This window comes from Undibacterium paludis, from assembly GCF_022568815.1.
Classification (GTDB): domain Bacteria; phylum Pseudomonadota; class Gammaproteobacteria; order Burkholderiales; family Burkholderiaceae_D; genus Undibacterium.
Map to the genome: position 1 here is coordinate 461,372 of NZ_JAKZHX010000001.1, position 57,671 is coordinate 519,042.

The 57,671-nt window shown below is 52.2% G+C and carries 50 protein-coding genes and 3 pseudogenes (2 of these 53 running past the window's edge); 15 read left to right on the forward strand and 38 right to left on the reverse strand.

The window, feature by feature from the left end:
- A protein-coding gene (locus tag LZ463_RS02140) for an OsmC domain/YcaO domain-containing protein (RefSeq protein ID WP_241453378.1) crosses the window boundary here: on the reverse strand, positions 1-20 show its beginning. The gene continues 2,179 nt to the left of window position 1, outside the view; only the first 20 of its 2,199 coding nucleotides appear in the window; the start codon lies at positions 18-20; its stop codon lies off the left edge, out of view.
- A 111-nt stretch (positions 21-131) separates the two neighbouring features.
- Positions 132-563 (reverse strand): annotated as a pseudogene (locus LZ463_RS02145) (VOC family protein); the annotation flags it as partial.
- Between LZ463_RS02145 and LZ463_RS02150 the strand changes: the two are divergent.
- The 3 genes and pseudogenes from LZ463_RS02150 to LZ463_RS02160 all read left to right on the forward strand — a co-directional run.
- Positions 547-954: a hypothetical protein gene (locus tag LZ463_RS02150; protein WP_241453381.1), complete on the forward strand. Its 408-nt coding sequence runs from the start codon at positions 547-549 to the stop codon at positions 952-954. The pseudogene LZ463_RS02145 and the gene LZ463_RS02150 sit on opposite strands and share 17 nt — an antisense overlap.
- 327 nt (positions 955-1,281) lie before the next feature.
- Entirely contained in the window at positions 1,282-2,916 is a 1,635-nt protein-coding gene (locus LZ463_RS02155) for a patatin-like phospholipase family protein (RefSeq protein ID WP_241453385.1), read from the forward strand.
- 300 nt (positions 2,917-3,216) lie between these two features.
- Positions 3,217-3,360 (forward strand): annotated as a pseudogene (locus LZ463_RS02160) (IS3 family transposase); the annotation flags it as partial.
- Positions 3,361-3,486: 126 nt separating this feature from the next.
- On the opposite strand, the gene LZ463_RS02165 reads toward LZ463_RS02160, so the two are convergent.
- From LZ463_RS02165 to LZ463_RS02180, 4 genes and pseudogenes are all read right to left on the reverse strand, one after another.
- Complete coding sequence (locus tag LZ463_RS02165; RefSeq protein ID WP_241453387.1) at positions 3,487-3,828, reverse strand: YciI family protein; 342 nt, start codon at positions 3,826-3,828, stop codon at positions 3,487-3,489.
- Positions 3,829-4,019: 191 nt separating this feature from the next.
- Positions 4,020-4,613, reverse strand: coding sequence for a hypothetical protein (locus tag LZ463_RS02170; protein WP_241453389.1), 594 nt, complete (start codon positions 4,611-4,613; stop codon positions 4,020-4,022).
- A gap of 286 nt (positions 4,614-4,899) precedes the next feature.
- Positions 4,900-5,225, reverse strand: a pseudogene (locus LZ463_RS02175) (glutamine--fructose-6-phosphate transaminase (isomerizing)); the annotation flags it as partial.
- 55 nt (positions 5,226-5,280) lie between these two features.
- Positions 5,281-5,622: a YciI family protein gene (locus LZ463_RS02180; protein WP_241453391.1), complete on the reverse strand. Its 342-nt coding sequence runs from the start codon at positions 5,620-5,622 to the stop codon at positions 5,281-5,283.
- Between the two features lie 310 nt (positions 5,623-5,932).
- Between LZ463_RS02180 and LZ463_RS02185 the strand changes: the two genes are divergently transcribed.
- On the forward strand, positions 5,933-6,235 hold the full coding sequence (locus tag LZ463_RS02185; protein WP_241453392.1) for a hypothetical protein: 303 nt from the start codon (positions 5,933-5,935) through the stop codon (positions 6,233-6,235).
- A gap of 89 nt (positions 6,236-6,324) precedes the next feature.
- Here the strand turns inward: LZ463_RS02185 and LZ463_RS02190 are convergent, their stop codons facing one another.
- The 5 genes from LZ463_RS02190 to glmS all read right to left on the reverse strand — a co-directional run bounded on the left by LZ463_RS02190 (position 6,325) and on the right by glmS (position 12,137).
- Positions 6,325-7,296 (reverse strand): alpha/beta fold hydrolase, encoded by a 972-nt coding sequence (locus LZ463_RS02190; protein WP_241453394.1) that lies wholly within the window; start codon positions 7,294-7,296, stop codon positions 6,325-6,327.
- 36 nt (positions 7,297-7,332) lie between these two features.
- A complete protein-coding gene (locus tag LZ463_RS02195; protein ID WP_241453396.1) occupies positions 7,333-8,037 on the reverse strand; it encodes an SDR family oxidoreductase in 705 nt (234 codons plus the stop codon).
- 91 nt (positions 8,038-8,128) lie between these two features.
- Entirely contained in the window at positions 8,129-9,130 is a 1,002-nt protein-coding gene (locus tag LZ463_RS02200; RefSeq protein ID WP_241453398.1) for an NADP-dependent oxidoreductase, read from the reverse strand.
- A 102-nt stretch (positions 9,131-9,232) separates the two neighbouring features.
- Positions 9,233-9,850, reverse strand: a complete 618-nt coding sequence (locus LZ463_RS02205) for a TetR/AcrR family transcriptional regulator (protein ID WP_241453400.1) — start codon at positions 9,848-9,850, stop codon at positions 9,233-9,235.
- A gap of 469 nt (positions 9,851-10,319) precedes the next feature.
- Positions 10,320-12,137: a glutamine--fructose-6-phosphate transaminase (isomerizing) gene (gene glmS, locus LZ463_RS02210; RefSeq protein WP_241453402.1), complete on the reverse strand. Its 1,818-nt coding sequence runs from the start codon at positions 12,135-12,137 to the stop codon at positions 10,320-10,322.
- 162 nt (positions 12,138-12,299) lie between these two features.
- On the opposite strand from glmS, the gene LZ463_RS02215 reads away from it, so the two are divergent.
- Positions 12,300-12,758 (forward strand): Lrp/AsnC family transcriptional regulator, encoded by a 459-nt coding sequence (locus LZ463_RS02215; RefSeq protein WP_241453403.1) that lies wholly within the window; start codon positions 12,300-12,302, stop codon positions 12,756-12,758.
- Between the two features lie 14 nt (positions 12,759-12,772).
- Here the strand turns inward: LZ463_RS02215 and LZ463_RS02220 are convergent, their stop codons facing one another.
- The 3 genes from LZ463_RS02220 to LZ463_RS02230 form a co-directional block, all read right to left on the reverse strand.
- Positions 12,773-13,561, reverse strand: coding sequence for a substrate-binding periplasmic protein (locus LZ463_RS02220; RefSeq protein ID WP_241453406.1), 789 nt, complete (start codon positions 13,559-13,561; stop codon positions 12,773-12,775).
- A 109-nt stretch (positions 13,562-13,670) separates the two neighbouring features.
- A complete protein-coding gene (locus tag LZ463_RS02225; RefSeq protein ID WP_241453409.1) occupies positions 13,671-14,501 on the reverse strand; it encodes a substrate-binding periplasmic protein in 831 nt (276 codons plus the stop codon).
- Positions 14,502-14,580: 79 nt separating this feature from the next.
- Positions 14,581-15,246, reverse strand: coding sequence for a Crp/Fnr family transcriptional regulator (locus LZ463_RS02230; protein ID WP_241453411.1), 666 nt, complete (start codon positions 15,244-15,246; stop codon positions 14,581-14,583).
- 200 nt (positions 15,247-15,446) lie between these two features.
- Between LZ463_RS02230 and LZ463_RS02235 the strand changes: the two genes are divergently transcribed.
- The 3 genes from LZ463_RS02235 (at position 15,447) to LZ463_RS02245 (ending at position 17,671) form a co-directional block, all read left to right on the forward strand.
- Positions 15,447-16,037, forward strand: a complete 591-nt coding sequence (locus LZ463_RS02235; protein ID WP_241453412.1) for an HD domain-containing protein — start codon at positions 15,447-15,449, stop codon at positions 16,035-16,037.
- A 63-nt stretch (positions 16,038-16,100) separates the two neighbouring features.
- Complete coding sequence (locus LZ463_RS02240; RefSeq protein ID WP_241453414.1) at positions 16,101-16,856, forward strand: class II aldolase/adducin family protein; 756 nt, start codon at positions 16,101-16,103, stop codon at positions 16,854-16,856.
- On the forward strand, positions 16,853-17,671 hold the full coding sequence (locus LZ463_RS02245; protein WP_241453415.1) for an SDR family oxidoreductase: 819 nt from the start codon (positions 16,853-16,855) through the stop codon (positions 17,669-17,671). The genes LZ463_RS02240 and LZ463_RS02245 overlap by 4 nt, the downstream gene beginning before the upstream one ends.
- A gap of 139 nt (positions 17,672-17,810) precedes the next feature.
- On the opposite strand, the gene LZ463_RS02250 is transcribed toward LZ463_RS02245, so the two are convergent.
- Positions 17,811-18,860 carry a porin gene (locus tag LZ463_RS02250; RefSeq protein ID WP_241453417.1) on the reverse strand — a complete coding sequence of 350 codons (1,050 nt, stop codon included), beginning with the start codon at positions 18,858-18,860 and terminating at the stop codon, positions 17,811-17,813.
- A gap of 365 nt (positions 18,861-19,225) precedes the next feature.
- Between LZ463_RS02250 and LZ463_RS02255 the strand changes: the two genes are divergently transcribed.
- Positions 19,226-19,963 carry a hypothetical protein gene (locus LZ463_RS02255; protein WP_241453419.1) on the forward strand — a complete coding sequence of 246 codons (738 nt, stop codon included), beginning with the start codon at positions 19,226-19,228 and terminating at the stop codon, positions 19,961-19,963.
- A 112-nt stretch (positions 19,964-20,075) separates the two neighbouring features.
- Here LZ463_RS02255 and glmU read toward each other — a convergent pair whose 3' ends face one another.
- Positions 20,076-21,434 (reverse strand): bifunctional UDP-N-acetylglucosamine diphosphorylase/glucosamine-1-phosphate N-acetyltransferase GlmU, encoded by a 1,359-nt coding sequence (gene glmU / locus LZ463_RS02260; protein ID WP_241453421.1) that lies wholly within the window; start codon positions 21,432-21,434, stop codon positions 20,076-20,078.
- A gap of 200 nt (positions 21,435-21,634) precedes the next feature.
- Between glmU and LZ463_RS02265 the strand changes: the two genes are divergently transcribed.
- The 6 genes from LZ463_RS02265 to LZ463_RS02290 all read left to right on the forward strand — a co-directional run bounded on the left by LZ463_RS02265 (position 21,635) and on the right by LZ463_RS02290 (position 28,527).
- On the forward strand, positions 21,635-22,273 hold the full coding sequence (locus LZ463_RS02265; RefSeq protein ID WP_241453425.1) for a PepSY-associated TM helix domain-containing protein: 639 nt from the start codon (positions 21,635-21,637) through the stop codon (positions 22,271-22,273).
- Positions 22,274-22,319: 46 nt separating this feature from the next.
- Positions 22,320-22,838 (forward strand): DUF2271 domain-containing protein, encoded by a 519-nt coding sequence (locus tag LZ463_RS02270; RefSeq protein WP_241453427.1) that lies wholly within the window; start codon positions 22,320-22,322, stop codon positions 22,836-22,838.
- 24 nt (positions 22,839-22,862) lie between these two features.
- Positions 22,863-23,672, forward strand: coding sequence for a DUF4198 domain-containing protein (locus LZ463_RS02275; RefSeq protein ID WP_241453430.1), 810 nt, complete (start codon positions 22,863-22,865; stop codon positions 23,670-23,672).
- A 38-nt stretch (positions 23,673-23,710) separates the two neighbouring features.
- Positions 23,711-24,724 (forward strand): FAD:protein FMN transferase, encoded by a 1,014-nt coding sequence (locus LZ463_RS02280; RefSeq protein WP_241453433.1) that lies wholly within the window; start codon positions 23,711-23,713, stop codon positions 24,722-24,724.
- Positions 24,725-24,730: 6 nt separating this feature from the next.
- Positions 24,731-26,227, forward strand: a complete 1,497-nt coding sequence (locus tag LZ463_RS02285) for a sulfite reductase subunit alpha (protein WP_241453437.1) — start codon at positions 24,731-24,733, stop codon at positions 26,225-26,227.
- Between the two features lie 377 nt (positions 26,228-26,604).
- The gene (locus LZ463_RS02290) at positions 26,605-28,527 is read left to right on the forward strand and encodes a M64 family metallopeptidase (RefSeq protein WP_241453439.1); all 1,923 of its coding nucleotides are present in this window, start codon (positions 26,605-26,607) and stop codon (positions 28,525-28,527) included.
- Between the two features lie 67 nt (positions 28,528-28,594).
- Here the strand turns inward: LZ463_RS02290 and LZ463_RS02295 are convergent, their stop codons facing one another.
- The 22 genes from LZ463_RS02295 to LZ463_RS02400 all read right to left on the reverse strand — a co-directional run.
- Complete coding sequence (locus LZ463_RS02295; RefSeq protein WP_241453440.1) at positions 28,595-29,038, reverse strand: nuclear transport factor 2 family protein; 444 nt, start codon at positions 29,036-29,038, stop codon at positions 28,595-28,597.
- A 14-nt stretch (positions 29,039-29,052) separates the two neighbouring features.
- A complete protein-coding gene (locus tag LZ463_RS02300; RefSeq protein WP_241453442.1) occupies positions 29,053-29,691 on the reverse strand; it encodes an SGNH/GDSL hydrolase family protein in 639 nt (212 codons plus the stop codon).
- A 70-nt stretch (positions 29,692-29,761) separates the two neighbouring features.
- Positions 29,762-30,037 (reverse strand): zinc ribbon domain-containing protein YjdM, encoded by a 276-nt coding sequence (locus tag LZ463_RS02305; RefSeq protein WP_347176237.1) that lies wholly within the window; start codon positions 30,035-30,037, stop codon positions 29,762-29,764.
- Between the two features lie 84 nt (positions 30,038-30,121).
- Positions 30,122-32,146, reverse strand: a complete 2,025-nt coding sequence (locus LZ463_RS02310) for a PAS-domain containing protein (RefSeq protein WP_241453446.1) — start codon at positions 32,144-32,146, stop codon at positions 30,122-30,124.
- Positions 32,147-32,631: 485 nt separating this feature from the next.
- Positions 32,632-33,063, reverse strand: coding sequence for a GNAT family N-acetyltransferase (locus tag LZ463_RS02315; RefSeq protein WP_241453449.1), 432 nt, complete (start codon positions 33,061-33,063; stop codon positions 32,632-32,634).
- A complete protein-coding gene (locus LZ463_RS02320) occupies positions 33,060-33,560 on the reverse strand; it encodes a DinB family protein (protein ID WP_241453450.1) in 501 nt (166 codons plus the stop codon). The genes LZ463_RS02315 and LZ463_RS02320 overlap by 4 nt, the downstream gene beginning before the upstream one ends.
- Positions 33,561-33,738: 178 nt before the next feature.
- Complete coding sequence (locus tag LZ463_RS02325; protein ID WP_241453451.1) at positions 33,739-34,170, reverse strand: hypothetical protein; 432 nt, start codon at positions 34,168-34,170, stop codon at positions 33,739-33,741.
- A 150-nt stretch (positions 34,171-34,320) separates the two neighbouring features.
- Positions 34,321-34,797: a VOC family protein gene (locus LZ463_RS02330; protein ID WP_241453452.1), complete on the reverse strand. Its 477-nt coding sequence runs from the start codon at positions 34,795-34,797 to the stop codon at positions 34,321-34,323.
- A gap of 69 nt (positions 34,798-34,866) precedes the next feature.
- Positions 34,867-35,163 carry a cupin domain-containing protein gene (locus LZ463_RS02335; RefSeq protein WP_241453453.1) on the reverse strand — a complete coding sequence of 99 codons (297 nt, stop codon included), beginning with the start codon at positions 35,161-35,163 and terminating at the stop codon, positions 34,867-34,869.
- 85 nt (positions 35,164-35,248) lie between these two features.
- On the reverse strand, positions 35,249-35,485 hold the full coding sequence (locus LZ463_RS02340) for a hypothetical protein (protein WP_241453454.1): 237 nt from the start codon (positions 35,483-35,485) through the stop codon (positions 35,249-35,251).
- A 292-nt stretch (positions 35,486-35,777) separates the two neighbouring features.
- Positions 35,778-39,056: a fused isobutyryl-CoA mutase/GTPase IcmF gene (gene icmF / locus LZ463_RS02345; protein ID WP_241453456.1), complete on the reverse strand. Its 3,279-nt coding sequence runs from the start codon at positions 39,054-39,056 to the stop codon at positions 35,778-35,780.
- Between the two features lie 280 nt (positions 39,057-39,336).
- Complete coding sequence (locus LZ463_RS02350; RefSeq protein WP_241453457.1) at positions 39,337-42,957, reverse strand: indolepyruvate ferredoxin oxidoreductase family protein; 3,621 nt, start codon at positions 42,955-42,957, stop codon at positions 39,337-39,339.
- 464 nt (positions 42,958-43,421) lie between these two features.
- Positions 43,422-44,729, reverse strand: coding sequence for a sugar MFS transporter (locus LZ463_RS02355; protein WP_241453459.1), 1,308 nt, complete (start codon positions 44,727-44,729; stop codon positions 43,422-43,424).
- 25 nt (positions 44,730-44,754) lie between these two features.
- On the reverse strand, positions 44,755-45,723 hold the full coding sequence (locus tag LZ463_RS02360) for a glucokinase (protein ID WP_241453461.1): 969 nt from the start codon (positions 45,721-45,723) through the stop codon (positions 44,755-44,757).
- Between the two features lie 8 nt (positions 45,724-45,731).
- Positions 45,732-48,305 (reverse strand): glycoside hydrolase family 3 protein, encoded by a 2,574-nt coding sequence (locus LZ463_RS02365; protein ID WP_241453463.1) that lies wholly within the window; start codon positions 48,303-48,305, stop codon positions 45,732-45,734.
- Between the two features lie 86 nt (positions 48,306-48,391).
- A complete protein-coding gene (locus tag LZ463_RS02370; RefSeq protein WP_241453465.1) occupies positions 48,392-49,222 on the reverse strand; it encodes a glycoside hydrolase family 16 protein in 831 nt (276 codons plus the stop codon).
- A 65-nt stretch (positions 49,223-49,287) separates the two neighbouring features.
- Entirely contained in the window at positions 49,288-51,987 is a 2,700-nt protein-coding gene (locus LZ463_RS02375) for a TonB-dependent receptor (RefSeq protein ID WP_241453466.1), read from the reverse strand.
- A 300-nt stretch (positions 51,988-52,287) separates the two neighbouring features.
- Entirely contained in the window at positions 52,288-53,724 is a 1,437-nt protein-coding gene (locus LZ463_RS02380; RefSeq protein WP_241453471.1) for a GH1 family beta-glucosidase, read from the reverse strand.
- A 773-nt stretch (positions 53,725-54,497) separates the two neighbouring features.
- A complete protein-coding gene (locus LZ463_RS02385; protein WP_241453472.1) occupies positions 54,498-55,526 on the reverse strand; it encodes a LacI family DNA-binding transcriptional regulator in 1,029 nt (342 codons plus the stop codon).
- A gap of 143 nt (positions 55,527-55,669) precedes the next feature.
- Positions 55,670-56,746 (reverse strand): ABC transporter ATP-binding protein, encoded by a 1,077-nt coding sequence (locus LZ463_RS02390; RefSeq protein WP_241453473.1) that lies wholly within the window; start codon positions 56,744-56,746, stop codon positions 55,670-55,672.
- Positions 56,747-56,749: 3 nt separating this feature from the next.
- Positions 56,750-57,634, reverse strand: coding sequence for a carbohydrate ABC transporter permease (locus tag LZ463_RS02395; RefSeq protein ID WP_241453474.1), 885 nt, complete (start codon positions 57,632-57,634; stop codon positions 56,750-56,752).
- Positions 57,631-57,671: the end of a carbohydrate ABC transporter permease gene (locus tag LZ463_RS02400; protein WP_241453475.1), read on the reverse strand. Its footprint extends 844 nt past the window's final position; 41 of the gene's 885 nt are visible here — the last part of the coding sequence; its start codon lies beyond the right edge, outside the window; its stop codon occupies positions 57,631-57,633. The genes LZ463_RS02395 and LZ463_RS02400 overlap by 4 nt, the downstream gene beginning before the upstream one ends.

Sequence of the window (57,671 nt, forward strand, 5' to 3'; positions counted from 1 at the left end):
AAGTTAACCTTAATTTCCATGGGGGAGTTCCAAAATAATGTTCAAAATCGTGTAGGCGGTATTATCCGTCTTTTCTGGGATGGCGAGGAGGGCTTGTTGATGCACTTATTATCGAGTCTCACTTGCGACCAGCCACACTGTTCAGCAAGCGCAACAATGATACCCTCCGACCCACGGATGTAAGCCAACTTATACGTATCCTCATACTGCATTTCACCAATGATCTCTGCACCGTGCACACGCATGTGTGAAACAACAGCATCGATACTCTCGACAGCGAACATGACACGGCGCAGCCCCAGGGTGTTGACTGGAGAACTCACGGGCCCGAACCTGATTACATCCGGCGTATGAAACTTGTCAAGCTCAATGCCTTGCCCATCAGGTGTCCGCAGCATCACGAGCGTGGCCCGCACATCCTTGAGGTCGATCAGCTTGCCAACCAGCGGACCTTCAACTGTGGTCTCGCCTTCCAATCTGAGACCAAGTTCGATGAAGAAGATTTTGACAACTTCGAGATCATCAACCACGATGAGGATGTTGTCCATGCGTTTAATCGTCATAGCTTTGCTCCCCCATATTCATTACTGGTGCTCATCAGGTCATGTCACTCTTTATTCAACCGTGACGTTTTTTGCCAGGGATCTCGGTTTATCTACGTCCCCCAGTACCATTGATGAAGTAATCAAAAGAACTAGGCGTAGTACCATCACCCTTATACCAGATAGGCTAGTCAGCCACCGTAAAGTCACCGAACTTAGCTTCTGGATAAAGCTTATCGAGAAAGTAGAGCTTAATTTCCATGGTGACTTCCAAAATAGTGTTCAAAGTCATGTAGGCCCTAATATTTGTCTTTTTTTGGTGACAGGAAGATTTGATCTGCAAGCCACTATTAACATGCACTCGGATTTAAAAATGCGATTCGTACAGGATTTAATGGCACAGCAAGTGTGATCAATTTTTAATCCGAAGCTAGCGCAATAATGCGGCGCAAAATTTCCGATGAAATCAAATTTCACAATCACATTCTGGATATGTGTAGCATCCGAGCAAAAATATCATAAGAACAACTTGTCGCCGCATGTTACGGCCACTCATGTTTATAAGGATTGTTGTAAAATTTTCTTGTTAATTAATTATATGTAATGCACAATTAATCATCACCATTGCTAACGCACATCAAGACCAAATTCACGTTTCGTCAGCTTAGTTGCTAATAAAGTCTGGGAAGAATTGAAAAATTATTGTTGAACCTTTTTTTACTCACAAGGACTTTGCCTTATGACAAAAATAAAAATACAACTTGTGCTTCAAGGAGGTGGCGCAAAGATTTTTGCAATAATGGCTGTCTTAGATGCTATTCAAGAACTTGAAAAAAACCCAAAAAACTCAAGGTACATACATGTTACTTCTGTTGCGGGAACTTCGGCAGGAGCTATAGCAGGCGCATTATTTGCGGCTGGAGTGGACTTCAAAACACTTAGATCATCTTTTATAAACGGTGATGGTCAAGCGTTAGTAGAAAATTTTGCAATGCCAATGGGAAAGTTGAGGAAATTAAGCAAATTGCTATCGCTAGTGGGTAGACGAGCCCCGCTCTTCTCGCAAGAGCCACTACGTCAATATCTAGATAATCATTTAAGGGCACAGGGCATAATAAAGTTCTCTGACTTCTCAGGAAATAAACCGAAAGTATATGTAGTAGCTACGGATCTGACATATCGAAAACCACATTTTTTTCTTGATGATGATCAAGTAGTTCCGGCCCTACTCCACTCAGCAGCTATCCCTTTCATTTTTCGTACTTGGTTCTCAAAAAAAGATAAACAAAGTTTATTGCTAGTTGATGGAGGAATTACAGAAAACTTTCCATTTGGGCATGGCTTTTCAAATCACGACTCATATCGCATGGGAATTGCTTTTTCTGACACTAGTTATGAAACACCAACATCTGCAACAGGTTTTACAATGTCCCTCCTTGACGCAGCAATGAGAGCATCGACGAAGAATTCGATGCACGCTATTCCCGAGGAGGATATTTTTGTATTAAATTCGAAAGTTAGAACATTTGAATTTCATCGGCTTGTGGGTGAGAATGGCGTGTTTGGCGTTGAATACGATGCAATCAAAGTGCAAGCCATGGCTTGGATTCAAGATTTCGTTACCCGAAAGCGAAATAAATTGACGTCATGGGACATCTCCCCTTGGGAAGAGAAAAATGGTACTGCTATAAATTTAATGAGTGGACTATATCGCGCGTATAAAGAGCATGAAGAAAAGATTAAATATAGATGCCATTCAATAATTTTTAGAGTGAGGGCTCACAGCTTAAATGAACTCACTCCTTCGCCTGACGAGTTTCATTTTGAGACAACATTCTCGGCTCAAATGGGTCAAATAAGTTGCCTGGGTTTAAGTTTGATAGATTCGTCAAAATTGGGGATGGATAGAGTTAACAGCACCGTCAAAGTATTTTGTCCAAAAAATAAAATTGTTCCAATAGAAATACTTCCAGCTATGGATGAAGAAGGAAGTAAAAATCGGTTGCTTCTCATTTTTTTGAAAAACCCAATAGCAATTGGAAGTGGCGTTTATAAATTGCGCTACAAAGAAATGGCAAATTCTTTTTTCCCAAAAATTATAGACAAAAATGGAATTCCCCAATCAGGTATCGATGAAATGTTAGTGAATCCGAGCCGTGCCGAAGGAAGCATTGGCGAAGTAAAATTCATTCTTGATATTCCCAAAAATGTCGCTCATAGACTTCGGCTAGAACAGAGACAAGATAACATTGGTAGATTTACCACTGATCAAGAAATCCCAGAAAGTGAGATGCTCGGAAACCAATGGATATCAACAGGATGGATTGGGGAAAATGTAAATGGCAAGTATGGCGTTAATATCGTGGCCAGCTAAATAATTTGCATTAGGATAGAATATTACCTAGACTAAGTAAGAGAGCATTGCCAATCGGCAATTTTTCAATAACAGAAAGGAGCAATGTATGAACCTTGAATTCACATTCTAAAGAAAAATGCAATTAATTTTTCCATTAAATTTGTCCAATAAATCAAAGCTAGTAAAAATAAATGCAAGGACATTACCGATTGAAGCGCATATTTTTGTATCTCTACTATGCTTTGGTCGATAGAGAGTACTGTCGATCAAAGCATAGTGGAATATTTAAATTACAATTTCCTCATGGAAATTCAGCGCTATGCAACACGTGCTGACGCACAGGCCGTCATCCAAGAATACATTGAAAGCTTTTATAACCGCCAGCGACGTCACTCACGTCTCAGAAATATGTCGCCGATCTTGTTTGCTGACAATTTTTATCGGCAATCCCAGGCAGCTTAGAACATGAGTGTCCGCTATTGACAGCTCATGTCAGTTTGCACTTGCCTCGTTTTCATGGACAATTTGAGCTTCTTCATTGAAACTCCTAAATTATCTGGCGTTCTGAATTGCTGCCTCCCCCTAGGCTCACGACTCCGAATCAAACCCAAACACCCGAAGCTCCTGCTCACAGCGACAGGCTTTAGCGAGACGTGCAGCCCAGGCGATGGCGTCCTCTCTGGAAGGAAGCTCAAGCACAGTAAATCCACCATTGAGTGGCGGTGCCCATGGGTAGCCGCCCTCGGCGACTGCGCCATTGGCTGACACCAGGGCGGGTGCTACTGTTTCATCAATGCCACCGGCGAACACATAGACGCCTGCTTCCTTAGCCTCGCGTATCACGGCATGCGCGTCGTGCCCTACCGCCTCCATCTCACTGTCGCGGACTTTCATTGCAGCACTGGGGAATGAAATGAGGTACTTTGCCATGATTTGCTTTCTCCAAGAATTTTGCGGTTAGCGATAAAGACCACGTTTGGGGTATGCAGACTGACTACTTTTACTGCAAAATTATTCACTGTATTCAGATAACTGACTACAGTGAATAAAGTTGGTTACCGCAGTATGTCGAGCGAGTTGGCTAAGGTATTGCTCATCTGTACGACAGGAGTGACATACGACTAGCCAGGCGAGAATATACCAAAAATGACGAGTATCCAAATTAGCAGACCCAGGACGATCCATGCGTAATTCGCGACTGTGAAGCGGCTATTGCTTTCGCCATTGGGATCTCCACAGCTAGCATTGATCATTTGCTGTGCACTAAGCAATTGGGCAAGCAATGGCGCAAGAATCAGGATTGACGCGATGTCTGTGTAGGGCGAGCCGATAGAACGATAGCTCAAACGATCAAGCACATTCGACACGATCATAGTCAACACCAGTTTTGTTGCTTGCGATTCGTTATTCCATTCTGACACTGTCGCATTATCGTCGCCATAGGCCTTGACTTCGCGGAACAAGGCATGGGTGAAAAAGATTGCGAATATCCCACGTGGCACCGGCCAGATCGAGCGGTCGTCATCGAATTTGTCCGACATACGGTTCTTGTAGTTGCTCCAATTCTTATAGAACCAATAGACTGAATACATACCAAGCGTCGCTATATACAGTATCGCCAGCTTTTTTCGGGAGACTACGTAAAAGGTGGGAGCGACAATCACGACTTCATCGCTTCTCTGGCTTTCGGCCATCGGCTGGCTATTATTGATCATTGAGGAATTCCAATTCTGCTTTCAGTCTGGTCTGAACAAGCGTTCAGCGCATTAAGATTTTAACATTTTGCAAATATGCTGTCCGGCAAGACAATCCCACCAGCACTGCAAAATGTCCGGGTGCCCGGTTCAGAGCATATTCTGAGCGTTTGCTCCTGACCGAAATGCTGATTGTAAGTGCTCACACTACATGAGTTTTCCAGATGCGACCAGCCGACCGCTTGCAGCTCACTAGAGCAAACTTCCGGGCAACTTTTTTCACTCTAGTCACCGACTCACGCTGGCATTATTCAAACGTTAGGCTTTTTGCCTGGTTACGTGGCTTGTCAACATCCGTCCCGCGCGCCAATGCTGTGTGGTAGGCCAGCAATTGCAGTGGCACTACGTGCAGTATGCGTGATAGTTGGCCGTAGTGTTCTGGCAGGCGGATGACGTGTACGCCTTCGCTGGAGGTGACGCGAGAGTCGGCGTCGGCGAAGACGTAGAGTTCGCCAACGCGGACGCGGATTTTCTGCATGTTGGATTCGAGTTTCTCTATCAGAGTGCCTTTGGGGGTGACGGTGGCGATAGGCATTTCCTTGGTGACTAGAGCCAGGGGCCGTGTTTGAGTTCACTGTTCCAAAGCCAACATTTCATGCGTTAGCGAAATCCACGGCACACTCCTGCCTCAAGACTCTGGATCAAACCCAAACACCCTAAGCTCCTGCTCACAGCGACACGCCTTGGCAATACGTGCAGCCCAGGCGATGGCGTCCTCTCTGGTAGGAAGCTCAAGTACCGTAAAGCCGCCATTGAGTGGAGGCGCCCACGGGTAGCCGCCCTCAATGACTGCACCATTGGCTGACACCAGGACTGGAGCTACTGTTTCATCAATGCCACCGGCGAACACATAGACGCCTGCTGCCTTTGCCTCGCGTATCACGGCATGGGCGTCGCGCCCCACTGCCTCCATCTCATTGTCGGGCACCTTCATTGCAGCGCTGGGGAATGAAATGAGATACTTTGCCATGATCTGTTTCTCTAGGAATTTTGCGGTGAATGAGAAATTGATTTGAAACAATACAGTTGGTCGTTACCCTAGATATCCGGTTCTTGATTCTACAGACATCTGTGCTCCCGGCAAAGTTGGTCGGCATGATCCAACTCAAGTTGTAAGCCAGAGCCCAGAAAATTTCCATCGCGCAAATACGGTGCAAAAGCGAGTAAGCGCCGGGAGCATTCCAAATCCCCCAGTAACTTCAATGAATTGATGCATCCGCAATGCGAGCTGACGGCACCCTTCATCGCACTTTAAGGTAAAAACTCCACAAAGGAGTTTTATGTCAAACAAACAAATTCAATGGCTCATGAAAGCGTTGCAACCTGAAAAGACGCTGGGCTCCTTGCCCGGGATTGCGACACTCACCGAGGGCATTCTCGCTATGCTCATCGACATTGATCCCGAGCTTTACTGGTCAGCGCTCAAAGTGATCCACATGGACAGCGCCGATGTCCGAGGATGCCCCGGTAATCAGGGCAATTTTTGGGGGGAGTCTGAGTTTGTCATTGTTCGCTTTCTAGCTACATTGAGCGATCAGGACTTACGCAAAACCGCCCTAGCTGCGTTGCAGCTCCTCTCCTAGGAGCCGCGTACTAAAGTACTGTCTTCGTCGCCGCGCCTTGCTAGGACAATTTTGCGTAAGTCCTATTAAATTGGGGGGGCGTATCTGACTTACTGGGCCAGGAACGCAAGCGTGCTTTGCACGAAATCTGCATGAAACTGGAATATGCCGCCATGACCCGCATCGGGATAAATGATCAAGCGACTGTGTGGAAGCCGCCTGGCCAAGTCATGGGTATTGACTGTTGGCACCATCCGGTCATGGTCTCCATTCACAACAAGTACAGGCTGTTTGACCACAGACAGGTCAGCAGGCTGCTTCTGGCCCCACGCGTTCAGTGCTTGCAACTGTGCGACGTAGGCGCCCACGCTGATTTCTTTATCGCGGTCATTAGAACGCTCATTCAATCGCGCCAAAAACGCTTTGCCTGCTTCGATGCCGTTCTGCGTGCGAGTGAAGAACAGGTATTGCTTCGGGTCCTGTCCCGTCAGCAGACCACGGAGAATATCGTAGTTGGCGACGCCAGCGACCGTGCTGATGCCTTCTCCACCGGCTGGGCCCGTGCCCGCAAGAATTATCTTACGAATAAGCTGCGGCTCCTTCAGCACTACTTCCTGAGCGATCATGCCACCCATGGAAAACCCCAGAAGGTCAACCTGTGTGAACCCTTTCGCTTTGATGAAAGTGATGGCGTCGTCGGCCATTTTTTCGATGGAATTTGATGGTGACCCGCTTGAGGCGCCGACACCACGGTTGTCGAAGGCGATGACATGGTGCTTCGCAGCAATGCCGTCCATGATGCGGGGGTCCCAGTTGTCCAGCACGGCAGCTAAATGGACAAGGAACACGACGGGTGTTCCGCCATGTTGTTCTCCCATCTCCCGATACGCAAAGCTGACGTCACCGGCCTTGATGGTTTGTGTCGCGACATTCTTCCATGACGTCTGTATTGCCTGCTTCACCCCGGCGGGCTTTGGGTCAGTTGCGTCAGCTGCATCAGCAGACGCCGTAAGGGGGGCTATAGCCATTGCAAGCGCCACCAGAGCGGCCTTCAAAATAAGTTGTATTGCATCCGTCTTCATGGTCCGGCTCCGATAGTTGCTTAGTTGCTTAGTTGCTTAGTTAGTTTGGGGCAGGTAGACGGGACGAGGTGCCCCCAGCCCTTGCCGTATCTGCTGGGTTAGCGCATCGGCCAACACCTCATCCTCGCCAGCCTCCAGCCCGTCAAGTGCGCGCTGGACAATCTCCTCTGCGCTGCTCTTCTGCACGTCGAAACCACGTGTGAGGTCTGTGTCTACATAGGCCATGTGCAAGCCCAATACCTGGGTCTTTTGCGCCGCCAGCTCGTTGCGCAGTGCGTTGGTCAGCGACCATGCGGCCGATTTGCTTGCCGAGTAGGCTGCCAGCTCGCCACCGTTGACCCACGTTGCCACCGACAGCACGTTGAGCAATGCACCACCGCCATTGGCTTTGAGTACAGGTGCAAAGGCCTTACTCACATTCAGCACGCCAAAGACATTGGTCTCAAAAATGCGCCGCGCGACTGCTTCACTGTCCTCTGCCAAAAAACCGCCTGGTTGCGCAATACCTGCGTTATTGATGACCAAGGTCACATCCGAAGCGTCTTTGACGGCCGCAGCAATCTCTTCAGGTTTGGTAACGTCGAGTTGCAGGGCCTTAACTCCCGGTAAGGTCACGGATTCGGGATTGCGTGCGGCGGCGTAAACTTTGCGCGCACCTCGGGCAAGCAAGGCTTGTGCAAAGGCAAGACCGATTCCGCGGTTAGCGCCAGTGATAAGAACAACAGAATTTTCGATTTTCATGGGGAGACTCCTTGGGTTAAATGAATACTTAATATGACGATTATCATAAAAATGGACGTGCCTTTGCCATCGCCATAGCAACGGCGACGTTCTAGCGAACCTTGATCACAACCTTGCCTTTGGCTCGTCCATTTTTGACGTAAGCCAAAGCCTCGTTGGTGGATTCAAACGGAAATACCTTGTCAACCACCGGACGTATCACGCCCGATTCGATGAGCGACGTGATTTGCTGCAGTTGGCTTCCATTGGCTCTCATGAAAAGGAATGAAAAATCAACATGAAGACGCTTCGCTTTTCTTCGGGTGCCAAAGCTCAGAGCACGTATCACCTGTTTTACAAACCACGGAGCCTTGATTTCTTCAGCAAACGCGAGATCGGCTGGTCCAGAGATAGAGATGAGTTTTCCACCAGGCTTTAGCACATTCAGCGACTTCTCCAGTGTCTCGCCATCCTGACTGTTCAGGACGAGGTCGTAGCCACTCAAGACTTTTTCAAAATCGTCTTTTTTATAGTCAATGACGATGTCGGCTCCCAGGCTTTTCACCCAGGCCACATTGCTTGTGCTGGTCGTGGTGGCCACGGTTGCGCCCAGATGTTTTGCCAGCTGAATGGCAAATGTGCCCACACCACCAGAGCCCGCCTGGATGAAGACCTTCTGCCCCTTCTGCAGATTGCCTTTCGCAACCAGTGCCTGCCAAACTGTCAAAGCCACGAGGGGAATGGAGGCGGCTTCTTCCATGGTGATGTTCTTGGGCTTGAGCGCGACAGAGCTTTCCTTGACGGGGACGAACTCTGCGAAGGTGCCTATCCGAAAGTCGTCAGGCCTGGAGTACACCTCATCGCCCACTTTGAATTGCCTTACACGTGGCCCAATCTTAGCCACTACCCCGGCGACATCGTGACCAAGGATGAAAGGCGTGCGGTAAGGCAAGATAAGCTTGAATTCACCATCCCGGACCTTGGAGTCCAGCAGATTCACCCCCGCAGCATGCACCTGGATCAGGACCTCGTCGTCACGCAGTTCAGGGATTGGCATATCTGCCTGCTTCAATGCGTTTTTTTTCCCATAATGCTCAACAATGAATGCTTGCATGGCTTTTCCTTTTCTCAAAAAGTGGCGGGGATGAAATGAGTAATGTGGTCGACTCGACAGTTTCGTATGATGATCATAATATTTTTAGGTAAAAAAATTTCTTCAATCCCTGGTCTTTGCTTTGGCAGGAGCCAGGCTCTTCAATGTAGCGTTGCACCACACATTTGACAATGCCGCGTCATCAACAGCGCGTGCCATCACCAATGTGCCAACCATGGTGGCTACCGTCACCAGCGCGCGTTCATGGGCACTGGGTTGCCCCCAGTCAGGGAGTTGGCGAGCGACGAGATCAACCATCTCTTTTATGCGGCGCGTGGCTGCAGCGCGTACTTCGGGCGATTGGCGCGGCATTTCAGAGCCAAGTGCTGAGTTGGGGCAGCCTGTTTCAATGCCCTCCAAATGCTCTTTGGAAAGGTAAACCTGCATGAGCGCCTGCAACGCCTGATCGGGCGGAACCGAGCCAATAATACGCTCAGCCAAAGCGTTGGACTCCGCACCCGCACGGTCTGCGGCCTCAGCCAACATGGCTTCGCGGGATGCGAAGTGGGCATAGAAAGCACCATGCGTCAGCCCGGCTTCTTTCATAATGTCGGCAACGCCCGTGCCGTCGTAGCCACTTCTGCGGATTGCACGCGAAGCCGCCTGAACGATTCGTTCATGAGATGCTTCTTTTGCATCGGATCGGGTTCTGGTCTTTTCTTTTCGCATGATGATCATCATATGATATTTTTTTCGAGTTGGCAAATTTTCTTTTGATGGGGTGTCATGGCTCTTCGCTGGTTCAGAGTGCGCTGGTCGCCGTGCCGGCGCTATTCAGAGTCTGTTGAGCAAGTCGACCTTGTGTTGAATGACGTTCTGAAAATACTACTCATGAGGTTACCTCTTGGCGCTTGCGCGCTGGTTTGATAAAGATTCGCACCTCTATCAAACCGGGTAGGCTTGGTGATGATTTACTTGAATGGATGCTTGAAGCGCACACGAATACCCTGCCAATGAACACCTTGGGAATATCGTAGATTTGCTGATCGAAACCTAGCCATATTTCTCGGCTAAGGATGAAATTTATCTACTAACGACGTGGATGGTGAGCTGCGACGTCCCTCAAAATTACAAAGGGGCATTCGCCCCTTTGTTTCATGTCATAGCCCGACCAACTTTATTTGCGCTAGTCAAACATCAATGCCCTGCCCTATTCAACCGTCACGCTTTTTGCCAGGTTGCGTGGCTTGTCAACATCCGTACCTCTTGCCAGTGCGGTGTGGTAGGCCAGCAATTGCAGCGGCACGACGTGCAGTATGGGTGATAGCTGGCCGTAGTGTTCTGGCAGGCGGATCACGTGTACGCCTTCGCTGGAGGTGATGCGGGAGTCGGCGTCGGCGAAGACGTAGAGTTCGCCGCCGCGGGCGCGGACTTCTTGCATGTTGGATTTGAGTTTTTCTATCAGGGTGTCGTTGGGGGCGACTGTCACTACCGGCATCTCTTTGGTGACCAGGGCCAGGGGGCCGTGTTTGAGTTCACCTGCAGGATAAGCTTCGGCGTGGATGTAGGAAATCTCTTTGAGTTTTAATGCGCCTTCGAGGGCGATGGGGTAATGCAGGCCGCGGCCGAGGAAGAGTGCGTTTTCCTTGCGGGCGAATTCTTCCGCCCAGGAGATGATTTGTGGTTCCAGTGCCAGCACGGCGCTAATGGCGACGGGCAGGTGGCGCAGGGCGCGTATGTGTTCGGCTTCTTCTGCGTCGCTGAGGCGGCCCTTGCTTTGTGCGAGGGACAGCGCCAGCAGGAAGAGTGCTGCCAGTTGTGTCGTGAAAGCCTTGGTCGATGCGACGCCGACTTCTACCCCGGCATGGGTGATGTAAGACAGGGCGCATTCGCGCACCATGGCGCTGGTGGCGACGTTGCAAACGGTGAGGGTGTGCAGCATGCCCAGGCTGCGTGCGTGTTTTAATGCGGCCAGGGTGTCTGCGGTTTCGCCACTTTGCGAAATGGTGACGACCAGTGAATTGGGGTTGGGCACGCTTTCACGGTAGCGGTATTCGCTGGCGATTTCTACATTGACGGGGATTCTGGCGATCGCTTCTATCCAGTATTTGGCGGTCAGGCCAGCGTAATAGCTGGTGCCGCAGGCGAGTATCAGTACCGAATCTATCTGTTTGAAGACTTTGTAGGCGCCGTCACCAAACAGTTCGGGCATGATGTTGATGACGCCTTCAAGCGTGTCGGCAATAGCACGTGGCTGCTCAAAGATTTCTTTTTGCATGTAATGGCGGTAAGGGCCAAGCTCTGCTGCGCCGCTGTGGGCGTATACGGTTTTTACTTCGCGCTGTGCTGATTTGCCTTCGCTGTCGACTATCCATACTTTTTGCAATTGCAGATCGACGACATCACCTTCTTCAAGATAGATGATCTGGTCTGTGGTTCCTGCGAGTGCCATGGCGTCTGACGCGAGAAAGTTTTCACCCTGGCCAACGCCGACAATGAGGGGGGAACCCTGGCGTGCGCCGACGACGCGGTGGGGTTCATCACGGCAGAATACGGCAATGGCAAATGCGCCTGTCAGGCGTTTGATAGCGGTTTGTACGGTCTCGAACAGGTCGCCGCTGTAAAGGTGATCTATAAGATGGGCGATGACTTCGGTGTCGGTCTGGCTCTCGAATACATAGCCGGCTTGCGTGAGTTCTGCGCGCAGTTCTTCATGGTTTTCGATGATGCCGTTGTGGACGAGGGCGATGCGCTCGCGCGAGAAATGCGGGTGGGCATTGGATGATGAAGGTGCGCCATGCGTGGCCCAGCGGGTGTGGGCGATGCCGGTGAAGCCGGCAAGGCCGGACTGGTCTATCTGCGCCTGTAAATCTGCCACGCGCGATGTGCTGCGCGAGCGTTGCAGGTGGCCATCGACATGCAGGGCGACGCCGCAAGAGTCATAGCCACGGTATTCAAGCCGCTTCAAGCCTTCGAGCAGGACGGGGGTGATATTGCGTTGTGCAACTGCGCCGACGATACCGCACATAAGAACCTCTGATAAGAATGTTGAGATGGCTTCATGCTAAAGCAGTTGATGTGATTATTTCTTTCAAAATTTATTTATTTATGAAATTTATTACACATCATTTTTACAAATGAATTATTATCTCTTATGTATACATTTAATGAAATAATTATTCATAAAACTATGCAACTTGACGAGCTCGACAAACGTATCTTGCAACAATTGCAAAATGATTCTTCGTTGACCAACCATGAGCTGGCCCAGCGTGTCCATGCGTCTGCGCCGACCTGCCTGCGCCGGGTCAAGCGGCTGATGGATGAGGGTGTGATTGCCCGCCAGGTGGCGATACTGGATGCCAGCAAAACCGGGCCCGCCCTGACGGCGATAGTGGAAATCACGCTTGATCATCAGGCGACAGAAAAGCTGCTGGAGTTTGAGCAACTGGTGGCGCGGGAAGTGGCGGTACAGCAATGTTATCGTGTCTCGCCGGGGCCGGACTTTGTGCTGGTGATACAGGTGGCGGACATGGCAGCCTATCACGCACTGGCACACAGGCTGTTTGCCACACAGGCCAATGTGCGCAATGTGCGCAGCTTTTTTTCCATCTTGCGCAGCAAGTTTGAAACCAGTATTGCCTTGTAGCTTGCCTGGTGGTTTCAACGCGGGCGTATGCTTTCTTTGAGCACATGGGCGGGGTAATAACGCTGGAAGCTTTTCCAGACTGCGCCGGATTTGGCGACTTTTTCCAGCAGGTCTTTCAAGGTCTGCCTGTCTTCGTTATTCAAGGCATTTTTTGACAGGTAGACGCCACTGTCGCCCCAGGGCAGTTCGGGTATGGGTTCATAGCGCAGCTTATCGAGCATGTCCTGTACACGTGCATCATCCATGATGGCGCCGGCAAGTATCGAGGGGGCCATGATGGTGATGTCGGCGATGCCAGCCTTGATCAGGCGCGCCACCGACACCGGGTCTGCATCATAGTAAAGCCGCCCCTGCCTGCCCAGTTCTTTGACGATGTCCTGATAGGCGGGGCCATAGTCATAGCCACGTACCAAAACGACTTTCAAGTCTTTTTTATCGAGCAATTCTTGCGCGGACCTGAGTACTGGGCGATTGCTTTCCAGCGAAATCAGGGTAGCCCGGTTGAAAACCAGGGGGATGAACAGGCCATGCTTGTCACGCCTGGGCGTTTTGCTGGCGGGGATCAGCAGGTCTGCCTTGCCGGTTTCAAACAGCATTTCCAGCCGGGCACGCGGCACGGCTGTCAGCGCAAACTGGCAACCGTCCTTGTCATTGAGGTTGAGCAGGATATCGGGGTAGATGCCGTCAATATTGTCGCCGCTGATCATGACGCTGCGCCCGGTGGCTGACACCGGCACCTGTATCATGCGCGAACAGGCAGCCAGCGCGTGCGAAGTCAGGGTCTGGAAGACCAGTAAAAGCACGATATATCCAGCCAGACCATTCATAATTTTTAATTATCCCCAGAATCAGGTTCACGCATATACTTGCTGCCCATTTACAGCAGTTTGCGGTACTTTTCCTTATTTTGTCTTATTTGACCTCGCGCGGGCGACTACCCTCTTTCAACACTTCAGGTTTGTAATAGCGTAAAAACCCTTTCCATACTGCACCGGAGCGGGCGGCGCGCTCTATCATTTCTTGCAAGGTGTTGCGGTCTTCCTGGCTCAGGGACTTCTTGGACAGGTAAACGCCGCTGTCGCTCCAGGGTATTTCGGCCAGTGCTTCGAACCTGAGCTTGTCGTTCAGGTCGACAACCCGGGCATCGCCCTGTACCGCACCTGAAAAGATATAGGGCGCCATGATAGTCAGGTCCGCAAAGCCTGATTTGAGGACACGGGCAACAGAAACGGCATCAGCCTCCTGAATCAGACGTCCCTGCTTGTTAAACTCAGCCAAAATGGCTTGATACGCCTCTCCGTAGTCATACCCCCGCACTACGGCAAGCTTGAGGTTCCTCTGTTCGAATAATTCTTGCTGGTTGTGTATGTCTGGGCGTGCCGATTGTATCGATATCAAGGTAGCACGAGTATAGATCAGTGGAACAAATGCGCCGTGTTCATCACGTTTGGCAGTACGTATGGCGGGAAACAGCATATCAGCCTGACCATTTTCAAACATCAGCTCCAGTCTTGCACGCGGGACTGGGGTGAAATAAAACTGGCAGGTGTCTTTGGAGGAGATACTGCGGAAAATTTCAGGGTAGATACCGGTGATGTTATCGCCGTTAACGATGACACTAAATCCAAGAGAAGCAACCGGTGCATTGACCGTGCGCGAACAGGCTGCCTGTGCATCCGGAAACAGACTCGTCAACCCCAGAAAAAGCAGGACAAAAACATATTGCTTTATCAAAATGCGCATCAAGAGCCGCCTTGACTATGAATCTGTCCACAATAGACCAGAAAGTTGATTCTCGCAAAGAAACATTATTTTCGACAACTTATTCTTTGTCACAAAAAGTGAAAAGCCCGTTTTGCGAGACAATTTCTATCTTGCCATAAGCCAGGCTGATGAAGCCACTTTGGCTAAAAAATTGTAGTTCCCTGGAAAGGGTCTGCCGGCTTATACCCAGCATCATTGCCAATGCTTCCTGGGTGACAGGGACGATGGCATTGCCGCTACGCTGACTTGCCACTTCAGCCAGTAACTGCAAGCGCCGTGCCACCCGTGCACGGACAGAACGCAGGCTGGCGTCTTCAACAATGCCATACAGACGCCGTATGCGGGTTGCCAGCATGCCTGCTATTGCAACAGCAAAGGAGTTCCTGCTCATCAGCTGCGCAAACATGACAGGGGGTAGTACCAGCAGTTCAACCTCGTCAAGCGCGGTGGCGTCATGGGTGCGCGGCAAACCGTCAATCAGCGAAATTTCTCCAAACCAGGCGGCGACGTCAAGAATAATCAATATGGCTTCGCGACCATTTTCGTTTAAGGTCGACATTTTGACTGTCCCGCGCAACAAGGCATAAAAACCCGACGGCTGATCGCCCTGCCGGAACAACATTTCACCTGGTCGCAAGCGCAAATGCTCGGTTGCGGCTAACATGGTTTTACGGTCCTTGAGTGGCAAACCGGCAAACCAGGGGTCAGCCATCAGTGTGTTCATGTGATTGATTCCGGATGTCATTGCCTGCGCAGATAAGGGTTAAAAGGACCAGGGAGCCTGACTGAAAACGCAGACGATAGAATCCGTCCGAAAATCAGTCCGAAAAACAGATTGTAAAATATTTGACAGTTTGCCAGGCAAGCAACGTTGTAAGGTATGGCAACAGTCCACTATTGAGTCAACTATTAAGGAGGTGTCACATGCAACACCGAGCCCATTTTCTCCGCATGGAGGACAGCACCCAGGAAGACTGGCAGTTGATAGGCGCAGAGTTCCAGCACTTTGCCCAGGCCCTGCCTGAACGCGTTTTACAGCACTTGCGCTTGCTCGAAGGTGATTATGGCGGGTTCCCGGTCGACCGTTTCACCCATTCGCTGCAAACAGCTACCCGCGCCCTGCGCGATGGTCGCGATGATGAATACGTCTGCTGCGCCCTGCTGCATGACATAGGCGACACGCTGGGTTCATTCAATCATCCCGATATCGCAGCGGCGATACTGAAACCCTTTGTAAGCGAAGAAAACCTGTGGATGGTGCAGCATCATGGCATCTTTCAAGGGTATTACTTCTTCCACCATATCGGCATGGACAGGAACATGCGCGAGCAATTCCGCGATAGCCCGCACTTTGAGCGCACGGCGGAATTCTGCGCCCTGTACGACAATCCCTCGTTTGATGCGCATGCGGAGACTTTTCCGCTGGTGGAATTTGAACCCATGCTGAAGAAACTGTTCAGCCGGCCGCGCAATACGATTTATAAAGCGGCCGTCAGCGCGATGAACAACGAATAGTTCATCCACGCAATTTTCTTGCAAACCACCAAGTCGTCACAAAAAAACAACACTGGAGACATCATGCAGACAAACTCAATCAAGGATCAGGTCAGCGCAGAAGAGTGGCAATTACGCGTTGACCTGGCGGCCTGTTACCGTCTGGTCGCCGCCTACGGCTGGAGTGACCTGGTATTCACGCACATCAGTGCCCGCATCCCCGGACCTGAACATCATTTCCTGATCAATCCTTATGGTTTGATGTTTGATGAGATCACGGCTTCCTCTCTGGTCAAGGTTGATCAGCTCTGTAACAAGGTGATTGATTCGCCTTTTCCGGTGAACCCGGCCGGCTTTGTGATCCATAGTGCCGTGCATGCCGCACGTGAAGATGTGCAATGTGTCTTGCACACGCATACCCGCGCCGGTGTTGCCGTCAGTGCACAGAAATGTGGCGTGCTGCCCATCTCGCAGCAGTCGACTTTTGTGCTGGCATCGCTGGCTTATCATGATTATGAAGGTGTTGCCTTCAGGGAAGATGAAAAACCACGCTTGCAAGCCGACTTGGGACAGGCTAACTTTCTGATGTTGCGCAATCATGGTTTATTGACAGCAGGCAAATCGATTGCCGACGCTTTCCTGTCCATGTACACCTTTGAATCCACTTGCCAGATACAGCTGGCAGCACAGGCGGGCGGCGAGCTGGTCCACGTCAATCCCCTGATTGTCAAAGGTGTATCTGAAGCCATGCGTGTGCAGACTGGTGGACTCGGTGGCGCCTTTGTCTGGCCGTCGCTGATACGAAAACTTGATCGCATGGATGAAAGTTATAAAACATGATTGCAAAACACAAGGTCATCATCATCACTGGCAGCTCAGATGGAATAGGAGCAGAAATGGCGCGTCAGCTGGCGCGCACTTACGGCGCCAAACTGGCACTGGTGCTGGCGGCGCGCAATGAAGATGCCTTGAAGAAAGTGGCAGCCGAATGCAAAACTTTTGGCGCAGCAGCGCTGGTCGTGAAAACCGATGTAGGCATGGAGGCCAACTGCCGCCAGCTCATAGAAGCCGCTGTCGAACAGTTCGGCAGTATCGATGTGCTGATCAACAATGCTGGCAAATCGGCTCAGGCGCTGCTGGAAGAGGTCGACAATCTGGGCTGGTACCAGGAACTGATGCGTATCAATTTCTGGGGCAGTGTCTGGTGTACGCATGCCGCCCTGCCCTACCTGAAAAAATCACGCGGCAAGATCGTTGCCATTTCTTCGCTGGCCGGTCTGATCGGTGTGCCGGGGCGCACTGCCTACAGCGCCAGCAAATTTGCCATGGGCGGTTTTTTTGAAAGCCTGCGTTCAGAAGTCAGGGACGCCGGTGTCAGCGTGACCCTGGCTTATCCCGGCGTGGTGGCCACCCAGATACGCTACCACGGCTATAACGCTGCCGGTGGTGCAGCCGGCAAGAGTGGCCTGAAAGAAGATGATGCCATGTCAGTTGAAGAATGCGCAGCCCTCATCATCAAGGGTTTTGAGCGCGGTGACCGCGATGTGGTCATGACCTTCAAGGGCAAGCTTGGCCGCTGGATGAAGCTGATGCTGCCTGGACTGGTCGAAAAAATGGCGATGGCTGCCTTGAAGAAAGAGGTCAGGCCGCATTGAGCCTGTCGCTTTATGGGAGCATGTTTTGCTGAAGTCGCTCATGCGGGGGCATTTTATGACACCGTTACACGGCAAATTCAAGCAAAAAACCCCGAACTGTTGCGCAGTTCAGGGCTTTTTGCTGCATCAATTCATTCTGTCAGAAACGGTGCTGTATGCCTACAGTCGCTGAAGTCTGGCTGGTAGAGAAACCTGCATCATCACGTGATACACCAGTCAGCTTGTTATTGCTGGCCTTGGCATAGCCACCGGCGATATAGATGTCGGTACGTTTGGACAAGGCATATTTGGCGCGCAGGGCCAGCAGGCCCGGGTCTGCGTCAGCACCTGGGGCCATGTTCTTGATATCCTGGTAGTAGTACACGCCTGTCAGTGTCCATGCAGGTGTCAGGGCATAGTTGGCACCCAGCCACAGCATGTCGCTGCGTTGATCTGCGGCGCCGCTTGCCATGGTTTTCTTGAAGTTGCGGTAACCCAGGAACAGCTTGGCTTCGCCCAGGTCATACGTCCCGGCCAGGTGCCAGACCTTGGCCTGGTCGTAAGAACCATTGGCGATCGGTGCGCTATTGTTTTGTTCATAGGTCACCACGGCAGACCAGGGACCGTCAAACACGCTGGCGGCGACGATGTATTTGGCATTGCCGGACGTATTGCCGGCCACTTCACCAAAACCATAGGTCGCACCGAGTTTATAGCCCTTGCCGTCGTACTGGTATTTGACCAGGTTGGAGACACCGGTCAGCATGCCATCCTTGCGGCCGCCTGTGGCGCCGGCAGAGGTGGCCCAGGAATATTGCGGCGCATAACCCATGGGGTCATACGGCAGAATGAAATCATAAGTAGTGCTGTAAGAACGGCCGCCGATGATGCGGCCAAAATCACCTTGCAGGCCGACATTGGCCTGACGGCCGAACATATCGCCGTCAGAAGCACCGGTGTCGAGCAATACGCCGCCTTCGAGTTGCATGATGGCTTTGAGGCCATTGCCGAGGTCTTCGCTGCCGCGCAGACCGAAGCGCGATGTATTCATGCCGCCGCTGTTGAGTTTGAACTGGCTGTTTTTATTGGCGTCAGCATTATTGTTGTAAGTAATGTTGACATCCATCAGGCCGTAGATCGTGACATTGGATTGCGCATGTACTGCAGTTGCCATGCATGCCAGTGTGGCAGCGCCGAGTAACTTCTTCATCGGTGTTCTCCTATAGAAATTTTTGTTTTGCAGACAACATGCGTGTCATGTAGTCAGGGCACATGCTAAGGAGCAGAAGCTTTCAGTTCCCTTTCTAAGACTGTTTAGTTGCCTTGGTGACATCATACTGTTGTGTAAAAGCCTCTTTACAACATAGTCAGCTTTGCCTGATACGCCAAATCTATTTTTACCCTTTGCGACGGTTTTTGAGCGCTTCACACCAATTTCCTGCCCCTGATCTCATAGCGCTGGAGAGATGGACACGCGCGATTTAATCTGTCCTTGCTGTCGCCACAAAACAACATCCTGATTCACCTAATTGATAGACCAACACTGTTCACTTAACTTACTCAATGGAGCCCATCATGAAAAACATTCTCTCTGGCATCAAAGCCAAACAAGTCCTGGTTGCCATCAGCATTGCTGTTGCAAGCACCGGTAACGCCCTGGCATTTTCAGAAACTGAATTCAAAACTGCTTTCAAGCAACTGGTCGCAACACCTTATGTCAGCCAGGAGCAATATGCAGCCAATGCCGTGTCAGCATGGCTGAACCAGGATTACATCAATTCTCTTGGCCAGGCCGAGATTGATGCCGCCAGGAATGCCAGCGAAGCAGCTGCAACCAGCTTCAATCAATTGCTCAAACAGGAACCTGGCAATCCCTTGCTGCTGTCCTACGCCGGTGCAGCAACTGCCAAATCATCACTGGCAAAAATAGCCAAAGGTGAAAAAACCACTGCACTGGAAGACGGTACAGCCATGTTGGAACAGGCTTTGCAACTGGCGGGCAGCAACAAGGACATGCATGGTTCTGTACCGGTTGCGCTGGAAGTACGCTTTGTCGCTGCCAACACTTTTCTGGCCGTACCCACGGTGATGAACCGCAATCAGCAGGGTCAGCAATTGCTGAAGGACGTATTGAATGACCAGCAGTTTGCCCAAGCCAGTGTCAATTTTCGCGGTGCGGTGTGGATGCGTGCCGCCAGCCTGGCAGCAGAGCAGCACCGCAATGAAGAAGCAAGAAAATACCTGAATGAGGTGTTGAAAAGCAATGCGCCGCAATCAGCTACTGCTGCACAACTCTTGCAGTCCTTGAGCTGATGAAGGCTTGTGATTGGGCTTATGATGCCTGGCAAAGCGATGACACCTTGAATCGGTGTCATCAGCTTTCATCGACTTTCATCCACTGCGCACGACAATAGCATGATGCAGTTTATTTCTTGATTTTGACCGGCCTTTGCCAGCCATCAATGGTCATCTGGCGCGCACGCGATACGGTCAGCTTACCTTCCGGCGCATCCTTGGTCAGTGTCGTACCCGCCCCCAGTGTCGCTCCCTTGCCCACTCTGACTGGCGCCACCAGTTGCGTATCGCTGCCGATGAAGGCGTCGTCCTCAATGATGGTGCGCGATTTGTTGACGCCATCATAGTTACAGGTAATCGTACCTGCACCGATATTGACGCGACTGCCTATGGTGGCGTCACCAATGTAAGCCAGGTGATTGGCTTTGCTGTGCGCGGCGATCTGACTGTTTTTGACTTCGACAAAATTGCCGATGTGAACATCCTCTGCCAGTTCAGCACCGGGGCGCAGGCGTGCATATGGGCCTATCTGTGATTTGGCGCCGACTACTGCATCTTCTATATGGCAAAAAGCCTTGATGCTGGCGCCTGCCGCAATGCGTGCATCCTTGATGACACAGTTAGGGCCTATCGTCACACCGTCTTCGAGTTGCACGTCACCGATAAAGACACAGCCTACATCGATAGATACATCACGCCCGCATTGCAGCTTGCCGCGCACATCAATACGCGCCGGGTCATACAGGCCCACGCCTTGCTCCAGTAATTTGTTAGCAATATTTTTTTGATGTATGCGTTCCAGTTCTGCCAGTTGGACCTTGCTGTTGACACCCAGGGTCTCCCATACCGCATCGGGCTGGGCAGAAACAACTTCCACACCATCAATGACAGCCTGGGCAACGATGTCGGTCAGGTAGTATTCACCCTGGGCATTTTTATTGGACAGATTGCCCAGCCACTTTTGCAGGTGAGCAGTCGGTATCGACATGATGCCGGTATTGGTCTCAGTAATCTGGCGCTCAGCCTCCGTCGCATCTTTCTGTTCGACGATGCGCTTGATGACGCCGTCTTCCCTGACAATGCGACCAAGACCCGTAGGGTCAGTCATATCGACGGTCAGTATGCCGAGCTTGTCTTTGCCCGCCGCAGCAATCAGGCGAACCAGGCTGGCTGGTGTGGTCAATGGCACATCACCATACAGGACCAGGGTAGGCTTACCTGCATCAAGAACAGGCAAGGCCTGGGCAACCGCGTGGCCTGTACCCAGTTGAGGCTCCTGCAAGGCAAAGCGCAGGTCGTCAGCCGCAACGGCGCCAGGTACCTGTTCGCCGCCATGACCATAGATCACGCAAATATTACTCGCCTGAAGCTGACGCGCCGTGTCAATCACATGCGATAGCAAGGGCTTGCCCGCGAGATGGTGCAGGACCTTGGGAAGGGAAGACTGCATGCGCTTGCCCATACCGGCAGCGAGGATAACAACATTCATGGTGAAGTAATGAAAAGTGAATACACTTAAAAGTTTATCATGCGCAATCGGCTTACCCGACCTCGCGGACAAGCAGTTCAACAAAATTGACCTGCCTGTCTGAAACAAAAATGTACAAAAAAAATCCGGCTCAGTGCGCTATTTGGGTTAAAGCCCATGTACAATTGAGAATAATTATCATTTAGAATAAGTAAGAATTCATGCAATCCGGCTCAGACACTTTGCCACAACAACAAAAAAGAGCATTCTGGCTGCGTCACCTGCATCAGTGGCACTGGATCAGTTCAGCAGTGTGCCTGATTGCCATGCTCCTGTTTGCGGCTACCGGCATTACCCTCAATCACTCGGCGCAGATTGAGGCGCACCCGGCCGTCAGCACAAAAAACGGACACCTGCCCTTTGCCTTGCTCAAGCAACTGCAGACCGCGAGGGACAAGGAAGAAGCCGTCTTGCCTGCAGAGGTAGTGGACTGGCTGGCGCAGGACTTGGGTATCAAGATCAATGAACAAAGCCCGGAATGGTCGCCAGAAGAAGCATATATCGCCCTGCCACGGCCAGGTGGCGATGCCTGGCTGCGCATAGCGCTGGATAATGGTGATGTCGAATATGAACTGACCAGCCGTGGCTGGATAGCCTACTTCAATGACTTGCACAAAGGCCGCAACACGGGTACAGCCTGGACCTGGTTTATCGACATCTTTGCTGCAAGCTGCCTGATTTTTTGTATTACCGGTTTGTTCCTGCTGAAGATGCACGCCAGGAATCGCCCCAGCACCTGGCCTGTCGTGATGTTCGGCCTGGTCTTGCCTTTGGTGCTGGCCCTGGTGTTTATCCATTGATCACTTACTCACTACCGATTTACCGTTCATAGAAAGTCTTGTTCCCATGCGTAATTTGCTCCCGTTTGCCATTACCAGCCTGCTTGGTGCCCAGACCATGAATGCCGTTGCGGCAGACATGACGTTAAAAGTCGAAGTACCACGCCTGAACGTGGCTGAATATCACAAACCCTATGTTGCGATCTGGCTAGAAAAGCCGGACCAGAGTTTTGCCGGTAATCTCAGTGTCTGGTATGACTTGAAAAAACGCGACAACGAGGGCACGAAGTGGCTCAAGGATTTGCGTCAGTGGTGGCGTCGCAGCGGTCGTGAATTGCAGATGCCGGTAGATGGTCTCAGCGGCGCCACCCGCACGACTGGTGAACAGACGCTGAGCTTTGCCGGTGACAAGGGTGTATTGGCACAACTGCCAGCCGGTGAATATCAGTTGATCGTGGAAGCTGCGCGTGAAGGTGGCGGCCGTGAAGTGGTGAAAGTACCTTTTCAGTGGCAAGCCAAGGGCGAACAGAATCTGAAAGCGCAAGGCAGCCATGAACTTGGCGCAGTGACCGTGACTATTAAATAACAATGAGCGACAATGAGGAACAATATGATCTCCATTCGTAAAATAGCCATTTTCTCGGCACTGGCTTGTGCAGCAATCTCGGCACAGGCGCATCGCCCTTTTCTGGTACCTTCATCTACCGTCGTTTCCGGCAATACGCCGTGGGTAACCGTTGATGCAGCCGCTGCTACTGACGTCTTTGTTTTTGACCACAATGCCTTAAAGCTCGACAACCTGTTTATCACTGCGCCTGACGGCACTGCACTGAAGCCGGAAAATACCAGCACAGGCAAATTCCGCAGCAGCTTTGATGTCAAACTGAGTCAGGCTGGCAGCTATAAAATCGGCATCCTGAATGAAGGCTTGTTCGCCAGCTATAAAGAAGACGGCAAGGTCAAGCGCTGGCGCGGCACGGCAGACACTTTCGTCAAGGAAGTTCCTGCCAATGCAGAAGAATTGCAAGTCACTCAGCGTTCAGGTCGCATCGAAACCTTTGTCACCAATGGCAAACCCGGCGGCAAGGCACTGGCGATCACCGGCAACGGCCTGGAATTGAGCGGCGCCACTCACCCGAATGACCTGGTCGCCGGAGAAACAGCCCAGTTCCGCCTGACCCTTGATGGCAAACCGGCAGCCAAAGTCAGTGTCACCCTGATCGCTGGCGGCTTGCGTTATCGGCAGAAACTTGATGAAAAAACTTTCGTCACGGACAGTGAAGGCAAATTCAGTGTAACTTGGACGAACGCAGGCCTGTACTGGCTCGAAGCAGAGATCAAGGATGACAGGCAAGTCAAGGCTCCGGCCAAATCCAGGGTTGCCAGCTATGTGGCGACACTGGAAGTCTTGCCGCAATAATCTGGCTTCCATCATTCGGCCCCATTACCAAGAGCAATATGCATCGTGTTTTCATACCGCTGGATGTGACAGAACCACAGATTCCGCCACTCCAGGCCGTCAGCCGCACGTTCTGCGGCAACAGTATGGGTACCAGCTGGACTGTGCAACTGTTCTGCCTGCCAGCCCATGATGCACAGACATTGCAGGCGGGCATACAGGCAGAACTGGACCTGGTCGTCACGCAGATGAGCACCTGGGAACAGTCGTCGCAACTATGCAGATTCAACCGTCTGCCTGCCCTTGAATGGCAGGCTTTGCCGCCTGAATTCTTCAAGCTGATTGACTATAGTCTCTATCTGTCACAACAGACAGGTGGTGCTTACGATATCACTGCAGGCAAGCTGGTTGACCTGTGGGGCTTTGGCCCGGCGGGTAAGCGCAGCACAGCACCGACGGAAAAGGACATCCAGGCTGCCTTGCGGGCTGGCAACTGGAAATCACTGGAACTTGACCATCTGCACCGGCGCTTGCGCCAGACTGGTAGCATCGCGCTGGATTTGTCCGCCATCGCCAAGGGTTTTGCCCTGGACCAGATTGCGCGCTACCTGGACAGCCAGGAAATCAGCAGTTATCTGATAGAACTGGGCGGGGAATTGCGCGGGCTGGGCATGAAAAAAGATCAATCCCCGTGGTGGGTGAAGATAGAAAGCCCGTCTGGAAGCAACGGCAATATTGGTACGCAGCACCAGGAATACCTGGTCGCACTGCATGGCTTATCGGTAGCGACATCGGGGGATTACCGCCAGTATTTTGAACAGGATGGACACCGCTATGCCCATACCCTGGACCCGCGCACCGGCTACCCCGTAACCAATGAACTGGCATCAGTCACGGTATTGCATCAAGAATGCATGGTGGCAGACGCCATGGCAACTGCACTGACTGTGCTGGGTTGTTCCGCAGGGCTGGAATATGCCAATCAGCATCAGGTCGCCGCCCTGTTCTTGCAAAGAACCACAAACGGTTTCGAAGAAAAAATGAGCAAGGCATTGATAGCCATGCTGGATTGACCAAGTATGCACCGACCTCCACTACCATCCTTCGCCTGGATGAGCCGTATCTGCCTGACGCTGACTGTCCTGTGTATCGCCAGTTTTTTTCTCTCCTTGCCAGCGCAAAAACACATCAGCGCAATGCTGGTGGGGCTCAGCTACCTGAGCTTTTGCCTGCAAACAGTACGCAAGTACAGGGATGGGCAAGTCACTCAACAGCATGGCTTTAGTGCAGAACTGGATCAGGGTGATCCGCAAAGTATCCTGGTCGCCTATGCCAGCCAGACCGGCTTTGCGGAACAAATCGCCCTTAAAACCGCCCAGCATTTGCAAGAAGCTGGCATGGCTGTGGCCATCAACAGCCTGGCTGCCATCAAGGCGGCGACACTGAACAAGAGTAAGCGCATACTGTTCATCGTCAGCACCACTGGAGAAGGTGATGCCCCCGATAATGCAGTGGCCTTCACCCGTTTGCTGATGAGCCAGCAAATCGATTTATCCCATTTGCATTTTGCCGTGCTGGCTTTAGGCGACAGGCATTACCAGCAGTTCTGTGCCTTTGCCCACAGGCTCGATCACTGGCTGAGACACCAGCAGGCACACTGCCTGTTTGACATGGTGGAAGTCGATAATGGCGATGAAGGCGCATTGCGCCACTGGCAGCATTATCTGGGGCTGATCAGTGGTCACACAGAGATGGCGGACTGGAGCAAGCCCGGTTATCAGGACTGGATATTGACTGAAAGAGAATTACTCAACCCCGGCAGCGCGGGGGGGGCCGCTTATCGCATTGCCTGTCGCCCGGCACAGCATGCAGGCAGCAGTGCGCTTGCCTGGCAAGCCGGCGATATTGCAGAAATCGGCCCGGATTACCCGCCTGACATCAACCCGGCCAGTAATGTGCCGGAACGCCCGGCCCTGCCGCATCGCGAATATTCCATCTCATCCCTGCCCACTGACGGCAAGCTGGAATTGCTGGTGCGGCAGATGCGCCGTCCCGATGGCAGCCTGGGTATAGGTTCTGGCTGGCTGACTGCTCATGCAGAAATCGGACAAAGTATCAAACTGCGCATTCGAGAGAACCGTCAGTTCCACACCCCGCCACAAGACTGTCCCTTGATCCTGATTGGCAACGGTACCGGGCTGGCAGGTTTGCGCGCCCACATCAAGGCTCGTGCCATCCATGGTCATTTACGCAACTGGTTGTTTTTTGGCGAAAGGAACGAGGCATATGATTTTTTCCACCGGGAAGAAATCCAGGCATGGCAAGCGAATGGCGTACTCAGCAGGGTGAGTCTGTGCTTTTCCCGCGACCAGGCTGTACGCCACTATGTACAGCATGCCCTGCAAGAACAACAGGCAGATATCCGGGAATGGGTGGAACAGGGTGCAGCCATACTCGTCTGCGGCAGCCTGCAGGGCATGGCAGAAGAGGTAGATCGCACCTTGAGTAATCTGCTGGGTCTCGATAAACTTGAACATATGGCAGAGTTGGGCCTGTACAGACGGGATGTCTATTAGGACTTACGCAAAATCGCGCCGGCTGCGTTGCAGCTCCCGGCCGTACTCTAGTACTGTAGTCGCTGATACCTTGTCGGGACAGTGTTGTGTCAGTTCAATCTATTGAAAGCATGGTATTTTTTACATGCTCTTTTTCAGGCTGACACTGGCGGGAATCGAGCAGAGTCATGCGTAATGTATCGTTATGTATCGCCGTTCAATTTTGCAACACTGGTTGCAGTACCCAACATTAAATACATGTCTTTTTTCATAGACATTGTTGTACGATAGCGTTTGCCCATTTCTTGCTAATATATTTATGGGGCTTGTTTTTGACATGGCAACACTCTTATGATGGTTGCTGAAGAATTCGCTACTACCTACAAGGCTCACCCATCATGGCAGACGTCACCACCATACTCAATAATGGCAACAGCAAAAACCGCGTTGATATCGTCTTTGTCGCGGAAGGTTATACTTCCGCTGAACGTGCCCAGTTCCTGGCCGACGCGCAAAAATTTCTCGACAATATGCTGGGTGATGCGAATGCCAAGCTGAACGCGCCATTCTCATCATACAAAAACCTGTTCAATGCCAGCGCTATTTTTGTCGCCTCTGCACAATCAGGTACGGACCAGCCAAACAAGAATATCAGCGTCAATACCTACTTCGACGCCACCCAGCACGGTAGCGATGGGCGTTTGTTGTATGGTGATTTTTCCAAGGTCAATACAGTCGTCAATAGTGCTGTCGCCAGCGATGCGCATGAACTGGTTGTGGTGCTGGTCAATACCGCCCTGTATGGCGGCGCCGGTGGCTCCATTGCCTGGGCATCCGCCGGAAACATTTCTTCGGCCGAAGTGGTGCTGCATGAAATCGGCCACAGCTTCGCAGGCTTGCAGGATGAATATGTTGACACGTCGATCGCCAGCAATTATCCGACTACTGATCCCGGCTTCCTGGCCAGCCCACATGTCACCGATTCGCTGAGCCGCATACCATGGTCTGCCTGGCTCGGTTACAAAGACGGCGATCTTGGTGTAGTCGGCACTTATCAGGGTGGCTACTACCGCGATACAGGTATCTGGCGTGCTACCCAGGATTCAAAAATGAATCACCTGGGCGTAGCGTTCAGTGCACCAGAAAAAGAAGCCTTCGCCCTGAAATACTATGCCGCCATCGGTGATTATCTTGACCTGTATTCCAGCATACCCGGTATTTATCAGCCAGTAGTGCCGGACAGCAGCCTGCTGGCCTATACCTGGAAAATCGGTGGAGCCACCGTCAACACCACGGACAAGCTGTATTTTGATGCCTACTCGTCAGGCGCTTACAAGCAGGGTGCCAGCCTCAGCCTGACAACCATCGATAATACCGGCTACATACGCAAAAACCTCAGCACAACACAACAGACCGAAACGACGACGCTGGACAAGTCCATCGTTAATATCAGCGGCGCCAGTGGCAACCTGAATGCCAGCAATAGCATTTTCCAGTTTGACGGCAGCAATAATGTGATAGGCTTGAGCGCCCCTGGCAGCACGCGCTATGACTATATCGACGGTGGCAGCGGTACCGACACCCTGGTGATCAACGCAACCCTGGGCAAAGGCGGGGGCAGTTATTTCGTCAGTGAAATCGGCAACAACACTTTATTGCTGGGCAACCAGAATGCGGCTTACTGGGGTGTTCATAACGTAGAAAAAATCCAGTTCAATGATTACATCGTCAACACAACGGTGTATGACAATGCCCACAGCATCAAGACGGCAGACCTGCAATCGCTGGAAGAATTGTACGTAGCCTATTTCAACCGCGTACCCGATGCCGATGGCATGGATTACTGGGTCACCCAGTTCAAGTCAGGCATGACATTCAAGCAGATAGGTGACGCCTTCTTCCTGGCGGCGGCACAATACCCCGCGCAAACGGGATACACCCTCAACCTCAGCAATACCGATTTCATCAATATCATTTACAAAAACGCCATGGGCAGGTCTGCCGGTGCAGATGAAGCCGGCCTGAAATACTGGCTCAATGAACTCAATACCGGCATACAAAGCCGGGGATCCATGGTCAGCGCCGTGCTGGCCGGTGCGCGTGCCTTTACGGGCGATGCTACCTGGGGCTGGGTGGTCGATCTGCTCAACAATAAAATCAAGGTTGCCAACCAGTTCTCGGTTGAGTGGGGCCTGAACTTCCTGACACCGGAATCATCCATCACCAATGGCATTGCCATCGCATCTGCTGTCACTGCGACCGACACCAGTGCGGCAATTACGCTCATAGGCCTCGCCGACGGACAGATACAATTTACCTGAAACCAATAAACAAAAATAACAAGTCCCAGATCGTGTTGCAGCAGAAATACGGTCAGGGACTTTTCTTTTATTTGACGATACCGCGATGTATACCAGCCTGCCCGTCACTCCAGAAGACTTTCTGAATAATGGCGTTGATCAGCCATTGGCCATCCTGTTTCTGCAGACCGAACTGATACAGGCAATGCGTATGCAGGGTCTCACCCTGGCTATTCTTGCGGTAGATGACGCTTGACACCCTGGCTTTACCCGTATCGCCGGTATCATCATCCAGGTCGATTTCCGTATTCCCGCTGACATGGTGGGTCAGCAGGTCCTGCAGGGCGATACGGCGCAGATCTGCATATTGCTGGTTACTGATTTGCTCTGGTGGCGTACCGCGCAGTTCCGAATAATCCGTATAGACAGAGACGGTCAGGCAGTCACGTAAGGCATCCCAGTCTTTCAAATCAAAGCTATTGGCAAATCTGGCCAGCAGGTTCTGTATGGCATGCAAGTCTGTGTGCCTCATGTGAACAATAGTCCTTATTTCAAGATGGACGAAACTGCCCCCACCAGCTCCCAACCCAGTATCAGGTGCTGGTCGGCATCAAGGTGTACGCCGTCATATTCACTGGCAGTGACAACGCTGTCCGCATCAAAAAAATGACAGCCATTGGCAGCGGCAACTTCTTTATACGCATCGGCCAGGCCGGCACAGCGTTCTTCACAGCCAATAAATTTCGGCGCCATCATGCCTTTGGCTGCACATGGCTCTGGTGGGGAGACGACCAGTATCGGTGGTATCTGCATGCCCGGCTCTATCGGCGCCTGGCGTATGGTGTTGATGATGACAGCCAGTCCCTGGGACGACAGCCAGGCTGTGTTCTGGTGCATGGACTGGAAGTCATTTGTACCCAGCATGATAATCACCAGTGATAGCGGTGACAGGCTTTCTATTCTTTGCGCCAGGCCCTGACTACCGTTACGTCCAGGCTTGAAGGGGTCGTCCCAGACCGTGCGTCTGCCGTTGAGGCAATCCTCTACCACACGTACATGGTACTCAGCACTGTTGAGACCAATTTCCAGCACACCAGGCCAACGTTCTTCAAAAACCAATCTCTTGCGTGTCGTGGGTATCAAGCCCCAAGACAGGGAATCACCATATACCAATATCTGTCGCATAAATATCCTGTGAATATCCTATGAAGTATCGAGCGAAATGTCGCCTAGATTTTTTCTTATATTTTTTCGCTTACACTTTTTTCAAATAGCAGGCCTTCAGCATGAAATTGCCCGCATCCATCTTGCAGTCCACTTCATGATCACCACCCACCAGACGTATGCTCTTCACCTTGCTCCCCATTTCCAGGGCGATGGAAGAACGTTTGACTTTCGAATCCTTAATCAGCACCACGCCATCGCCGTCGACCAGGACATTGCCATCCCTGACAATGCGCTCATCATCGTCATCTGTACTGGCAGCGGCCCGCATGGGCAACTCACGACCACAGGCGGGGAAGTTCGACACGGCAGGCTTTCTTAATGCGGATTAAGCTTGATCAACGCTACAGTATACCCGAGCATGGGCAACTGCCCGCCAATATATGCAGCTTCACTCCATATCCGCACCGGGTGCAACCAGTGGCAAGAGCATGATAAAACTGGTGCCGGTGTTGACTGTGCTCTCTATCCTGATATGCCCGCCGAGCAAGTCAGTGACGATGTTGTAGACGATACTCATCCCCAGGCCGCTACCGCCCTGTCCCAGCTTGGTGGTAAAAAAAGGATCAAAGATACGACTGAGATTTTCTGCCGGTATCCCTGCGCCATTATCTTCAAAGCGTATCTCCACCTTGTCCTGCTCACGCTTACATGCCACGATGCATATCTGCCCATCCGTCCTGCCGTCAAAGGCATGCAGGATGGCATTATCAACCAGATTGCCAATCACCTGGTCCAGCGGACCGGGAAAACTGTCCATTTCTATGTGCAGTGGGATATCCATCTGTATCTGCAAACCGGCCTGGCGAATTTTTGCCATCATGGTGGCAATCACATCATGACAGACCTTGTTGACATGAAAGCGTCGCCGTTTGGAACTGGCCTGATCGACCGCGACCTGCTTGAAACTGGCAACCAGGTCTGCAGCACTTTTCAGACCATGCTCTATCAATTCACTTGCATGGCGGGCTGCTTCAAGATAACCGAGCAGGTCTGACCGACGTATGCTGCCTTCCAGTACCTTTTGCGAAAATTCCTGGGTCTTGGCTTGCAAGGTGCTGGAGGTCAGCAGACTATTGCCAATCGGCGTATTGAGTTCATGTGCAACACCGGCCACCAGTGAACCCAGGGCTGCCAGCTTTTCGCTGCGTATCAGGTCGTCCTGAGTATGGCGCAATTCCAGGGTACGCTCGGCGACATTCTGTTCCAGGCTGGCATTGGCTTTCGACAGGGCGGTCTGCACTTTCTTGAGTTCGGTCACATCGGTATAAGTGGTGACGAAACCGCGCAGGGCATCGCCTTCATAAATCGGCTTGCCCTGTACCAGATGGGTATGACCATTGGGCCTGGTACGTTCAAATTGATGAGCCTGAAACTGTCTGGCCAGATGCAGGCGTGACTGGATCAGCTCTTCAACATCGCCTCCGCCATATTCACCGCGCTCCGCCATGATGCGCAACAGGTCTTCAAATGGCACCCCCTGGTAGATGGAGTCGGGATGATAGTTGAGCACATCCAGAAAACCCTGGTTCCACAGATAGAGCTTGAGTTCGTCGTCAAACACACTGAGGCCTTGCGGCATATGTGCCAGCACTGCCCGCAGGAACAGCGATTGCTTGTGGAATTCAATTTCCATGCGTCGCTTGGCCGTCACGTCCATGCAGGTAGTGACAAAACCACCGCCGTCTACAGGCATGCCACGTACTTCTATGATGCTGCCGTCCGAGCGCAGACGTTCGTAAGAGTAAGGAGTATCGCTTTGGATGATGGCCATGAGTTTGGCCAGTTTTTCATCATCGCTGGCGCTGCTGAACTCACCATATTCACCACGTTTTATGTTTGCTTCAAACACATCACGCGCAAGCGGCGGTTGGCCCTGAAACAAGGCTGGTGGCAAATCGAGCATGCGCAGCAACTCTGCATTCCAGGCAACCACCCGGAGATTCTCATCGATCAGGGAAACACCACCCGGGAAGTTTTCCAGCAAAATCCGCAATTTTTCATTTTTCTTGCGCGCCTCCTGCTCGGCATGTCTGCGCTCAGTCACATCACTTATCACGGCGATAATGAACTGCCTGCCCTCTTCGGACAGGAGGCTCAGCGCCACCTCGGTCGTGAACAGGCTGCCATCAGCCTTGCGTGAGACCCAGTCGAAACGCTGAGGCTGGCCAGATTTGGTCAGCGCTATGTAGGTTGTTGCGGCAGTCAGGGAATCGCGCCCGTCAGGCTGTGTCCTGGCAGACAGGTGCAGTGGCGTACTTAGTAACAGTTTCTCCCTTGGCAAGCCGAACATTTTTTCTGCACTGGGATTGCAATCGATGAAATGCTCATCTTCCAATACCAGCAAGGCATCCTGAGCCTGTTCTACCATGGCGCGGTATAGGGCAACTCTGGATACTTCAACTTTGCCTGGCATGGGCAGTCCTGAGTGAGCTAAGAGGTCGTGTCGAAAGTAAATACAGCTTACATTTTCAGTATTCCTCAAACACGCTTAGACTACAAGCGGCAAATCTGGTCAGGTACAAATTTATACAGTCAGCGGTCCAGCCTGCCTAATAATTTCTTCATATCAACCGGGTCAAATCTGGCCTTGACACCTGCGCTGATACCCGCCTGAGCCGCTCATAAAAGCCGTCAAAACGTTCAAATAGCCCAGCCTTGCCACAGACATCAAGAGACTGCCGGGTACTGCGTATTTTTGCAGCATCATTGCCCCGTTTTATGAAAGTCAGGCACGGACATACAGGAGGTCATTGATAACTCACTTCCAGTACTTGCAAATGCAGGTACTTGATAATATTGACATCAACCTGTATTTGCCTTGCCAGACGCAGCTAAAGAGCTGGCTGCAAGTCATTTTCCAGTTATCAGAGAAATTGCCCCATCAATGAATTGAGGAAATCACAGCGGTCCGGCATGCTCCAGCAGGTAATAAATCCCATCCTCAGCCCGCCCCTGCTCAATTTCATACCATCCCAGATGTCGATAAAATTCCAAGGCAGCATGATTCTGCGCCACGCACTTCAATCGCCACGGGAAAGCTAAATAAGTTTGCAGATGCTCCAAGAGAGCCCTGCCCAGACCCTGTGCTTGCGCCCGGGGATCTACATACAAGTGATGGATATAGGCATCGCCTTCCTGCACTGCCAGCACAGCTAATACATGATCCCGTACATCCACGGCAACCCACACTGTTTCGCCGTGCGTCGCATCAGCAAAACCGGGAATGGAATCTGCAGTGCGCTGCTGCCATGCAGCTTCGACCAGGCATTTCTGGTAAATTACTTGCAGGGCACTGGCATCCGAATCACTGGCTCTGCGTATGCCAGTCAAGACTGCGTATCCGTTTGTCGGCTCAAGAACACCGTCAACGTATCTTTCGGCGGCTGCTTGCCTATCTGGAACAAGATACGGCCAACCGCACCCCGGTGATAATTCCCGTGGGTAGCCACATGCAATAACATCTCGCCACGTGACATGCAGCCCAGTGTGCCATCCACAAAAGTGAAACGTATGTCATCTGCAAACCTGGTTTCCTGCTGGGCAGCGACATAGTCCATGTACCACTGATCCACTTTTTGCACGCCTTGCTGCAAATCGACCAGTGCGGGTGTTTCTTTGGTATTTAGCGCGGTGAAGCCATGTTGCTGGCCCTGCAGATTGGCGACGAAAATCTGGTCGACGACGTAAATATGATTGAGTATGCGTATCGCATCATGTAACTCACGTGCATGCTGGTCTGGCGCAACGCTGGCAGCCAATTGGTACAAGTCGGCATTGGCCCAGGCCTTGTATTCAAACAAAGTCGATAAAAGTTTTTTGGTATGCATACGATCCCACTAAAACAAACAATAAATTCCGGCATCAGCAATGGTTGCTAATGTAATCAGCAAAAAATTGCGTCGCTCCGGCGTATTCTAGCGATTAATAAGATTATGTATCAGGATATTAACGGGCAAAAAAAATGCCTGCCATCAAAACAGGCATCTTCATCATAGATCAGGCAACTTACTTTGCAGTTTCTGTCGATGCAGTCAACAGATGCAAAGGCCGCACTTCCTGGGAGCGCGCCCGGACTTCAGTAACCGCAATGCCCCGCCCATCGAGGAACACCTGAAAGTAAGAGACACCATTATTAAGGCGCATGGTCATGCGGGTCTTGCCATTTAGCTGGTAATCGACACCTGAGCCACCTGGCACAGCGCGGTATTTGATGGTCTTGCCATCTATGCCGGCATTAAAGGCTGCTGCACCGCGCATCTTCAGCAAGACATCATATAAGCCATCGGCATTTTTGGCAGCGAATTGAGCCACCTCCACTTCCACATCTTCGCCCTCAAGGTATTTACCATAAGGATTCATGACGACAGTTTCAGCCAAGGCAAACCCGGCTATAGCGTACAGGAAACACGCCACGAACAGTGATTTTAACGATTTCAATTTTATGCGCCCTTATATGGATGATGTTTATATAAAATCTTGTGGATACAATGCCAGGAAAAGCAATTCCTGGCCCAGCTCAGCTGACACTTTTACATAAATAAAGCTGGCTGATAAAAGCCGGTAAAAACAATTACACAAGTTACAAATTCATGCTCCGGCATAGGCCTTGTCGAGATCAGCGATGATGATTTTTTTCATCTGGAACATGGCCATCATGACTCTCTGCGCCTTGGCTGCATCGGTATCATTGAGGTAATTGATCAACGCTCTTGGCACCACCTGCCAGGAAACGCCGTACTTATCCCTGAGCCAGGCACACTGATTTTCTTCCCCACCGCCAGCCAGCAGTTTTTCCCAGTAATAATCGACTTCTTCTTGTGATTCGCAGTCGACAACAAAAGAAATCGCTGGTGTGAAGCTATAGTGCGGACCGCCATTGAGGGCTACGAATTCTTGTCCTGCCAGGGTAAACTTGATGGTCAGCACTGTTCCCTTGGGCAGGGGTGCTCCCTCACCGTAACGGGACACACTGTGCACCTTGGTATCCTTGAAGATGGAGGTATAGAACTCTACAGCTTCCTCCGCCTGATGATCAAACCAGAGGAAGGGGGTGATCTTTTGCATGGCAAGAACTCCTTTACATGTTGAACTTACGCAAAACCGCCCCGGCTGCAGTACAGCTATTTTCTTTCCTTACTGATCGACAATCACCAGCGTACCGTGACTACCAGCCGCTACTGCATGGGGTATGTTGGCCGGCACCAGGTATAGCTCACCAGCTTTGACGACTATCGTTTCGCCGCCAATATCAAGATTCATCTGACCATCGAGTACAATCAAAGCTTCATCGAAGTCATGGGTTTCATCCGGGTAAGCCGCGTCATCCATACGCAAGACCTTGACCTGCGCCCCACCTGCCTTACCCAAAATAGTCGAGCGCCAGGCCATAGGCAAGGACTGCGCTGTGGAAATTAAATTTTTATGCGACATCAATATCTGATCCAGGTTACTCCATCAAACCGACGGTATTGCAGTGACGCAATACCGCAAACCCATCTAACAATGTTACTCCATCTTACTCCCCTGTTTTTTTCGCAGGTTTCTTGGCGCCACCACCGGTATCGACTTCGATGACTTCACGCTGCGCATCAGCCGCCTTTTGTAACTCCTGCCCCGCCTGCTTGGCCTGATCCAGCTGCTTTTTCTGCTCGGAAAGAAAATTGGCAGAAGCACTGGCTTCCACCTTGGGCTCAGGCGGTTTGTTACAAGCAGCGAGAATAGAGACACAAGCTAAAACAAGAATGGTACGCATGGAATACTCCTGAAAGCTGCTACATCGCAGCCATGACCTGATTAATTGTAGATAGGTATTCTAGCAATAAATAGCACATCGCAAAAAACAAAAAGCCCGAAGAGTTTTCGGGCTTTGCATGCTCTACAAAGGCGCGCGCAGCGTCGCCCTTCTCCAATCAGCCGTGTCCGTGGCACGCCGAGAAATTCATTCAGCGGGATGCAGTACAAGGCGCAAAGCACAGCAATACGTCGGTATTGCGAGCATTTGCAACGCAGTAATGCGCCCGCTTAATGGATTTATCGGCGTGACATCACATGTTGCGCCGGTATTGTCCACCTACTTCAAACAGTGCCGTCGTAATCTGCCCCAGTGAACAAACCCTGGCTGCGTCCATGAGTTTGGCAAACACATTCTCATTATTGATCGCCGCCTGCTGCAAGGCTGCCAGGGCCTTAGGCGCCACATCCGCATGACGGCTGTGGAAATCAGCCAGACGCTGCAATTGCGACTGCTTTTCTTCATCGGTAGAACGCGCCAGTTCTATCTTTTGCGGCGTGTCATTCGCTTTGGGATTGCGGAAGGTATTCACACCGATGATGGGCAAAGTGCCATCATGCTTCAGGTGTTCATAATGCATGGATTCTTCCTGTATCTTGCCGCGCTGATAGCCGGTTTCCATCGCACCGAGTACACCGCCACGTTCAGCGATGCGTTCAAACTCCTGCATGACGGCTTCTTCCACCAGGTCGGTCAGTTCTTCAATGATGAAGCTGCCCTGGATAGGATTTTCGTTTTTCGCCAGACCCCACTCGCGATTGATGATGAGCTGAATAGCCAGAGCACGGCGCACAGATTCGTCAGTCGGCGTGGTGATGGCCTCATCATAGGCATTGGTATGCAGGCTGTTGCAGTTATCGTAAATCGCGATCAGGGCTTGCAGCGTGGTGCGGATATCATTGAAGTCTATCTCTTGCGCATGCAGGGAACGGCCACTGGTCTGGATATGGTATTTGAGTTTCTGGCTGCGGTCATTTGCACCATATTTGTCGCGCATCGCTACTGCCCATATACGGCGGGCGACGCGGCCCAGCACCGTGTATTCAGGGTCCATGCCATTGCTGAAGAAGAAAGACAGGTTAGCCGCAAAATCATCAATGTGCATGCCACGCGCCAGATAGGCTTCAACAAAGGTAAAGCCATTCGACAGTGTGAACGCCAGTTGTGAAATCGGGTTCGCACCTGCTTCGGCAATGTGATAACCGCTGATGGACACAGAATAGAAATTGCGCACCTGATGATGGACGAAATATTCCTGGATATCGCCCATGACCTTCAGCGAGAATTCTGTCGAGAAGATACAGGTGTTCTGTCCCTGGTCTTCTTTCAGAATATCTGCCTGTACCGTGCCGCGCACGTTCTGCAATACCCAGGCACGTATCTTCGCTACTTCGTCACTGGTCGGTTCGCGCTTGTTATCAGCACGGAACTTGTCCATCTGCTGATCAATCGCGGTGTTCATGAAGAAGGCCAATATAGTCGGTGCAGGGCCGTTGATGGTCATGGAAACAGAGGTAGCCGGGTCGCAAAGGTCAAAACCGTCATACAAGACCTTCATGTCTTCCAGCGTCGCGACGGAGACCCCGGAATTGCCTACCTTGCCGTAGATATCGGGACGTATCGCCGGGTCTGCGCCATAGAGCGTCACAGAGTCAAATGCAGTAGACAGGCGTTTGGCGTCCATACCTTGCGATACCAGCTTGAAACGGCGATTAGTGCGGAAAGGGTCACCTTCACCGGCAAACATGCGGGTTGGGTCTTCCCCTTCGCGCTTAAAGGCAAACACACCAGCCGTGTAAGGGAAGGAGCCTGGAACATTTTCCAGCATCAGCCAGCGCAGGACTTCACCATGATCAACAAAACGCGGCAGCGCCACCTTGCGGATCTTGGTCCCGGAAAGGGAATGCTGTACCAGGCGGGTGCGGATTTCCTTGTCGCGAATTTTAACGACGTATTCATCACCTGCGTAGGCAGCCTGCATGTCTGGCCACATGCTGATCAGTTTCTTGGATTCAGCGTCAAGGCGGTTTTCACGCTCAACGATAAGGTCATCAAAATCTGCTGATTTACCCGCTGCCGCCAGCATACGCTTGCTCTCTTGCAATTGCTGGTGCTCACGCGCAATCACCACTTGCCTGCCGGTATGCTTGTGGTAGGCGCGCACGGTGTCTGCAATCTCAGCCAGATAGCGGCTACGAGCAGGCGGCACGATGACGTTCTTGCCACTCGATGCCTTGACGTTGACCGCAGCCAGCTTGCCAGCTTTCGCTGGCAAGCCACGTTGCACGAGGGCAGGCAGAATACCTTGATACAGGGCGGTCACGCCATCATCATTAAAGCGCGAAGCCTGGGTACCATAGACAGGCATTTCATCCGGTTTCTTACTCCACAGTTCACGATTGCGCTGGTACTGTTTGGCGACATCGCGCAAGGCATCCTGTGCGCCTTTGCGGTCAAATTTATTGATGGCGACAAAATCGGCAAAATCGAGCATGTCGATTTTTTCGAGTTGAGATGCAGCGCCAAATTCCGGCGTCATGACATACATGGAGACATCGACATGCGGCACGATGGCGGCATCACCCTGGCCTATGCCTGAAGTCTCGACGATAACCAGGTCAAAACCGGCGACCTTGCAGGCTGCAATCACGTCTGGCAAAGCCTGTGAAATTTCAGAACCGGCTTCACGGGTTGCCAGCGAACGCATAAAGACCTTGAGTTTGCCCTTCCAAGGGTTGATCGCATTCATGCGTATGCGGTCACCGAGCAAGGCGCCGCCAGATTTGCGGCGTGACGGGTCGATGGAAATCAGGGCAATGTTCAGGTGATCATCCTGGTCCAGACGTACGCGGCGTATCAACTCATCTGTCAGCGAAGATTTACCGGCACCGCCAGTACCTGTGATACCCAGGGTAGGTGCCTTGCTGGCTTTTGCCGCTTCCAGCAACTGGGCACGCAGCTCCGGCGCGACCTTGTCGTTTTCCAGCGCAGTAATCAATTGTGCCAGCGGCCGGTGTTTGTCGCCGATATCGCCCTGCTGCAATACGGACAGCGACTTCGGTGCATAGCCCGACAGGTCGCTGTCGCAAGCCTGTATCATCGACAAAATCATGCCCACCAGGCCCATGCGCTGGCCATCTTCAGGGCTGAAAATACGGGTCACGCCATAGGTATGCAGGTCGGCTATTTCTTCCGGCACGATGACACCACCACCGCCACCAAATACCTTGATATGCGCACCGCCACGTTGCTTCAACAGGTCTATCATGTATTTGAAGTATTCAACATGGCCACCCTGGTAACTGGAAATGGCAATGCCCTGGGCATCTTCCTGCAAAGCAGCAGTGACGATTTCTTCTACCGAACGGTTATGGCCCAGATGGATCACCTCTGCACCATTCGCCATCAAAATGCGGCGCATGATGTTAATCGAGGCATCATGGCCATCGAACAGGGAAGCGGCGGTCACAAAGCGCACTTTGTTGGCAGGTTTGTATTCAGTCAGGTTCTGGGCAACGGACAGGTCAGTCATGTCTTCCTCATCGGTCTTGTTTTGTTCATGCCAATATTGCAATTCATGAAATATCTGGCATAAATAGGGTTAAGCTAAGTTATATGACGTTAACGTAAACGTCAATCTAAAAATGTGATGCGATCATCGCGACCCGGACCAGTCCATTCTGCATTTGATACGGCAAAATAGCTGGAAAGCCCGCAGTTACTAGTCATCAGATTCTCAGTCGAGATGGATTGCTTTTTAGCATGGTGTTGCTGGCAAGCCTAAGCATCAACCCAGACTTGCCAAACCGACATCATGCTGCGCGTGTCACTTCCTTGATTACCGTGGTCGTCTTCACAGGATTGAGCAAAGCTGCCTTTTCCAGATGATACGCCTGCATGGCCTTTTCCTTGACGTGACCATAACCGCGGATTTTTTCAGGCAGACTGGCAAGGGCAATGGCTTGTTCGAGATTATCTGCATTCAAACCCGCCGCCAGTTTTTCCATCAGTGCCGTGTATTCAACAATGAGGGCGCGCTCAGCCTTGCGTTCTTCTGTGCGACCAAAGATATCCAGTGCTGTACCACGCAAACCCTTGAGTTTGGCCAGCAGCTTGAATGCCTGCCATACCCAGGAACCATATTGCGCCTTGACCAGATGACCCTGTCCGTCTTTTTTCGAGAAGATAGGTGGCGCCAGGTTAAACTTCAGGCTGAAGTCGCCTTCAAACTGTTGCTTGAGTTTTGCGGTGAAATCGCCATTGGTGTACAGGCGCGCGACTTCGTATTCATCCTTGTAGGCCATGAGTTTGAAGGCATACTTGGCGACTGCCATACTGAACTTGTTGCCGGCATTCAATGCAGATTCCGCCTTGCGCACTTTGTCGACCAGATCAGCATATTGCTGGGCGTAGGCGGCGTTCTGGTAATCCGTCAATACCGCAATGCGGCGCTTGACGAGCGCATCCAGGCTTTGCGGCATCTGAATGACGACAGGCTGGCCAGGGATGGCGATTTTTTCTACGCGTGCAAAGTCCACCGCAGCACGACGGCCCCACAGAAAGGCTTTCTTGTTGGCCTCAATCGCCACACCATTGAGCTCTATGGCGCGTAGCAAGGCGGTTTCAGATACGGGTATCGCGCCCTTCTGGTAAGCAAAACCCAGCATGAACAGATTGGTGGCGATGGAGTCGCCCATCAGGGCGGTTGCCAGTTTGGTGGCATTGATGAAATCAACCTTGCCACCGACTGATTCAGAAATCAGGTGCTCAACTGACTCCAGCGGGAATTGCCAGTCAGGGTTCTTGGCGAACGGGCCTGTCGGTTGTTCATGGGTGTTGATGACGGCACGGGTACGGCCTGCGCGCATTTTGGAAATCGCATCATGTGCGCCAGCGGTCAGGATATCGCAGCCCAGGATCAGGTCTGCTTCACCCGTTGCTATACGCTGTGCACGTAATTTTCCAGCCTGGTTGACGATGCGTATATGCGAAGTCACCGAGCCATTTTTTTGCGACATGCCTGTCATATCGAGCACCGATGCGCCCTTGCCTTCGAGATGTGCTGCCATGCCCAGCAGGGCACCAACCGTGATCACACCAGTGCCACCTATACCGTTCAGCAAGATGTTGTAAGAGCTTTCACAGGCTGGTAATTGCGGTTCTGGCAGTGCACCAAAGTCATCGGTCTTTGCCGTACCTGTCTTGGACTTGACCAGCTTGCCGCCTTCTACCGTGACAAAACTCGGACAGAAACCCTTGACGCAGGAATAATCCTTGTTGCACGACGACTGATCTATGCCACGCTTGCGGCCAAATTCTGTTTCCACCGGCATGATGGATGTACAGTTGGATTGAACGCCGCAATCACCACAGCCTTCGCAGACGGCCTCGTTGATAAACATGCGCTGGTTAGGGTCAGGGAATTCGCCTTTTTTGCGGCGGCGACGTTTTTCTGCGGCACAGGTCTGATCGTAAATGAGTACCGTTGCGCCGGGCAGCTCACGCAATTCACGCTGCACGGCATCCATGTCCTTGCGGTCATGCAGGGTCACCAAGGTTGGCAGGCTTGATCTGTCGGTATAGCGTGACAAATCTTCAGTCACCAGGGCAATGCGCTTGACGCCTTCTGCCGCCATCTGTTGCGCCATCATCGGTACTGTGATCGTGCCATCAACAGGTTGGCCGCCCGTCATCGCCACCGCATCGTTATACAAAATCTTGTAGGTGATATTGACCTTGGCAGCAACGGCAGCGCGTATTGCCAGGTAACCGGAATGGAAGTAAGTGCCATCACCAAGGTTCTGGAACACATGCGACAAGGTAGAGAAAGCCGCCTGCCCTATCCATGGCGCACCTTCGCCACCCATGTGGGTAGTCAGTTTATTGAATTCAGGGTAAATCGCCGTCGCCATGACATGGCAACCAATACCAGCTAATGCAAGGCTGCCTTCCGGCACCTTGGTTGAGGTATTGTGTGGGCAGCCAGAACAATAGTATGCCGGGCGTGCAGGTGTATTGACTTGTTTGCTGAGGACCACATCCTTGGCTTCCAAAAATGCCAGACGTGCCTTGATCAGGTCGCTGGTATGGAAGCGGGCAATGCGCGAAGAAATCACGCGGGCAATCTGCGCCACCGAAAAGTCAGCCTTGGAAGTCAGCAGCCATTCACCGCGTGGATGTACCCATTCGCCTTTTTCATCGAACTTGCCGATGACGCGCGGGCGCACATCGTCGCGCCAGTTATACAGTTGTTCCTTGAGCTGGTACTCGACCATCTGGCGTTTTTCTTCAACCACCAGTATCTCGTCGAGACCCTGGGCAAACTCACGCACGCCGTCCGGTTCCAGCGGCCAGGGCATGGATACCTTGAACAGACGTATGCCTATCTCGGCTGCGAATTTTTCATCGATGCCCAGTTCTTCCAGTGCTTCCAGCACGTCAAGGTAAGACTTGCCTGAAGCAACGATGCCCAGACGTGCAGTCGGGCTGTCTATGGTGACGTGGTTGAGTTTGTTGGCGCGCGCATAGGCCAATGCTGCATAGATTTTGTAATCCTGCATCAGGGCCTCCTGCTTGCGCGCCTGTATGCCGAGCGTATCCAGTGACAGACGGGTATTGAGCCCTCCCTCCGGCATGACGAAATCTTCAGGCAGGGTTATTTGCAGGCGAAAAGGGTCGGCATCGACCGATGAAGTCGATTCCACCGTATCCGCCAGTGCCTTGAAGCCGACCGCGCAGCCAGAAAAACGCGACATGGCCCAGGCATGCAGGCCCAGGTCCAGGTATTCCTGCACATTGCTGGGGTACAGCATGGGTATCATGCAGGCAGAGAAAATATGGTCAGACTGGTGTGGCAGCGTCGAGGAGTAGGCGCCATGGTCATCACCAGCCACCAGCAACACACCGCCGTGCTTGGATGTGCCTGCATGGTTCATGTGCTTGAACACGTCAGCACTACGGTCCACACCTGGGCCTTTGCCATACCACATGCCAAACACACCATCGTATTTGGCCGGGCCTATCAGGTCTACCGTCTGTGAACCCCAGACTGCGGTTGCGGCCAGGTCTTCATTGACGCCTGGTACGAACTGCACATGGTTTTGTTCCAGCAGTTTTTTGGTTTTCCACAATGTCTCGTCGAGACCACCCAGGGGGGAACCACGGTAGCCAGAGATAAAGCCCGCTGTATTCAAACCCGCGGCCAGGTCACGCTGGCGCTGCATCATGGGCAGTCTTACCAGGGCTTGTATACCTGATAAAAATATCGTGCCGCTATTCGACGTATATTTATCGTCAAGCTGCACATCATTCAATTGCGGGGGGCTGGTGATCTGGCTGGCTTCGAGCGCATCCTGGACGGGCTCGATGTTGACTTCTTTGGCGGACGGCAGGGACGAGAGTCCAGCAGACTCCATGGTGGTGTCGGATGACATAGGGTGGCTCCAAAATTTGTGATTTAGATCGCAAAGAGCATGCGTTGCATCCGGTAAGACACAAGTTTGCTCGGAGCCTATAGCGAGGTATCAGAGATAGGCTCTCGTTGCGTTGGTAGTGATAACTACCATTTTATTCGAATCCTGGACAAAATTCGATGTCAAGACACTACGCCTGTCGTATTTGCCAACGTCAAAACCACATCAAATACGGCTGACAGCGTCTGCATTTCCTGTTATCCGGATCAAAGAGACATCAAAAGAAGCTTTCGAAATTTCGCTGCAGCGCTTCTTCGACTTCCTTTGAAATCTGCTGTGTTCACAGTGTAGGTGGATAGCAGAGTTAAGGAAAATACAGAATTAAAATAGGGGTATCATAAAAAATGATACCCATCCATAAAAAAACGGGAGCAGCCTGCTCCCGCAATAACCCACGCGGAGTGAAACAAATGTATGAACCCTGATCAGCTTGCCTGGTCTTGCCTGGCGGCATACATGCCAGCATAGCGAATACCAAAAAACATAATAAAAATATAACACGCGGCTGGCACATAAAAAGAAACATGCAATCCTATGCTGTCAGCCAGGTAACCTTGCAGAAAGGGTATCAGTGCACCACCGACAATAGCCATGCACAAGATGCCGGAACCCTGACCAGTGAGTTTGCCCAGCTTGTGCAAGGCCATGCTGAAAATGGTCGGAAACATGATGGAATTGCACAAGCCCACCGCCAGGATAGCCCACATCGCCAGGCTGCCATGACTGTAGATGGCCGTCAGTATCAGCACAATCGCCGCAGCGGCATTGAAGGCCAGGGTCTTGCCTGGACTGACTACACGCATGACGGCAAAGCCAATGAACCGTCCGACCATGGCGCCGCCCCAGTAAAAGCTCACATAGTGCGCCGCTGCTGCAGGCGTAAAACCACCGATATCAGGGTCGCTGAGGAAGTTGATCAGGAAACTACCTATACTGACTTCACCGCCGACATACACAAAAATGCAGATGGCGCCGAACACCAGGTGGACATGCGCAAACACCGAGTCTTTACCACCAGATGCTTGCGCTGTGGTCTTGTCATCGGCATGGCTGATCCTGGGCAGGCGGGCAAAGGCAAACAGTATGGCCAGCAGCAATAACGCACCAGCCAGCATCAGGTAAGGCATTTGCACTGCAGCGCCGGCACTCTGGCGGTAAGCGACTTGTTCTGCGGCAGGCAAAAGATTGATGTCTGCCGCGCTCAGGGCGGCTCCGGACAAGATCAGTATGCCGCCAAAGATGGGGCCTATGGTCGTCCCCAGGGAGTTGAAAGCCTGGGTCAGGGTCAGGCGGCTTGATGCTGTCTTGGCTTCACCCAGAACCGTCACATAAGGATTGGCCGCCACCTGCAAGATAGTGATGCCGGACGCCAGTACAAAAAAGGCGAACAGGAACAATGCGTAGCTGCCCAGCGACGCCGGGTAAAACAGGGCGCAGCCACTGGCTGCAATCACCAGACCTGTGACCGCACCGCGCTGGTAACCTATTTTTTTGATCAGCATGCCGGCGGGTACGGACACCACAAAGTACGCACCAAAGAAACAGAATTGCACCAGGGTCGCCTGCACATAACTGAGTGTGTAGATAGACTTCAGATGCGGTATCAGCACATCATTAAGTGAAGTGAGCAGGCCCCACATGAAGAACAGAATGGTGACGATCACCAGGGAACTGGTGTGACTCCTGGCCGGGCCGTCTGCGGCAGCTGAAGTAATATTGACGGTGGTTTCCATGAATTTATCTCCGATATTGTGCTGGTCAAGTCTGTTCCAGATGGGCCGCCAGCATGGCCGACACACCGATAAAGGCGGGGTATTCTTCGGTAATCAGGTAAGTCGGTATCTGTGCCAGCATGGCGCTGAGCCTGCCCTTGCCCTCAAAGCGGGAACGGAATGCCGACTCTGCAAACAGCCTGCCCAGTCGCGGCACAATGCCGCCACCTATATACATACCGCCGGTCGCCCCCAGGGTCAGCGCGACATTGCCAGCCACACTGCCGAGGATGGCGCAGAAATGCGCTACCGTCTGGCGGCTGGCAGCGCAATTGCCATGCAAGGCGCGCCGGGTAATCTCTGCCGCGTCGAGTGTCAGGCCCGAAATCGCCTGACAGATCATTTCCAGTCCTTTGCCTGACAACAGTCGCTCAGCCGAAACATGATCAAACTTTTGCCAAAGGGCTTGCAACAGCTTCACCTCGTCATGGCTACAGGGTGCAAAGCTGACATGGCCGCCTTCGCTGGCCAGCGCAGCCCAGGTTTTACCCGTTGGGATGATGCCCGATACCCCCAGACCCGTGCCCGGGCCGATCAGGCCCATGGTGCGACCCGGTATTTCCACGCCCTGCCCTATCTGCCGTCTCTGGCTATTGTCGAGATAGGGCAAGGACATTGCCAGCGCGGTGAAGTCATTGATCACCAGCAGGGTAGCCATATCAAGTTGCTGACGCACAGCAGAGATGGAAAAACTCCAGTGATGATTGGTCATCCGTACGTCATCCCCATCAATGGGATTGGCAATGGCAATCGCCGCAGCATTTACACGATTGCCGCCTGCCTTGATAACTTTCTGTGCAGCGTCACTTGCCAGGTAATATTGAATGGCATCAAGCAGGTGCGGGTAGTCGGCACAGGCCAGCACACTGACTGCGGCAAATTGCCTGACGCCCGTCTCCAGGGCAAAGCGCGCATTGGTGCCGCCTATGTCGGCCAGCAAGCGTGGGTATAACATGGTCTGCTTCATTTCAGGTCTGCGCAAGCCAGCGCATCCTTGTCTTTTGACGCACCGCCGACAATCTCTATATTCGTGAAGGCTGCGCTGAATGCTGCATTACTGCTGATACTGAACGGAATATCCACATTCGTCAGCTTGACACCCTTGGCGACAAAGCAGGACAAGGGTATCTTGATACTCTGCTTGTCTTTCTTCATGGACAGCCGCTTGAAAACTTCTGTCATATCCAGGCTGGCAGCGCAGTGGCTGCCGCAATGCATGCTGATACTGACAGTTCCTGCGGGGGCAGTAGCGATGATGGTGTCGAAACTTAAGGCACCGTCTTTCGTCGCAAAGGCAGGAACAGCTTTTGGTTTGTCCGCACGCGCCTCTACACGTGCCGGGCCGCTCCAGCTGACCAGTTTGGCGTCTTGCTGGGTATTGATCTGTGAAGTCTGCACGGTAATGCCAGGCAGGCTCAAAGTACGGTTCAGGTCAGCACCGACTGCCTGCTGTTCATTACCGCTGATAACATACAGGGGATAAGTGGCACGGTCTGCCTGGTTGAATACCGGGTAAGCACTGGTGACACCACAACCACCGGCGGGATATCTGCTGTCAAGCTTGCCGACCTTGTCCTTGCTGCTATAACTGAGACCATAACCAAGCTTGAACAAGGGTGCATAATTTTTATCGTCAACATTCAGCGGAGTCTGGCAGACAGATTTGGGCCATGAGAAAGACAATGTTCCCTTGAAATCATGCGCCACCTTGCCGTGGGCAGTGCGGAACAGCACATCGGCGATGCCCTTGCCTTCCGTGCCCGGCAGCCAGGCAGCGACAAAACTGTCGGACAGGTTCATCAGGTCATTGGTGTACAGAGACCGGCCAGACAGGAATACCGTCACGACCGGTTTGCCCTTGCCTGCCACAGCCTGCAAGGCTGCCAGGTCTTCCGGATAGCGGCTGCTGTGGCGCAGAGTACCGGCAGGGCCGATGTCGCCATACATTTCCGCATAGGGCGTCTCTCCGATAACGGCAATCACTGCATCATAACGACTGACGTCAATGCCCTTGCCATCGATACTGAAGTCCACATGATCAGCACCGACAGCATCTTTGATGCCGGTCAGTATGGAATCGGCATTCGGGAAATCCGCATTGCTGTTATCAGTGCCCTGCCAGGTCAGTGACCAGCCACCAGTCTGGTTAGGGATGTCGTCCGCGCTCTTGCCAACGACCAGTATCTTCTTGTTGCGCGCCAATGGCAGTGTGCCGCCATCATTCTTCAGCAAAACCAGGGATTCGCGCACAGCCTGACGGGCCAGGTCGCGGTCTTCCAGCGCGTCCTGCTTGCCTGCATAGGCGTTCTCCGACGGTTTCTTGCCAAACAGGCCCGCGCGCAGCTTGACACGGATGATCCTGCTCACGGCATCATCTATCCTGGCCATGGGGATTTCACCAGACCTGACCTGTGCGATGGTATTGCTGATGAAGGCCTTCCAGTCATTGGGCACCATGATCATGTCCACACCGGCATTGATAGCCTGCGGGCAGCTGTCGGTCTTGCAGCCTGGCACTTCACCAATGGCATCCCAGTCGGTAATGATGAAACCATCGAAACCCATCTTGCCCTTGAGTACGTCGGTAAGCAAGGCCTTGCTGCCATGCATTTTTCCGTAGTTGGCGCCGGCTGCCTTGTCGTTCCAGCTATTGTAGGACGCCATCACGGTTTGTGCGCCGGCGGCCAGGGCTGTCATATAGCCCTGCGCATGGATATTGATCATCTGCGCATTGGTGGACAGATTGACACCCCTGTCCTTGCCCTGGTCTGTGCCGCCATCGCCCATGAAGTGCTTGGCCGTAGCAACGACATTACCATCGTCCTTGAAGTCACCCTGCAAACCTTTGACATATTCACCGGCATACTGTTTTACCAGTGCCGCATCTTCAGAAAAGCTTTCGTAAGTACGGCCCCACCTGTCATCACGCACAACAGCAATGGTGGGCCCGAACACCCAGGCGATACCGGTAGCACGCACGGACTTGCCCATGGACCGGCCTATCTGCCCGGCCAGTTGCGGATTGTGGGCAGCACCAAGACCAATATTGTGCGGGAACAGCGTGGCGCGATAGACATTGCTGTTCCCGTGGATGGCGTCAATACCCCAGATCACCGGCACTTTGACTGCCATGTCGGTGTTCATGGAGGCTTCATGATATTTATCTGCCAGCGCCACCCAGTCAGCCGCCGTACCGTGCTTGTTATTGCGGTCCGGCCAGCTGCCACCGCCATTCAAGACAGAGCCAAGGTAATAGCGGCGCACATCATCGGGGGTGATGGCCTTGATTTCCGGCTGGGTCATCTGGCCTATTTTTTGTTCCAGTGTCATCCCGGCGACGATAGTGGCAACCCTGGCTTCTATTACGGGATCCTTGCTGATCATACTCTGTACAGTCGGCCACGCTGCCAAGTCGCTGGCTGGCATCCTGCCTGGCCCATACTGTGTAACGCCATCTGCTGCATCGACATTGCCAGTCCCATATGCCAGCAAGAGTGCAGAACTGATTCCAATTGCCTTGTGCTTCAATTTCATCATGATGTGCTCTGTATTATTGAAGGAATCTGTTGATTCACTTTTGTCTCTTTGTTGATGATGACTACCTGTTTTTCAAGAATCGAAATTTAATTTCTGCGCCTGTAAACGCGCACAAAATCCACCAGCATCTGTTGCGGGAATTTTGTTGTGACATCCGGTGAACCGGGCCAGTCACCGCCTATGGCCAGATTCAGGATGATGAAAAATCCGTGATCGAATACCCACTTGCCCGGCACTGTCGCGGGACTGGCCTGGTGAAACAGATTACCATCCAGATACCAGCGTATCTGCCCGGCATCCCATTCAACAGCATAGATATGGAAGTCATCGGCCAGTTGACCCTGCGCCAGTTTTTTTGATCCACCAAAACCGGTCGCCCCGTAATAGCCTGGCCCGTGCAGGGTGCCATAACTGGTGGCAGCTTCCTTGCCTATGTTTTCCATGATGTCGATCTCGCCGCGTTCTGGCCAACCAGTGGCACTGACGTCAGTCCCAAGTAGCCAGAAAGCGGGCCAGACACCCTGGCCTGCCGGTATCTTGATGCGCGCCTCAAAACGTCCATAAGTAAACTCACGCAAACCAGCCGTTTTTATACGGGCCGAGGTATAGTCGCTACCTTCATACTTCTCATTCCTCGCTTCGATGACCAGCATGCCGTTTTCCAGCCTGAGGTTTTCTTTGCGTGCCGTGTAGTTTTCCAGCTCGTGATTGCCCCAGCCGTGGCCGCCGGTTTCTATCTGCCAGCTTTGCATGTCCAGTTTATCAGCGGCAAATTCATCAGCCCAGACCAGTTCCCAGCCTTGCTGCAAGCTGGGCGTAACCTGTGTTTGCACCAGACTGCTGCCGCCACCGCAAGCGGTGAGCAGCAACAGACTCAGGCAAGTCAGACATACTGGTAAGGAAAACTGTTTTTTCATGCTATCAGCCTTTTGCGAATCCAGGGCCTGATGGACGTGCAAGCATCCATCAGGCCTGCTCTTACTTAATAACTGGCGCCGACCTTAATGCCGAAGGAGCGCTGGTCTACATAGCTCGCAGCCATCTTGCCACCGCCGGCGTTCCAGCCATTGGTCTTGGCTTTGACATCGGTGAAGTTGCGCACATAGGCTTCGATGAACCATTTGTCATTCGGCGCCACCAGTTTCAGTGACGCATCGCCCTTGGCATAGGCTTTCTGTGTCAGGCCGATATGGGGGTTGTCGAAATTGCGCAAATCAAAATACACCTTGTCTTGCCAGCGCATGCCTATCCATGGTGTCAGTGTATAACCGTGGTCGAGGGCAAACTCTTGCGAGAAGTTCAGGCCGAAAGTGAACTTGGGTGCATTCGGCATCTGATTACCTTCGAGATTGTAGGCACGACGGCCACGCAACCTGTCATCAGTACCCATGTAAACTGCGGGGCAAGGGACCGCACCAAATTCTGCGCGCTGGTCACAGGCATAGCCATCATCGTAAGAATCATAATCATGAATCACACTTTTCAGGTAACTGAAGAAGCCGCCAAGTTTGGCGCCCGGCCATGGGCGATAATCCCACTCGGTTTCCAGGCCCGACAGATTGACTTTGGCAACGTTGACGGTTTGCCACGCGGTTGCCACATCACAGGTCGGCGCCCATGAAGGACAAGGCAGGTTGTCCGGTGTGGTGACCTTGGCCAGGAAATTGCTGCCGGTCTGCTGCATGTCTTTGTACTGCATGGCGAACAGCACCACAGACAGGGCCAGACGGTTATCCAGCAGTTTGCCTTTGTAGCCCAGTTCAAAATTGGTAACGGTCTCTGGCTTGTAAGTCAGGTAGGTAATCTGCTCTTTCTTGTTGTCACCATAGACGCAGGTAGTCTGGCCGCATTTGTTGGTACGGTCACCAAAGCCGCCGGATTTATAGCCCGTTGCCACAGCCGCATACACCATGTCACTCGGCGTCAGTTGCGCCTGCAGGCCAAGGCGATAGGTTCCCTTGCTCCAGCTGTCGCTATGGTCATTATTGGTGCCTGGTCCATAGCCTGCGTAAGCGGCCGCTCCGCCGAGGGAACCCATTTGCGGCGTGATCTGGTTGCCATTCGGGGTGCGATAACTGTCGGTACCAGGAATGCCATAATCAAACAAGCCATTGTAATAACCATAGCTTTGCCCGCCCCAGCTATTGCCGCCGTAGTTCATACCGCCCTTGTCGGTCTTGGAGTCACGTGTGTAGCGTGCGCCCACAGTGGCTGTCCAGAGTGGAGTGAATTTCCAGTCAGCCTGGGCGAACAAGGCCTTGGAATCTATCTGACGGTCAGGCTGCGCATAGAACTGGCTGATGGGAATATTGTTGGGACCATAGTGCATCTGTTCCTGACCAAAGTTGATGGCATTCTTTTCATGCATCCAGAATGCACCGGCCACATACTGCCAGTTGTCAAAACTCTGCTTTAACTGCAACTCGTGTACCGTCGACAGGTATTTGGAGTTGAGGGTACGTGTCAGGTTATCCGAGATAGGCCACACCGCCCAATTACCATCGACAGGATTTTTCCCTGTCACTTCAAATGGATATGGCGATATGCCGCCATCATCATCGTGCACCTGGCTGCGTTGCTGGTTCGCATACACAAAGCCGTATTCCAGCGAAGTATTCTTGTTCACGTTCCAGAGCGCTTTCGAGCGGACTGTATCGATAGACATATCCACTTTGCCCGGCACATTGATGAGTACGTCATATTGGCCACGTGTACAGGCCCAGCGCGTGCCCGCAGCCTGGTCGCAATCACGCATACCTATATAACCGGCGCCGGAATCCTGGAAGTGTTCATAAGCGAGTTGCCATTCCAGATCGTCGTTGACCTTCAGTCTGGCTGCCAGACGTCCTGCCCACTGGTTCTGGTTATTGTAGCCGTCAGCCTTTGATACCTTGGTATTGAAACGCTGGGTCACATCGGGTATGCCATCGGGCTTCCAGCCGAGCGCGGGGATATTCGCTTCAGAAAAATCCTGCATCTGGTTGAACGGGCTATCCCTGGTAACTTTCATCAGGGTCGCACGCAACGCCAGTTTGTCATTGACTGCAATATTCTGTATGACATTGATATTGCGCAGATTCAGGCTACCGGTTTCAAAAGATGCACTACCGTAGGTAGAACCAAATTCCGGCTTGGCGGGGATGATATTGATACTGCCAGCGGTAGAATTGCGACCGAACAGGGTGCCTTGCGGGCCACGTAATACTTCTACCTGATCCAGATCGAACATCAGCGCTTGCGCACCCTGCGGGCGCGGCGAATACAGACCATCGATATGCAGGCCTGCCGACGGGTCACCAATTTCGGTGAAATTGGTCGCAGTGATACCGCGTATGGTGATTTTGACGGCAGAGTCATTGGCCTGGCCATCCATTTGCACATTCGGCAGTTCACCGGAAATACCTGCCAGATTGGTGATGCCCTGTTTGTTCAGCTTTTCCTGGCTGAATGCGGTGACGGCCAGCGGCGTTTTTAGCAACGAAGTAGTACGACGGGTGGCTGTGACAGTGACTTCCTGCACTTCATTTTTTGCTGTGTCGGCTTTTTTTGCTTTTGTGCCTGTTTCAACTTCTGCTGCTTTATTGCTTTCCTGCTCCTGAGCGTAGGCCTGCGGCGCGAAATGCGCGCATGCGCTGGCTACTGCCAGACTGATCAAAGTCCTCTTGGTTTTTTCGTGAAACATATTGTCTCCTTTTTTATTTTCAGTGATCGGCAAGGGGCGATCTTATCGCCGATATACCGGACACACACTGAGAGTTTGCAGACGCGCTTGTGTGTGTTTTTTTGCTTCTTCTCTTAAGGCAGGGCATCTTGGTCGTGCCGTTTTACCCTAAGCATTACTACTGAAATCTTCATACCCTATTTTGGGAAGGTTTCCAATTTTAAAAGAAATTCATAGTGCAACCCCCGATTTTATTTGTCAATGTAAACGTACCGCTGCAAAACGGCGCCAGCCTGTTGATACCGTGGCAGGACAAGATACTCATGCAGACAAATACTCTCCCTTTACTACACCTGCTGCACCCGCTGTATTTACATCAGGTGCAGCAGGCAAGACACGACCCGCCAGGAAGTCGCGATACCATTTTCCGCTCAACTTCAGGGTCCGCCGCTGCGTGACGAAATCGACATGGATAATGCCAAAACGGCGTGAACAGCCCTCGGCCCATTCAAAGTTGTCGAGCAAACTCCAGAGGAAGTATCCCCTGACCTGACACCCCAGGCGTATGGCTTCCTTGATGGCTGCCAGGTGGCGTATCAGGTAATCGCGCCTCTGCACATCCTGTATCTCTCCCTGGGCATCAAGCACATCGTCATAAGTTGCACCGTTTTCGGTGATGTAGATGGCAGCAGGAGCATAATCGTCCTGTATGCGCTTGAGCAATGTCGTCATGCCTGCTGGCGCCACTTCCCAGCCAAAGGCAGTGCGCTCCACATCACCAGCGTCGACCAGACGCAAATTCAACGCAGATACGCCAGGCGCATGTTCTATGCGCTCAGGAAAATAAAAGTTCACACCGAGGAAGTCCGTACTCACGGCAATGGCTGCCATATCACCTGCTTTCACCGCCGGGGCAAGATCTGCGAGCGCATTCCAGACATCGGTTGGGTACCCCCTGCCATACAGGGGATCGAGGTACCAGCGGTTGCGCAAGCCGTCGTATAAATCTGCTGCCGTCTGGTCTTCGGCCTTGTCCGTTGCGGCACTGATAGGGTGCAGATTCAGCGCCAGACCTATACGGGAGTCCGGAACATTGGCACGTATCACCGGTGTTGCCAGGCCGTGTGACAGCAGGACATGATGGCAAACCTGGATGGCCATTTTAAAATCCTTGATCCCGGGCGCATGGATACCATCTGCATGGCCGAGCATGGCCGTGCACCATGGTTCATTGTGTGTGATCCAGTGCTTGACACGGTCACCGAGATGCCTGCTCACGACATCGGCAAACCGGACAAAGGCGTGCACTGTGTCGCGGCTATTCCACCCCCCCTGATCTTGCAGGTATTGCGGCAAATCCCAGTGGTACAAGGTCGCCCACGGTTGCAGGCCACGAGCCAGCATGCCGTCGACCAGTCGCGAGTAGAAGGCCAGCCCCTCGGCATTTGGCTCTGCATCCGGGCCAGAAAAGATGCGCGGCCAGGAAATGGAAAAGCGGTAAGCATTGCTGCCGAGGCTGCTGGCGATATCAAGATCTTCCGGCCAGTGATGGTAATGGTCGCAAGAGACAGCACCGTTACTGCCATCACGTATCACACCAGGCATGGAGCAGAAGCGATCCCAGATTGACTCCACCCTGCCGTCCAGGCTGGCCGCACCTTCAATCTGGTATGCGGAGGTTGCAGTACCCCACAAGAAATCGTTATTGAAATCACTGCGTGCAACTGATGGCAATGCATGTTGTAGACTTGTGGTCATAGTTCGCTGTATCTGTTATTAAGTTTATCTGACTCAATTGGAAACGTTTCCAATCAAAGTTAAAAAATTTTGGGCTTTTGTCTCCCGCCTTCCAATTCTTTTTTTCATGAGCAGCCTCCCGCTCACCTGGTCTTTTTGCGTTTCTTTTTAACTGGCTATCCCCGTTCGTAAGCCCTGTCAGCAGTGATCCAAATTGCCGGCATGAGCAACTATGATCGGAAACTACAGATCAGACTTATGTCATAGGCACACCGGTCACAGGTGTATTGCCTGTCCTAGCGATAACCCACTGCTGCCATGCAAACATAAAGACCTTCCTCCCTGATTTGCCCGGCACATCTTCTTCACTACGGCTCAAAGTTGTGTACTGACAGCGAGAATGCCAGCGAGCGGAAAACGGGGAAACCAGACTGCCTTTCTTCATCCGCACTACAAATTCACGACTATCCATTCCACGTCGGTTAATTTTCAGTCGTTCAATTCAATTGGAAAGGTTTCCATATTTTCACAAAAAAAATGAACCGTCAAGAGATTCCTTTCATTCAATGCATATTTTTTTGCACGCAAATACAACAGGGTTATGCTTCGTTTTCCGCATGCTTACCTGGCATTACATAACACTGCCGATTCAGCCATGTCGCGCCCATGAGATATCAGGTCAAGGCACAGCCAGGCTGTTGCAAACACAGCACCACATTCGTGTGAATACTTGCGCAGGCTGCTAAAAACAAGCCACATGAGTCCTGGCCACATTAACGCATATCCAGAATAAATCAAGGCTTCTTCCGACGCTTGCCACCGGGTTTTGTCAGCGATGCACGCATGGTTACTGTAACCGGGTAGTCACGCTTGACCGGCCGATTGCTGCCATAACAGCGATTCAGTAATTCATTGAGTGCACTCAGGGTCACGTCACGCCAGGGTATATTCACCGAAGTCAGTGGTGGTGCGGCATAAGCAGCGCTCATGGTATCGTCATAGCCGATGACAGAGACATCTTGCGGGACAGAAATTCCGGCCTGCTGAAAATATGATAAAGCCCCGAGCGCCATTTCATCATTGGCGCAGAACAGTGCGGTAAATTCCCGGCCAGATTCCAGCAGTTCCCTGGCACAGTTCCAGCCACCTTCCGGTGAAAAATCACTTTCGGCTATCCACATGTCGGTGGTATCAATACCGCCCCTGGTCAGTTCATCGAGAAAGCCGTTGATACGCTCGACGTTATCGGGCGCTGTAGACGGCCCGGCAATCACGGCAATTTTTTTGTGCTGATGCGCAAGCAAGGCGCGTGCGGCCATGACGCCTCCCTGTACATGGTCAGCGGTAAAACACTGTTCTTTTATATTGTCGGAGGCATGGTTCAAGACCACCAGGCGAGCCCGTTTTTGCCCCAGGATGGAGTAATCATCGTCAGTCAATACATTGCTCATGACAATGAGGCCGTCACAACCTCTTTCCATCAAGAATTCTATGCCTTCGACCCCCTGGCGTCTCTCGTCACCGATGCCAACGCCAAAGGCCACCACCATATGCATGCCAGCAGCGCGCAATTCCGTATCAATGGACTGCAATATGGGCATGTAGAACGTACCCTTGAGTACAGGGATATACACGCCTATCATCTGCGAATTACCCGACAACAGGGAACGCGCCGCATGCGAAGGACGGAAATCAAGTTCTTCTATCGCTTTCCTGACGCGCTCCTGCGTCTTTTGCGAAACCGAACCCTTGCCGCTGACCACGCGCGAAGCAGTTCCCAAACCCACACCCGCCAGACGGGCTACATCCTTGATTGTCGCCACTTGATTCTTTTCCGTAATTAATTGATATGGTCAGTATATAAAAATTTCATCTTGCATGTGACGCTTTAAAATCAATTTACAATCAAACTTGCAAACCTGTTGAAGGCCCATGCCTGTTATCGCCCCTTGCTCCGGCCAGGGTATCACAGCCGGTTTCCGCTATCAGCATCGAACAATAGCGATTGCTGCATCGCAATATCAAAGCGAACAGTTTCGTCAATCCGGAACTGCCGCTCACCATGCGCAATACACGACAATAGCTGACCGGCAATTTTCAACCACAGTACCTGGTGATTGCCCATGGGCTCAACCAGGTTGACCACTCCTTCATATGCGCCATTCTCTGCAATACTCAGATGCTCCGGTCGCATCCCCAGCACCACCCTGCGCGCAACTGGCGACTGCGGCATCGACGCATCATCAAACTGATAGCCTGTGCATGTTACATTCAGTGCCGCTGAGGTGAACTGGCTGCCGGCATGCAACTGACCTTCTATGAAGTTCATTGCCGGCGCCCCTAGAAAACCAGCGACAAACAGATTGGCCGGGCGCGCATAGACCTCGGCCGGTCTGCCTATCTGCTGTATCTTGCCAGCCCGCATCACGACTATACGTGTTGCCAGTGTCATTGCCTCGACCTGGTCATGGGTCACGTAAATCATGGTAGCAGCCAGGTTCTGATGCAGGAGCTTCAGTTCCCGCCGCAATTCCGTGCGCAACTTGGCATCCAGGTTGGACAGGGGCTCATCAAACAGAAATACACTTGCCTCCCTGACCAGAGCCCGGCCTATGGCAACACGCTGTCGCTGTCCGCCAGACAATTGCGCGGGTTTTCTGTCGAGCAGCGCATCGAGCTGCAACATGCCGGCCACTTTTTCAATACGTCGACTGATCTCAGCCTTGGGCAAGCCACTGATGCGCAAGCCAAACGACATATTCTTTTCCACCGTCATATTGGGATACAGGGCATACGACTGGAACACCATGCCAATCTGCCGCTCACTGGGCTCGGCATGGCTGACGTCATGACCGGCAATTTCTATTTTACCGGCGTGGATATCAATCAAACCGGCTATGCTATGCAACAGGGTTGATTTGCCGCAACCAGACGGCCCCAGCAAGACCAGGAATTCACCGGCAGCAATATCCAGATCCAGTTCACTGATGATCTGCTGGCCACCGAGTTGCACCGCCAGTTGCTTGATACTTACATTCGTCATGAATTAACCTTTGACTGCGCCAGCCGCAATACCACGTACAAACCAGCGGCCAGAAATGAAATAGATACAAAGCGGCAACAGCGCCGTCAATATGGTCGCCGCCATGTTCACGTTGTACATGCGCGTGCCGGTCGTCGTATTGATGACATTATTCAGCTGCACCGTCATTGGTAAATGCTCGCGCCCGGCAAAAACCAGGCCAAGGATGTAGTCATTCCATACGCCGGTAACCTGCATGATGGTGGCCACGACTACCATAGGCAGGGACATGGGCAGCATCAGTTGAAAAAAGATGCGGAAAAATCCACCACCATCAATACGTGCGGCATGAAACAATTCCTGCGGTATGCCCAGGTAGTAGTTGCGGAACAGCAGCGTCATGACGGGCATGCCAAATATCACATGCACCAGTACAATACCAGGCAAGGTACTGAACAGTTGCAGGTTGGCCAGCAAGCGCACCAGGGGGAACATCATCACCTGAACGGGGATAAAGGCGCCAGCCAGCAAAATGGCAAACAGCAACTGTGCACCGCGTGGCCGCCAGAACGACAAGGCATAACCATTGATCGCCCCCAGCAAGATAGCAATCACCGTGCTTGGCAGCGTGATTGCGACAGAATTCCAGAAACCACCACTGACGCCCTCGCAGGCGACACCGGTACAAGCCGTACTCCACGCCTGGCGCCATGGTTCCAGTGTAAAGTGGAACGGCAGGGCAAAGATATTGCCCACCCTGATTTCTTCCATGGATTTAAAGGAGGTCACCAGCATGATATACAGCGGCAGCAAAAAGAACATTGCAGACGTGATCAGAAACAGGTAAATCCCCCAGCGTGCCGGCCGCCATGACCTGCGCCTGGATTTGTCGATAGCAGCGGCTTTCATCTGCCCGCCTTTCTTGCCCTGGCATAGAGATACGGTA

Bases quoted from the DNA above. Each gene is read 5' to 3' on its own strand.
- LZ463_RS02150 (WP_241453381.1), top strand. From the start codon at position 547: ATGCGTTTAATCGTCATAGCTTTGCTCCCCCATATTCATTACTGGTGC.
- LZ463_RS02155 (WP_241453385.1), top strand. From the start codon at position 1,282: ATGACAAAAATAAAAATACAACTTGTGCTTCAAGGAGGTGGCGCAAAG.
- LZ463_RS02165 (WP_241453387.1), bottom strand. From the start codon at position 3,828: ATGGCAAAGTACCTCATTTCATTCCCCAGTGCTGCAATGAAAGTCCGC.
- LZ463_RS02170 (WP_241453389.1), bottom strand. From the start codon at position 4,613: ATGATCAATAATAGCCAGCCGATGGCCGAAAGCCAGAGAAGCGATGAA.
- LZ463_RS02180 (WP_241453391.1), bottom strand. From the start codon at position 5,622: ATGGCAAAGTATCTCATTTCATTCCCCAGCGCTGCAATGAAGGTGCCC.
- LZ463_RS02185 (WP_241453392.1), top strand. From the start codon at position 5,933: ATGTCAAACAAACAAATTCAATGGCTCATGAAAGCGTTGCAACCTGAA.
- LZ463_RS02190 (WP_241453394.1), bottom strand. From the start codon at position 7,296: ATGAAGACGGATGCAATACAACTTATTTTGAAGGCCGCTCTGGTGGCG.
- LZ463_RS02195 (WP_241453396.1), bottom strand. From the start codon at position 8,037: ATGAAAATCGAAAATTCTGTTGTTCTTATCACTGGCGCTAACCGCGGA.
- LZ463_RS02200 (WP_241453398.1), bottom strand. From the start codon at position 9,130: ATGCAAGCATTCATTGTTGAGCATTATGGGAAAAAAAACGCATTGAAG.
- LZ463_RS02205 (WP_241453400.1), bottom strand. From the start codon at position 9,850: ATGATGATCATCATGCGAAAAGAAAAGACCAGAACCCGATCCGATGCA.
- glmS (WP_241453402.1), bottom strand. From the start codon at position 12,137: ATGTGCGGTATCGTCGGCGCAGTTGCACAACGCAATATCACCCCCGTC.
- LZ463_RS02215 (WP_241453403.1), top strand. From the start codon at position 12,300: ATGCAACTTGACGAGCTCGACAAACGTATCTTGCAACAATTGCAAAAT.
- LZ463_RS02225 (WP_241453409.1), bottom strand. From the start codon at position 14,501: ATGCGCATTTTGATAAAGCAATATGTTTTTGTCCTGCTTTTTCTGGGG.
- LZ463_RS02230 (WP_241453411.1), bottom strand. From the start codon at position 15,246: ATGAACACACTGATGGCTGACCCCTGGTTTGCCGGTTTGCCACTCAAG.
- LZ463_RS02235 (WP_241453412.1), top strand. From the start codon at position 15,447: ATGCAACACCGAGCCCATTTTCTCCGCATGGAGGACAGCACCCAGGAA.
- LZ463_RS02240 (WP_241453414.1), top strand. From the start codon at position 16,101: ATGCAGACAAACTCAATCAAGGATCAGGTCAGCGCAGAAGAGTGGCAA.
- LZ463_RS02245 (WP_241453415.1), top strand. From the start codon at position 16,853: ATGATTGCAAAACACAAGGTCATCATCATCACTGGCAGCTCAGATGGA.
- LZ463_RS02250 (WP_241453417.1), bottom strand. From the start codon at position 18,860: ATGAAGAAGTTACTCGGCGCTGCCACACTGGCATGCATGGCAACTGCA.
- LZ463_RS02255 (WP_241453419.1), top strand. From the start codon at position 19,226: ATGAAAAACATTCTCTCTGGCATCAAAGCCAAACAAGTCCTGGTTGCC.
- glmU (WP_241453421.1), bottom strand. From the start codon at position 21,434: ATGAATGTTGTTATCCTCGCTGCCGGTATGGGCAAGCGCATGCAGTCT.
- LZ463_RS02265 (WP_241453425.1), top strand. From the start codon at position 21,635: ATGCAATCCGGCTCAGACACTTTGCCACAACAACAAAAAAGAGCATTC.
- LZ463_RS02270 (WP_241453427.1), top strand. From the start codon at position 22,320: ATGCGTAATTTGCTCCCGTTTGCCATTACCAGCCTGCTTGGTGCCCAG.
- LZ463_RS02275 (WP_241453430.1), top strand. From the start codon at position 22,863: ATGATCTCCATTCGTAAAATAGCCATTTTCTCGGCACTGGCTTGTGCA.
- LZ463_RS02280 (WP_241453433.1), top strand. From the start codon at position 23,711: ATGCATCGTGTTTTCATACCGCTGGATGTGACAGAACCACAGATTCCG.
- LZ463_RS02285 (WP_241453437.1), top strand. From the start codon at position 24,731: ATGCACCGACCTCCACTACCATCCTTCGCCTGGATGAGCCGTATCTGC.
- LZ463_RS02290 (WP_241453439.1), top strand. From the start codon at position 26,605: ATGGCAGACGTCACCACCATACTCAATAATGGCAACAGCAAAAACCGC.
- LZ463_RS02295 (WP_241453440.1), bottom strand. From the start codon at position 29,038: ATGAGGCACACAGACTTGCATGCCATACAGAACCTGCTGGCCAGATTT.
- LZ463_RS02300 (WP_241453442.1), bottom strand. From the start codon at position 29,691: ATGCGACAGATATTGGTATATGGTGATTCCCTGTCTTGGGGCTTGATA.
- LZ463_RS02310 (WP_241453446.1), bottom strand. From the start codon at position 32,146: ATGCCAGGCAAAGTTGAAGTATCCAGAGTTGCCCTATACCGCGCCATG.
- LZ463_RS02320 (WP_241453450.1), bottom strand. From the start codon at position 33,560: ATGCATACCAAAAAACTTTTATCGACTTTGTTTGAATACAAGGCCTGG.
- LZ463_RS02330 (WP_241453452.1), bottom strand. From the start codon at position 34,797: ATGCAAAAGATCACCCCCTTCCTCTGGTTTGATCATCAGGCGGAGGAA.
- LZ463_RS02335 (WP_241453453.1), bottom strand. From the start codon at position 35,163: ATGTCGCATAAAAATTTAATTTCCACAGCGCAGTCCTTGCCTATGGCC.
- LZ463_RS02340 (WP_241453454.1), bottom strand. From the start codon at position 35,485: ATGCGTACCATTCTTGTTTTAGCTTGTGTCTCTATTCTCGCTGCTTGT.
- icmF (WP_241453456.1), bottom strand. From the start codon at position 39,056: ATGACTGACCTGTCCGTTGCCCAGAACCTGACTGAATACAAACCTGCC.
- LZ463_RS02350 (WP_241453457.1), bottom strand. From the start codon at position 42,957: ATGTCATCCGACACCACCATGGAGTCTGCTGGACTCTCGTCCCTGCCG.
- LZ463_RS02355 (WP_241453459.1), bottom strand. From the start codon at position 44,729: ATGGAAACCACCGTCAATATTACTTCAGCTGCCGCAGACGGCCCGGCC.
- LZ463_RS02360 (WP_241453461.1), bottom strand. From the start codon at position 45,723: ATGTTATACCCACGCTTGCTGGCCGACATAGGCGGCACCAATGCGCGC.
- LZ463_RS02365 (WP_241453463.1), bottom strand. From the start codon at position 48,305: ATGATGAAATTGAAGCACAAGGCAATTGGAATCAGTTCTGCACTCTTG.
- LZ463_RS02370 (WP_241453465.1), bottom strand. From the start codon at position 49,222: ATGAAAAAACAGTTTTCCTTACCAGTATGTCTGACTTGCCTGAGTCTG.
- LZ463_RS02375 (WP_241453466.1), bottom strand. From the start codon at position 51,987: ATGTTTCACGAAAAAACCAAGAGGACTTTGATCAGTCTGGCAGTAGCC.
- LZ463_RS02380 (WP_241453471.1), bottom strand. From the start codon at position 53,724: ATGACCACAAGTCTACAACATGCATTGCCATCAGTTGCACGCAGTGAT.
- LZ463_RS02390 (WP_241453473.1), bottom strand. From the start codon at position 56,746: ATGACGAATGTAAGTATCAAGCAACTGGCGGTGCAACTCGGTGGCCAG.
- LZ463_RS02395 (WP_241453474.1), bottom strand. From the start codon at position 57,634: ATGAAAGCCGCTGCTATCGACAAATCCAGGCGCAGGTCATGGCGGCCG.